Below are 43,992 nucleotides of genomic sequence, written 5' to 3'. Positions count from 1 at the left end.
TTTGCAAAGGCTTTTCGAGGTTACCGACCTGACTGTTTGCGTTGCCGCTTGCCGTGTCGATGGAGGCGCATTATAGGGAGTGAATTCGTTCTGGCAAGCGGGAATTACGCATTTCTTTGAAAAATGCAAACAGATGTTCATATAACAAACAGGAAGAGTGTTTTTTGAACCAAACCACATATCGGTGAGACCTTAACTGGCACATATCCAATCTATTAGCTGATGCATGCGATGTCAGATGGTTGTCGAGCAAGCCAAAGTTCTTCCATTTCCAGCAGGGTTTGATAAATCTTTTCTGCCTGTTCCGGTCGGCTGAAGAGATATCCCTGGCCATAGAGATGGATATCGGTCAGGGAGCGCAAGACATCCAGCTGAGCTTGTGTCTCTATCCCTTCGCACACCAAAATCTTGCCAAGCATGGAACCCATTCGGCAGATGTTGGCAACCAGCTCCGATGCTTCAAGTGAAGTATCTATCCCCTGGATGAAAGAGCGGTCGATCTTCACTTTGCTTACCGGCAACTTCTGCAAATAGCTGAGCGATGAGTAGCCAGTGCCAAAATCATCTAATGCCAGCAGCACTCCCTGCTGATTCAGATCCTGCATCAATTGCAGCGAATTTTTCACCTCCCTCATTGTGGTGTCTTCCGTGACTTCCAGCACCAGGCTTCGTGCAGGCAGATGATGTTCCATCAATGCCTTGGCAACCAGTTTCAACAAATTGCGCTGGTACATCCCTGGAGAAATGTTTACGCACATTTGCAAGTCGACGAGGCCAAGCTGGTGCCACTGATAGAGCTGCTCACAAGCGGTATTCAGCACCCAGCTGCCTACTCGCTCGGCAAGCTGAAACTCTTCAGCCACCATGATGACTTCATTGGGCGGGATGAACCCAAGCTCTGGATGGCGCCAACGCAACAATGCCTCCACCGCTTCACAGCGACCAGTCTCAAGATTGACAATGGGCTGGTAATAAAGCTCTAGCGCGTTGTGCTCCAGCGCCATGACCATGTCGGAAGCAAGATGTTTACGACGAGCAGTCTCATTGAGCAGCGAGTTATCATAGATAACGTAGGGAACATGCGTTTTGCGACTATGGAACAGAGCCTGCTCTACCCGACTCAACAGCTCTTGGGTTTTATCGCTATCAACGGGATAAAACGCTATGCCGATACCGACTTCGAGACGGAAAGGATAATTATCAAACACCATGTCCTGCTTGAGTGAATGCAATAGGCGCGCGACCAGCTCCCTGATTTGCCGCAGATCACTACTACCACGCTGGATAATTGCAAATTGATCCCCACCAAGGCGTCCACAAGACTCGCCTTCTTCACATAAAGCTTTGACTCTCTTTGCCAATTCGTTGAGCAGATAATCCCCTGTGTCATAGCCAAACTTGCTGTTGATATCCCTGAAGTCATTAATATCTACCAGCACCAGACCAAATGGCATCTCTTGTGTCGCATAGGACTCCATCATCTCGAGCAAGGCAACCCGATTTGGCAATCCGGTCAGAGGATCTCGCCGCACAGCTCTGAAATGACGCCGCCCTTCATATATAAGCAGCGCACTGAGCAAGAGTACCGAGATAACCAGACCAGATACCATCATCAGCAGAGCATTACGCAGCTGGGCAAAATGGCGATCGTTCTCTGAATAGATGTTGATGTTTTTCTGCATGACAGATGCAAGAGAATAGGAAAGTGGTTCTTGCAAAGGTGCAAGGCGCATCATGATTTGCTGGTAATCCGGAGATCCCACTTTCAACCTGGTGATATCAGCTTCCATATTGCGGATATTGCTTTCGATCAGCTGCACCAGACGCAGGGTCTTCTGCTTGTCCTCCATGCTCTTGCGCAATTGGCCGCTAAGCAAGATTGGGGTTCGACTCCAGAGAATGTCATAACGCAGCATCAGGGCTTCGTGGTCGATGCCACCGTAGTGGTAAACCTCGACACTATTCAGAAACCGCCCCAACTCTAGCTGCAATTGCATCAATGCCCAGGAGACATCATAGGTGTACTTCTCCATGACTCGGGTCGCATTCTGGATCTGAACCAGAGAATAGAGAGTACTTCCCGTAAACAACAGGATGAAAAAATAAAGAGTGGCGACAAGTGGCCAGGCTTTGGTCTTTTCCTTCACCCCATACTCCTGAGCAATAAACGATTAATGCTGGATATCAACCGAGCTGAGCTGCCAGATCATCATGTCGGTATATTCGGAGCGTTTCAATTCCGGATGTTGATCAAGTGGCAGCATAAACCAGAGCGGCCCCTTGTCGCGCACCTTCATGACTACACCATCGTCCTCCCAGGCAAGGATGGGCTCATAGCGTTTGACCTTGTCCCAGTTGATACGGATCTGGTAGCTATTGAGTGCAGTCAGGGTAATGGAATTGCCATCATCAGCCCCTACAGCCGCCAGTACATCAGCCAGTTTGGGCCCACGATACTTGTGGGGCTTATCGACCCAAGGATTGCCGGTCACGATCTCGTGCTGTGGCAGTGCCTGCAACATGGCAAGGTCAAACTGCGCAACGCCATCAACGGTCTCTGCCGCTTTAACATTGCCTGTCACCTTTAGAATCACGGGCCCTGCAGGCGTCCCCAATGCCAGTACGGAAAAGCTTGCCAAGGAAAAAAGCAAAGAAATCAAACCCAGTTTTTTCATACCCACCTCCAAATAACATCCTTATCAACAACTCTCAGTTTAGCCGGATAAAAAAAAACGGCCCGCCAAAGCGAGCCGTTTCTCAAACAGAGCCGGGATGATGATTACATCATGCCCATGCCGCCCATGCCACCCATATCAGGCATAGCCGGAGCATCTTTCTTCGGCAGCTCGGTGACCATGCACTCGGTGGTGATCATCAGACCGGCGATGGAAGAGGCGAACTGCAGTGCAGAGCGGGTTACCTTGGTCGGATCCAGGATACCCATGGTCAGCATGTCGCCATACTGCTCGGTGTAAGCGTTGTAACCGAAATTGCCTTCGCCGTTCTTCACTGCGTTGGCGATGACGGAAGCTTCTTCACCGGCGTTGATGACGATTTGACGCAGCGGGGCTTCCATGGCGCGCAGGGCAACCTTGATACCGACGTTTTGGTCTTCGTTGTCACCGCGCAGGCCAGCCAGTTTGGCTGCAACGCGAACCAGCGCCACACCACCACCGGCAACCACGCCCTCTTCAACAGCAGCACGGGTAGCATGCAGAGCATCTTCTACGCGAGCTTTCTTCTCTTTCATCTCGACTTCGGTAGCAGCACCGACCTTGATCACGGCAACGCCGCCAGCCAGCTTGGCTACGCGCTCTTGCAGCTTCTCACGGTCGTAGTCGGAGGAAGTCTCTTCGATCTGCTGACGGATCTGGGCAACACGGCCTTCGATCACGCCTGCATCACCCACGCCATCGATGATGGTGGTGTTCTCTTTGGTGATGACGATGCGCTTGGCACGACCCAGATCTTCCAGAGTCGCTTTTTCCAGCTCCATGCCAACTTCTTCGGAGATGACGGTACCGCCAGTCAGTACGGCGATATCCTGCAGCATGGCCTTGCGACGGTCACCGAAGCCCGGCGCCTTGACGGCAGCCACTTTCACGATGCCACGCATGGTGTTGACCACCAGAGTCGCCAGGGCTTCGCCCTCTACGTCTTCGGCAACGATCAGCAGCGGTTTGCCCGCTTTGGCAACACCTTCCAGCACCGGCAGCATTTCGCGGATGTTGGAGACTTTCTTGTCAACCAGCAGGATGAACGGATCGTCCAGCTCGACAGAACCAGTTTCCTGTTTGTTGATGAAGTACGGAGAGAGGTAGCCGCGGTCGAACTGCATACCTTCAACAACAGCCAGCTCATCTTCCAGACCCTGACCATCTTCAACGGTGATGACGCCATCGCGACCCACTTTATCCATGGCTTCGGCAATCAGCTTGCCCACTTTCTCGTCGGAGTTGGCGGAGATGGTGCCCACCTGAGCGATGGCATTGCTGTCGGCACACGGCTGGGATAGTGCCTGCAGCTCGGCAACGGCAGCCACAACTGCCTTGTCGATACCGCGCTTCAGATCCATCGGGTTCATACCGGCGGCAACGGCTTTCAGACCTTCGTTGACGATAGCCTGAGCCAGAACGGTTGCAGTGGTAGTACCGTCACCCGCAGCGTCGTTCGCTTTGGAAGCCACTTCCTTGACCATCTGGGCGCCCATGTTCTGGAATTTGTCTTCCAGCTCGATCTCGCGCGCAACGGACACACCATCTTTGGTGATAGTCGGGGCACCGAAGGACTTGTCCAGTACCACGTTGCGGCCTTTCGGGCCCAGAGTAACCTTGACGGCATCAGCCAGGATGTTCACACCTTCCAGCATCTTGATGCGGGCTTCGTTACCAAACTTAACGTCTTTAGCAGCCATTTTTGTTCAATCCTTTCAATCAATTCGGAGAAAAGTGGGGATGGATTACTCTTCGACAATCGCCAGAATATCGGTCTCGGACAGGATCAGCACATCCTGACCATCCAGCTTCTCAGTTTTCACGCCGTAGCCTTCGTTGAAGATAACCTTGTCGCCAACCTTGACGGCCAGCGCTTTGACATCACCATTATCCAGGATTCGACCAGTCCCCACGGCAAGCACTTCACCACGGGTGGACTTTTGAGCCGCAGTACCAGTCAGTACGATACCACCAGCGGATTTGGCTTCAGCTTCGATGCGCTTGATGATGACGCGGTCGTGCAGTGGACGAATTTTCATCGATAACTCTCCCAAAATGAGTCTCATTGTTGCTTTGAGGAATGGCCGTTCCAGGCCAAATCGGATATGTCCCTGATGTGGGGTGAGGTTGCTAACCCTTCAAGGGCAAATACAAAAAAAATTTTTTCACGTACTATAAACACCTTCGATTGTTCGCCCCTGTTCTCTTCGCGAACTTCGCTGGCAGCGCCAGCCCAGTTATCAGCCCAGCTCTTCGAGCAAGATGTAGAGACGATCCCTTGACCCGCATCAATCCCATGCTGACAGCACCTATCCCTGTCGTACTGCGTCAGATGACGGGCCCCATGATCCTCGGCATCGTCGCCATTCTGGCCTTCAATCTGGTCGATACCTTTTTTATCGGCATGCTGGGCACTGAAGCGCTGGCGGCCATCAGCTTTACCTTTCCGGTCACCTTCGTGGTCACCTCGCTCGCCATGGGGTTGGGAGCCGGCCTCTCGGCGGTGATCGGTCATGCATTGGGACAGGGCAAGCATGAAGAGGCGGCCCACCTCGCCACCGATAGCCTGTTTCTGGCGGTGATTCTGGTCACCCTGCTCTCGGCAGGGGGCGCCCTCACCATCAAACCGCTCTTTACCCTGCTGGGTGCCAGTGCCGAACTTATCTCCCTTATCCACGACTACATGCTGATCTGGTATCTCACCGTACCCATGCTGGTGCTGCCCATGGTGGGCAACTCCGCCATCCGCGCCACCGGCGATACCAAGACGCCCAGCCTCGTCATGACAGTTGCCGGTCTGGTCAACGGCATGCTGGATCCGCTGCTTATCTTCGGCATCGGCCCCTTCCCCGAGTGGGGGATCCGGGGTGCCGCCATCGCCACCTCCATCTCATGGCTGATGGCCATGCTGGTGAGCCTCTACATCCTGCGTCATCGGGAAGGGTTGCTGCTGTGGCGCCTCTCGCCGCGCGTCCGGCTGCTCTACCACTGGCGGGCACTGCTTCATGTCGCCATCCCCGCCTCTTTTACCAACATGCTCAATCCGTTGGCCAATGCGGTATTGATGACGATTTTTGCCGGTCTGGGAACAGAAGTGGTGGCGGCTTACGGCGCCGCATCGCGGGTCGAGGCTCTGCTGCTGATCGTGATGATGGCGCTCGCCTCCGTGCTGGCCCCTTTTATCTCGCAAAACTGTGGCGCCGGCAATCCGGCCCGGGCCAAGGCCGCGCTTCAGAGCAGCATGCGCTTTGCCCTGCTGTTCCAGCTGGCCATCTATGGCCTCACCTGGCTGCTGGCACCACTCATCGCCAACCTGTTCAGCGACCATCCACAGGTGATCCGCCTCATCATCCTCTATCTGCATCTGGTACCGATCGGATATGGCTTTCAGGGGATGGTGATGCTGCTGGCCTCAGCGCTCAATGGCGTGCGGGCATCGAGCATCTCGTTCTTGTTCAACGGCTTGCGGCTGTTTGGCTTTTTACTGCCAGGAGCCTGGCTAGGCGCCAGGTGGGGGGGAGAACAGGGGATATATCTGGGGATCTTGCTAGCCAATCTGGCGGCGGGCACCCTCGCATGGTGGTATGCCCGACACCGCTTCGAGGCGTTGTGCCATCAGGGCAAACCCTGATTCAGTCACTCGCCTCGGGTTTTCGTCTCGTCGATTACTCTTTGCGCTCAAACTCGCCTTCGATGGTGGTGCCCCCCTGCTTCGGATGATCGTCGAGGGATTGCTCAAACGGCGATTGAGTACGCTGGAACCCCCCCATCTGCATCCGGAACTGGTTGCTGCCGATCAGCTTGTCGGCCAGCTTGTTACGCAGCCAGGGCTGCAGCAGCAGGATCCCGAAAAAGTCAGTGACAAAACCCGGGATGATCAGCAGCAGACCGGCCAGCGCCAGCATCATGCCACCCATCACCTCGCGGCCCGGCATCTCGCCCTGCTGCATCTTCTGCTGGGCACTGAACAGGGTCTTGAGCCCTTCACTGCGCACCAGAGAAGAGCCCAGAATGGCGGTCAGGATGAGCAAGCCGACGGTCGGCAGCGCTCCAATCACAGAACCGACCTCGATCATCACGGTGAGCTCCAGTACCACCAGACCCACCAACAGCAGAAACAGCTTGCCCATATAAGCTCCACAACCAGTCAAATGTGAGAAAAAGTGGTCCCGCGAACCGGGAGCTGCACACGATGTTCAGACGCGCGAGTCACCACTTCCTACCCCCAATAAATGGGGGCCAACCCGCCCATTTCAAGCCACCCAAATGACCCCCTCATCAACCAGACGCTAAAAAATCAGCAAAAAATTACAAATTTTTATAAAAATCATGGTGATAAATCATGTACAACATATGTGTACATTCATCAAAGGAATTTGAAGATGTCACCAGATTAGTGATCCAGCTCTAATAACCGATACCTCAATTGGAGTAGTATGTTGATTAGTTATTAGGGAGGTCACACTCCCAATCGCCCCACTCGGTGTGTGGTGCTTCAGGATGAGCTGTGCGCAAGGAACTCGCGACCACTCGGTGAGGATTTTTCCATTTATCTGATTTCTGAGGCATTACAATGAGCGACATCAAGAACGTCCGCATTGAAGAAGACTTGCTGGGCACTAAAGAAGTTTCCAATGATCTCTACTACGGTGTGCACACCCTGCGCGCTGTCGAGAACTTCAAGATCAGCTCTCAGAAGATTTCTGACGTTCCGGAATTCGTACGTGGCATGGTGCTGACCAAGAAGGCCGCTGCGCTGGCCAACGGCGAGCTCGGTACCATCCGTCCTGAAATTGCAGACAAGATCGTGGAAGCCTGCGACCTGATGCTGAACACCGGCAAGTGCTTCGACCAGTTCCCGGTCGACGTTTACCAGGGCGGTGCCGGTACCTCCGTCAACATGAACACCAACGAAGTGCTGGCCAACATCGCACTGGAGATCATGGGTCTGGAGAAAGGTCGTTACGACGTCATCAACCCGAACGATCACGTCAACAAGTGCCAGTCCACCAACGATGCCTACCCCACCGGTTTCCGCGTTGCTGTTGTAAACAGCACCGACGTGACCCTGCATGCCCTGGAAGCGCTGATCGCCGCTTTCGACGTCAAGGCTAACGAGTTCAAGAAGATCCTGAAGATGGGCCGTACCCAGCTGCAGGACGCCGTGCCGATGACCCTGGGTCAGGAGTTCCACGCATTCGCCGTGACCCTGCGCGAAGAGATCAAATCCATCAAGCGTTGCCAGGAGCTGCTGCTGGAAGTGAACCTGGGCGCTACCGCCATCGGTACCGGCCTGAACACTCCGCCCGAGTACTCTGCACTGGCCATCAAGCGTCTGGCCGAGATCACCGGCCGTGCCTATGTACCGGCTGAAGACCTGATCGAAGCGACCTCCGACTGCGGCGCCTACGTCATGCTGCACGGCGCCATCAAGCGTCTGGCCATGAAGCTCTCCAAGATCTGTAACGACCTGCGTCTGCTCTCCTCCGGCCCGCGCACTGCCCTGAAAGAGATCAACCTGCCGGAAATGCAGGCTGGTTCCTCCATCATGCCGGCCAAGGTCAACCCGGTTATCCCGGAAGTGGTCAACCAGTCCTGCTTCAAGGTATTCGGTAACGACATCACCATCACCTTCGCCGCCGAAGCCGGTCAGCTGCAGCTGAACGTCATGGAGCCGGTGATTGGTCAGGCAATGTTCGAATCCCTGAGCCTGATGGAAAAAGCCTGTATCTCCCTGCGCGAGAAGTGCGTGGAAGGTATCACCGCCAACCCGGAAATCTGCATGAACCACGTGCTGAACTCCATCGGTATCGTGACCTACCTGAACCCCTTCATCGGTCACCACGAAGGGGACATCGTTGGCAAGATCTGCGCCCAGACCGGCAAGAACGTACGTGAAGTCGTACTGGAGCGCGGCCTGCTGAGCGCCGAGCAGCTGGACGAGATCCTCTCCATCGAGAACCTGATGAACCCGCAATACAAGGCCAAGCGTTTCACTCGCGAAACCACTGTATAAGCGACGCATGGGCCGGGATCTTCCCGGCCCATTTAAAGTCAGTTCCCGATTGGTCTTTATCCCCAGCCCGATCGGGAATTGGCTTTTTGCCAAATAAAAACCAAAAAACTAAAAAATGGAGTTATCGCTATGATTGGAATCGAGTTACTTGTCGTGCTCGCCGCTATCTATCTGGGCGCCCGGATAGGCAGCATCGGCATCGGCTTTGCCGGTGGTCTGGGGGTTCTGGTCCTGACCTGGGGCCTCGGGGTGCAGATCCCGAGCGACCAGCTGGTCACCTACATCCCCTGGGATGTGATCATGATCATTGCGTCCGTCATTTGCGCCATCGCCTGTATGCAACTGGCTGGCGGGATGGACTATCTGGTCTCCCTGGCTGAAAAAGCGCTGCGCAAGAACCCCAAATACATCACCTTCGCCGCCCCGGTCGTCACCTATCTGATGACCATGCTGGCCGGTACCGGTCACACCGCCTTCTCCACCCTGCCGGTTATCGCAGAAGTGGCCAAAGAGCAGGGGATCCGCCCGTCCCGTCCGCTCTCCATCGCGGTGGTAGCCTCCCAGATCGCCATCACAGCCTCCCCGATCTCTGCCGCTGTGGTTGCCTTCTCCGGCATGCTCGAGCCGTTCGGTGTTGACTACCTGACCCTGCTGGCCATCTGCATCCCCTCCACCTTCCTGGCCTGTATCCTGGGTGCCTTCATCGCCAACATGATGGGCAAGCCGCTGGAACAGGACGAAGTCTATCTGGAGCGTAAAGCCAAGGGCCAGATCAAGCTGCGCGGCACCAGCCAGCTGGAAATCAAACCCTACGCCAAGCTGTCCGTCTGGATCTTCATCGCCGCCATCGTGGCCGTGATGGCCTATGCCACCGCGATCTCCGGTAAAGTTGGCCTGATCACCAACCCGCCGATCCCCCGCGATGGCGCCATCATGGGCATCATGCTGGCCGCTGCCACCATCATGACTCTGGTGTGCAAACTGGACGCCACTCAAGTGACCAACATGCCGACCTTCAAGTCCGGTATGTCCGCCTGTATCTGCGTACTGGGTGTGGCCTGGCTGGGTAACGTCTTCGTGAAAGGCAACATGGACACCATCCAGCTGATCGCTGGCGACCTGCTGAACCAGTACTCCTGGCTGCTGGCCGTGGTGCTGTTCTTCGCCGCCATGCTGCTCTACTCACAGGGTGCAACCACCAAGGCCCTGATGCCTGCCGCTCTGGCACTGGGTGTCAGCCCGCTGACCGCCATCGCCTCTTTCGCGGCCGTGAGCGCCCTGTTCGTACTGCCGACCTACCCGACCCTGCTGGCCGCGGTAGAGATGGACGACACCGGCTCAACCCGCATCGGCAAAGCCGTGTTCAACCACCCCTTCTTTATCCCCGGCACCGCCACCATCGCGATTGCCGTGGCGCTGGGCTTCTTCTTCGGCGGCATCATGCTGTAATCGCATCGCCTGTCGATCGCCAATCAAAAATCCCCGCCAGCTGGCGGGGATTTTTTTGCGCCTCTCTCAGACACTGGCTGCTGATAGCGGAACCGTCGTGCCAGATTCCGTATCAACCGCAGTCAAACGCATCAGATACCCGTGCATGGCGTCACACCGCGCCGTCACCTCCCTCTCTTCACCTCTTTATCATCAGGCGCGTTCTGGCGGCACTCTGTGGGCGCAGGCATCTATCAGGATCGGGCGATGGCGAGCTGACGGTAATAAAGGACGAAAACAGAGCCGCAGGCAGGAGCTGGCAAAGGCATAAGGAAAAATGAGGTCATTTAGCCAAAATACATAAATTTAATTTATAGCGCGGCATGGATGCCAACAGTGGGCTTGAGGGGGTGACCGCAGACGCAGCGGAGGGATCTTCCGATCCACAAGGAGTAATCAGGCAGGCCGTGGCGCAGCAATAAAAATGCCCCGGACAGGCTCCCGTCTTCGCAGAGAGCATGCCCGGGGCATCTCACATCACTGGCCCGCTAAGGGCAGGATCCTCAGGATCAGACCGGATCCAGGGTATCCAATGGCCAGCGCGGCACGGCCTTGACCGCCAGCGGCTCGAACACGCCCGCCTTCAGACGCTGCATGCCGGCATAGGCGATCATGGCGCCGTTATCAGTGCAATATTCGGTGCGCGGATAGAACACCTCGCCCTTGAGGCTCTCCATCAGCTCGGCCAGCTGGGCGCGCAGGTGACGGTTGGCACTGACACCACCGGCCACCACCAGACGCTTGAGGCCGGTCTCTTTCAAGGCTCGACGGCACTTGATGGCCAGGGTATCGACCACCGCATCTTCAAACGCACGGGCGATATCGGCGCGGGTTTGCTCATCATCACCGTTGGCAGCGATGGTGTTGGCGGCAAAGGTCTTGAGGCCGGAGAAGCTCATGTCGAGCCCGGGGCGATCAGTCATGGGACGGGGGAAGTGGAAGCGTCCGGTGGTGCCCTTCTCGGCCAGACGGGAGAGGAGAGGGCCGCCCGGATAGTCCAGCCCCATCAGCTTGGCGGTCTTGTCGAACGCCTCGCCGGCGGCATCATCGATGGATTCGCCCAGCAGCTGGTAGCTGCCGATGCCATCGACCCGCACCAGCATGGAGTGGCCACCGGAGACCAGCAGCGCCACGAAGGGGAACTCGGGGGCCTTCTCTTCCAGCATGGGCGCCAGCAGGTGACCTTCCATATGGTGGACGGCGATAGCCGGCTTGTTCCACGCCATCGCCAGTGAACGGCCGATGGTGGCCCCCACCAGAATGGCGCCAACCAGACCCGGCCCCGCGGTATAGGCGATGCCATCGATGTCATCCTTGCCCAGCCCCGCCTCCCGCAATGCGGCCTGGATCAACGGGATCGTCTTGCGAACATGATCCCGACTGGCGAGCTCGGGGACAACGCCACCGTAGTCCGCATGCAGCCTGACCTGGCTATATAACTGGTGGGAAAGGATCCCTTTTTGATCGTCGAAGATCGCGATCCCGGTTTCGTCACAGGATGTCTCTATGCCCAATACACGCATTGCTAAAAATTTTCACTGCTAAAATGAGACGGCTATGGTAACCTTCGCGGGTTTTTTAAACCAGAGCGATCTCTGCGGGTTTACTTTCATTCCCTGTCCAGAGTATAATTTCGCACCATTTTAAGTCATGCTGATCGATTGAAGGTCAGCTAACAATTTTATCACTGAGGTGAAAGGCACATGCCAGTAATCAAAGTCCGTGAAAATGAGCCGTTTGACGTTGCTCTGCGTCGCTTCAAGCGTTCTTGCGAAAAAGCCGGTATCCTGTCCGAAGTTCGTAGCCGTGAGTTCTACGAGAAGCCGACTACCATTCGTAAGCGCGCCAAAGCGTCTGCCGTTAAGCGTCACGCCAAGAAGCTGTCTCGCGAAAACGCACGTCGTATCCGCCTGTACTAATCAAGGGATCATGCCGTGTCTCTGAAGGATCAACTCAAGGATCAGCAAAAGCTCGCCATGCTTGCCAAAGACAAGCCGCGGTTGGGCGCTATCCGGTTGTTGATGGCAGAAATCAAGCAGCGTGAAGTCGATACCCGTGTCGAGCTCAATGATGAGGATATCCTCGCTGTCGTGACCAAGATGGTCAAACAGCGCCGCGATTCCATCAGCCAATTTGAAGCTGCCGGTCGCCAGGATCTCGCCGACAAAGAGTCCGCCGAGATCGTTGTGCTGCAGGAGTTCCTGCCTCAACAACTGACCGCAGACGAAATTGCCGCCCTGATCGAGCAAGCCATCGCCGAGAGCGGTGCTGCCGTCATGGCTGACATGGGTAAAGTCATGGCTGTCTTGAAGCCAAAAATTCAGGGTCGTGCCGATGTCGGCGCCGTCAGTGCTCAGGTGAAAACCCGCTTGGCGTAACAGGCAAACTCTTGTTTGGTCGAAGAAGCCGTGCTTCCTTGTGAATGCGCGGCTTTTTTATTTTCTATCGCAGTGAAACAGGACGGTTATGGCAGGCAGGATCCCCCAATCCTTTATCGACGATCTGCTCGCACGCACAGACATAGTCGAGCTGATCGACTCGCGAGTGCGGCTGAAAAAAGCCGGTAAGAACTACCAGGCTTGCTGCCCTTTTCATAACGAAAAAAGCCCCTCTTTTACCGTCAGCCAGGAGAAGCAGTTCTATCACTGTTTCGGCTGTGGCGCCCACGGCAACGCCATCGGCTTTGTCATGGAGTATGACGGCCTCGAATTCCCCGACGCCATCGAAGAGCTCGCCAGCCAGCAGGGCATGCAGGTGCCCCGCGAGCAGAGCAGCGGCGGATCTGGCCATAGCCAGCCAGCCGTCAGCAAGGATCTGTTCGAGCTGATGAACCAGATCGCCCGCTTCTACGAGAGCAATCTCAAGAGTGCTCCCCATGCGGTGGAGTACCTCAAGGGACGCGGACTAACCGGTGAAGTGGTCAAACGCTTCAACATCGGTTATGCCCCAAGCGATTGGGATCAGGTGCGTCGCCGCTTTGGTGCCAGCCGGGATCACGAACAGCTGCTTATCTCGGGTGGCATGCTGATCACTCGTGAGAGTGGCGGTGGCAGCTACGATCGTTTCCGCGATCGCATCATGTTCCCGATCCGTGACAAGCGCGGCCGGGTCATCGGCTTCGGTGGCCGGGTGCTGGGTGACGGCACCCCCAAATACCTCAACTCGCCGGAAACCCCGATTTTCCATAAAGGGCGGGAGCTGTTCGGCCTCTATGAGGTCAAGCAGGCACACAAGGATCCACGCCGGATCCTGGTGGTTGAGGGCTACATGGACGTGGTGGCGCTCGGACAGTACGACATCGACTATGCGGTGGCGGCACTGGGTACCGCGACCACCAGTGATCACATCCATACCCTGTTTCGTACCACCGCCGAGGTGGTCTGCTGCTACGACGGCGACAACGCCGGTCGTGAAGCCGCGTGGCGGGCGCTGGATAACGCCCTCCCCCATCTGCAGGATGGCCGCGAACTCAAATTCGTGTTCCTGCCCGATGGAGAGGATCCCGACTCGCTGGTACGCCAGATCGGCAAGGAGGGCTTTGAAGCCCTGCTCGATGAAGCCCAGCCGTTCGCCGACTTCATGTTCGAGCGTCTCGGTCGCGACGCGGCGCTCTCCGGTGAAGCGGGCAAGTTTGAAGTGGCCAACAAGGCCGCAGAACTTATCCGCCGCGTGCCGGAAGGGTTCACCCGTGAGGGGCTGATCACCCGCCTCTCCAGCATGATGCGCTGGGGTGAGAACAAGCAGCGAATTGCCGAGCTCTTTGCCCGCAACAGCCAACCCAAGGCCGAGGTCAACAAGCCCAAGGCAGCCAAACTTACCCCGCTGCGCCGGGCACTGGCCCTGATGGTTCAATACCCGGCCGTGACGGCAGAGCTACCGGCAATGCCGGAGCTGGCGGGTTTGCGCTTGCAAGGGATTACCTTCCTGCTGCAGCTGCATCAGCAGATCCTGGCACAGCCCGGTATCACTACCGGCATCCTGCTGGAGCACTGGCGCGGCACCAAAGAGGGGGAAATCCTCGCCCAGCTGGCAATGCACGACCTGTTCGAGGAGATCAAACTCGATCAGGAGCCGGATATTCTGGGAGAGTTGCAGGATACCTTCGTCGGTTTCATCAACCTGTTTCTGAAACAACGGATCGAAGAATTGCAGGCCAAAGTGGCTCAGGAAGGACTAAGCTCCGAAGAAACCCAAGAGTTGATGATGCTGATCAGAGAGGTGCAAATTGAGAAAAGAAATGAGAGTGGGGCTTGATATTTGAGTGATTAGTCCCAATATGGATAGCGTTGCCCGAATCGACGGGATGAAAAGCAAAAATTTTATAACCGCCTGGCCCCGACAATACTGCGGGCAGGGGTTTCTCATGACCGACGCCGCAACCAGACATAGCATGTCTGGCGGTTTTCTATTAGAATTGGCTATTTGCGCAGCAGCGCACTGTACGCGCAACCTAGCAGCACCAACCGGATGAGTTCTATGGAGCAAACCCCGCAGTCTCAGCTTAAACTCCTCGTTGCCAAAGGTAAAGAACAGGGCTACCTGACCTATGCCGAGGTGAACGATCACCTCCCGCAAGATATTGTCGATTCAGACCAGATCGAAGACATCATTCAGATGATCAACGATATGGGCATTCAAGTGGTTGAAAACGCTCCGGATGCCGATGACTTGATCATGGCTGAAGGGGGTACCGCCGATGAGGACGCTGCCGAAGCAGCGGCCCAGGCTCTGGCATCTGTTGAATCCGAGATTGGTCGCACGACCGATCCCGTCCGCATGTACATGCGGGAAATGGGTACTGTCGAACTGCTGACCCGCGAAGGCGAAATCGACATCGCCAAGCGTATCGAAGACGGTATCAACCAGGTACAAAGCTCCGTAGCGGAGTACCCGGAAGCCATCACTTACCTGCTCGAACAGTACGACAAGTACGAAGCCGAGCAGCTGCGTCTCTCCGACATCATCTCCGGTTTTATCGATCCGAACGATACCGAAGATATGGCGCCGACCGCCACTCACATCGGTTCCGAACTCAGCGAGGATGACCTGGCTGACGAAGACGAAGATGAAGACGAAGATGAAGACGAAGACGGTGACAACTCTGACGATGACGGTGACGGTGGTCCGGATCCGGAAGTCGCTCGCGAGAAGTTCGCCGAACTGCGCGCCCAGTATGAAGTGACCCGCCTCTCCATTCAGAAGAATGGTCGCGCGCACGATGATACCCAGGCCGCCATCGCCCAGCTGGCCGATGTGTTCCGTCAATTCCGCCTGATGCCCAAGCAGTTCGATCGCCTGGTCAACAACATGCGCGAAATGATGGAGCGGGTTCGCGTGCAGGAACGCATTATCATGAAACTCTGCGTTGAGCAGGCCAAGATGCCGAAGAAAACCTTCGTCGCGGCCTTCACCAACAACGAGTGCGAAACAGCCTGGTTTGAATACCAGAAGCAGGCTGGTAAAGCCTGGTCTCCCCGTCTGATGGAGATGGATGAAGAGGTGCAGCGCGCCATCGGCAAACTGCAGCAGATCGAAGAAGAGACCGGTCTGTCGATTGCCCAGATCAAGGATATCAACCGTCGCATGAGCATCGGTGAGGCCAAGGCCCGCCGTGCGAAGAAAGAGATGGTTGAGGCCAACTTGCGTCTGGTTATCTCCATCGCCAAGAAGTACACCAACCGCGGTCTGCAGTTCCTCGATCTGATCCAGGAAGGCAACATCGGTCTGATGAAGGCGGTAGACAAGTTTGAATACCGTCGTGGCTACAAGTTCTCGACCTATGCAACCTGGTGGATTCGTCAGGCCATTACCCGCTCCATCGCGGATCAGGCCCGTACCATCCGTATCCCGGTACACATGATCGAGACCATCAACAAGCTCAACCGTATCTCCCGTCAAATGCTGCAGGAGATGGGTCGTGAACCGAACCCGGAAGAGCTGGCCATGCGCATGGGCATGCCGGAAGACAAGATCCGCAAGGTACTGAAAATCGCCAAAGAGCCTATCTCCATGGAGACGCCTATCGGTGATGATGAAGATTCCCACTTGGGCGACTTCATCGAAGATACCACTCTGGCTCTGCCGGCCGATGCAGCCACCAGCGAAAGCCTGCGCAACGCTACCCGCGAAGTGCTGGCCGGTCTGACTGCTCGCGAAGCCAAGGTGCTGCGGATGCGTTTCGGTATCGACATGAACACCGACCACACCCTCGAGGAAGTGGGCAAGCAGTTCGACGTTACCCGTGAGCGTATTCGTCAGATTGAAGCCAAGGCACTGCGCAAACTGCGCCACCCGAGCCGCTCGGAAGTGCTACGCAGCTTCCTGGACGAATAGTCCTGACCCTGTGCCAACCAGCTTGCCAAAGCCCCGCTATGCGGGGCTTTGTTTTGTCTGGCATTTACCCTTGCGACCCGCTTTGCCCCCTCTATCAAGCTGGACAATTAGTCGCCAAGTGGTTGATATGCCTATAGACTGCCCTTTCCTCTTCCCCTATAATCCACGCCGCTAAACGCACAATTTGGCCCCTTAGCTCAGTTGGTCAGAGCAGTCGACTCATAATCGATTGGTCGTGGGTTCAAGTCCCCCAGGGGCCACCAAATTGAAAAAGGCCGCTCATCATGAGCGGCCTTTTTGCATCTGCGGATCGGGCAGTGTCCAGTGATGAGATCGATGAGGCCATAAGAAAAGACCCGCCATTGGCGGGTCTGGACAGGTTCCGGATCAGGCACCTCAAGCGAGAGCAAGGAGCCTAATGCTGAGCCTCAGGTCTGCTCGTCGCGACACTGGTTCGAGGCATGACGGGGAAGCGAGGGCAGCATCCGGATCACCAGACTGCTGCGCTGACGCCATGAGGTGAACCCAATGGCCAGCAGATGCAGTGCGATCATGCCCTGCAGTGCCCAGGTGCACCAGACGTGCCAGTCATCAGCCCCCAGATCAAACCCCATCTCGGTATTCTGGAACCAGCCGGTACCGGCAGTTGCCAGCACCAGCAGCCAGAGCGCCCATACCGCCAACTTGCCGCTGCCGTGATGGCCCGGAGCCGGCGGCAACCGTTCACGCATCTCGTGGATCTGCTGGCGAAAATCCTCACCTTTGGGGATAAGGGCGCCCAGGCGGGCGTAGCCACGGGCAAAGGTGAGCCCCCAGAGCAAACGCACGGAGACCAGCGCGATAGCCGTATAACCGAGCCACTCGTGCCAATCCTCTCCCGCCTCATTGAGCCAGAGATTGCCGATACAGATGGCCGCCACACCCCAATGGGTCAGGCGAACCACTGCATCCCAGCGAAAGGGATCACCCTTTTTGCTTGGCATACTTGTGATACTCCTTCTTCAGGTCGTTGACCTTGGCCAGGTGCTCGCGCGCCTTGGCTTCGTCACCGGCCTTGAGTGCAGCCAGGCTGGCATCCAGCTCGGTCTGTACCTCATTCATGCCCTCGAGGAACTTCTCCTTCTTGGCGGCAGGCATGTTCTTCTGCTTGGCGATGTCGAGCTGAGCCTTCATCTCGTTGATGTGCTTCTCCATGGTAGCCGCATCATCAGCCTTGACCGCCTGCTTGTAGTTGAAGCCAATCTTCTTCATCGGCTGTTCCAGATCGCCAGCCATGGCAGGTAACGCGATCAGACCGAACATCAGGGGCAGCAGCAGGGGGCGAACAGTTTTCAACATGGGATTTCCTTATATAACAACATGCTCAAATTATTAGGGTCACCTATGAATCCAAACAGGAATTCATCACCAGCATAATGCCATGACTCATGGTGAAGCGTTTGTGAAAAATGATGTTTTTTGTGGCAAATAGTGACAAGAGTGCCTCGCTTGTTAACCACGGCAACATGAATGCATCGACAATAAGGCACTTTCCGGCATAAAAAACCCCGCCATTGGCGGGGCTTGTTACTGCGGGTATCGGCCATCAGCCAGCCTGCTGTTCACGTTCGATGGCGCGCCAGCCGATGTCATTGCGATAGAAGACACCGTCCCACTGGATCCGGGCAGCCAGCTGATAGGCACGCTGCTGCGCTTCGGCCACTGTGTGGCCCAGCGCGGTGGCGCACAGCACCCGGCCACCGGCGGTCACTACGGTATCGCCATCAAGGCGGGTTCCCGCGTGGAATACCTTCTCGCCGCTCGCCTCTTCCACCGGCAGGCCGCTGATGGCCTTGCCATGCTGGTAGTCGCCGGGATAGCCGCCAGCGGCCAGCACCACACCAATGGCTACGCGGGGGTCATAATTCGCCTCAACCTGATCCAGCTTGCCGGCACAGGCGGCCAGACAGAGTTCCACCAGATCGGAGCGCATCCGCAGCATGATGGGTTGGGTCTCGGGATCACCGAAACGGCAGTTGAATTCGATCACCTTGGGATTGCCCTGACCGTCGATCATCAGGCCAGCGTAGAGGAAACCGGTGTAGACGTTGCCCTCGGCCGCCATGCCGCGCACGGTCGGCATAATCACCTGCTCCATCACCTTGCGGTGTACTTCATCAGTCACCACTGGCGCCGGCGAATAGGCGCCCATACCGCCAGTATTGAGGCCGGTATCGCCATCCCCTACCCGCTTGTGATCCTGACTGGTCGCCATCGGCAGCACATGCTCGCCATCGACCATGACGATGAAGCTCGCCTCCTCCCCTTCCAGGAACTCCTCGATCACCACCCGGGCGCCAGCGTCGCCAAAAGCATTGCCTGAGAGCATGTCGCGCACGGCCTCTTCGGCCTCGGTCAGGGTCATCGCCACGATCACCCCCTTGCCTGCGGCCAGACCATCGGCCTTGATGACGATGGGCGCCCCCTTCTCGCGCAGATAGGCCAGCGCTGGCTCAACCTCGGTGAAGTTCTGGTACTCGGCAGTCGGGATGGCGTGACGGGCCAGAAAATCCTTGGCAAAGGCCTTGGAGCCCTCCAGCTGGGCAGAAGCCGCAGTCGGACCGAAGATAGCCAGCCCCTCGGCACGGAAGGCATCGACCACCCCTTTCACCAGCGGCGCTTCCGGGCCGACGATGGTCAGACCGATGCGCTGCTCCTTGGCAAACGCCAGCAGAGCCGGGATATCGGTAGCAGCGATGGCCACGTTCTCGATGCTCCCTTCGTGAGCGGTGCCAGCATTGCCGGGGGCGACGAAGACCCGGGTCACCAGAGGGGATTGCTTGGCTTTCCAGGCCAGGGCGTGTTCGCGGCCACCATTGCCAATGATCAGTACTTTCATCGTATCGCTCGCTTCTATGTGGGTCACAGGCTTCCGCCAGAGGGAAGCCGGTCGCAATAGTCAGTGGAAAAGAGACAACAAAAGGGCCGCCCGTGGCGGCCCTGATCCATCAGTGACGGAAGTGGCGCATGTTGGTGAATACCATGCACATGCCGTGCTCGTCGGCTGCGTCGATCACCTCCTGATCGCGCATCGAGCCACCCGGCTGGATCACGCAGGAGATACCGGCGGCGGCGGCGGCATCGATGCCGTCGCGGAACGGGAAGAAGGCATCGGAGGCCATGACGGAGCCCGCCACGGTCAGCCCTTCATCTGCCGCCTTGATACCGGCAATCTTGGCCGAATAGACGCGGCTCATCTGGCCGGCGCCAACGCCGATGGTCTGGCCATCTTTGGCGTAGACAATGGCATTGGATTTGACGAACTTGGCCACTTTCCAGCAGAACAGCAGATCTTGTAGCTCGGCCTCGGTCGGCTGACGCTTGCTGACCACGGTCAGGTCACCCAAAGTCACCATGCCGAGATCGCGCTCCTGCACCAGCAGGCCGCCGTTGACGCGCTTGAGTTCAAACCCTTGCGCCGGAGCAGTCCACTGACCGCATTCGAGCAGACGCACGTTCTGCTTGGCAGCGACCGCTTCGCGGGCCTCTTGACTGACAGTCGGGGCAATAATCACCTCGACGAACTGACGCTCGACGATGGCCTTGGCGGTGGCGCCATCCAGTTCGCGGTTGAAGGCGATGATGCCGCCAAAGGCGGAGGTGGGATCGGTCTGGTAGGCGCGATCGTAGGCACTCAGCAGGTCGTTACCGACGGCCACGCCACACGGGTTGGCATGTTTGACGATGACGCAGGCCGGCTCGTCGAACTCCTTCACGCACTCCAGCGCCGCATCGGTGTCGGCGATGTTGTTGTAGGAGAGCGCCTTGCCCTGCAGCTGGATAGCGCTGGAGACAGAACCCAGAGCGGCATGCTCTTCGGCGTAGAAGGCGGCTGCCTGATGGCTGTTTTCGCCGTAACGCATGTCCTGCTTCTTGATGAACTGGCTGTTGAAGGTGCGCGGGAAGCGGGACTTCTCGTCACCCTCCTTGTTGTCACCGTAAGAAGGAACCATTGTGCCAAAGTAGTTGGCGATCATGCCGTCGTAGGCAGCGGTGTGCTCGAAGGCTGCGATGGCCAGATCGAAACGGGTCGCCAGCTTCAGGCTGTTGCCGTTGGCATCCATTTCGCGAATAACCCGATCATAGTCGGCAGCTTTGACGACGATAGCGACATCTTTATGGTTTTTGGCGGCAGAACGCACCATGGTCGGGCCGCCGATGTCGATGTTCTCGACCGCATCGGCCAGGGTGCAGCCCGCTTTGGCCACGGTGGCGGCGAAGGGGTAGAGGTTGACGACAACCATGTCGATGGGGGAGATAGCGTGCTGGGCCATGATGGCGTCATCCTGATCCCGACGGCCGAGGATGCCGCCATGAACCTTGGGATGCAGGGTCTTGACCCGGCCATCCATCATTTCAGGGAAACCCGTGTAGTCGGAGACCTCGGTCACCGGCAGACCCGCCTCGCCAAGCAGCTTGGCGGTACCGCCCGTGGAGAGCAGGGCAACACCACGCTCGTTGAGTGCCTTGGCAAATTCCAGAATGCCAGTTTTGTCAGACACACTCAGCAGTGCACGGCGAATGGGTCGAGCTTGTTCCATCACACTATCGTCCTCAACATAACGGGGACCGTTCCATGGGAGGCGAGGCTCAACACAGAGAGTCCCCAAATAAATGGAAGTGGGGGATTTCGCAAACCACTCTCGCCCCGACATCCGGCAAAAGCGTTTTAGGAAATGCCCGCTTGGTGCGGCACTCTGTTATGGGCGCGTATTCTACACAAAAAATGTGACCTGTGGTGGATTTTTTGAAACAGCAAAGCCTTATTTGGCGCGGCGTTAAACGTTTTCCACCTGATTCTCTCGAAACGTTTGCACTTTCAGTGTTTTATGGAAAAAAGGGTCGCCAGGAGATGTTTATCTGCCCCTTTTATGCCCTTGGCTGGCAATCCATGGGCAAAGGGGTGATAGTGGATTCCGGTTTTTGTGGCGGCATACATTCAAGGGGAGAGAGAGCATGTATCGGATCGGTGAACTGGCCAAGGCGTGCGGGGTCAAGGCAGATACCCTGCGTTTTTACGAGAAGAACGGGCTTATCTCACCGGGGATCCGCAACGAATCCGGCTACCGCCTCTACAGCGAACAGGACAAGCGGCGGCTGGAGTTTATTATCCGCGCCAAGTCGGTCGGATTCTCGCTGGCCGATATCGGCGAGCTGCTCGACCTCGATACCAACAAGGCCAAAGTCACCTGTCAGGAGGTGAAAGCGGTAGCCGACACCAAGCTGGCCCAGGTGGAGCAGAAGATCATCGAACTGACCCGCTTTCGCGACAATCTGCGCGAGCTCTCCAATATCTGCTGCGGCGGCCCCCGCTCGGCGGAGCACTGCGCAATCCTCGAGACGCTGGAATCTGGCGCCCCGGCCCATCACGAGCATCACAGCCACGACCAGCATGACCCGGTTCACGGCTGACATGGTATGCCTGACTGAGCGTGCCTGGCTCAGTGTGACTGACTCGGCGCCGCCGACGCATTGCTCCGGCGGCGATTTGGTGACAAAATCGCCGCATTTTTAACCGGTGCCAGTGCATCCGGTTGCCGGGCGCTCAGCTGAACAGGCGCTCGCAGCGAAAACCACCATCCAGACACAAGAATCAACACACCAAGAGAAAAGAAGAGGAGCCATCATGGCCAAGATCCGGGTCGACCAACCCGCCCTCCCCCGTGAGGAGCATGCGCAAGGGGGCCACTATGCCCACCAGCGCGGCGAGATAAAGGATAACCATCTGCATGCCCTGCTCTCCGATCCCCTGTTTCGCAGCCGGGTCGAGCGCAACAAGAAGGGCAAGGGGAGTTACCAGCGCAAGGCCAAATTCGGCAAGCGGTGGGAGCCCGGCCAACAGCAGATGATCCGCGTCTGCTGCTGAGCGGGTTTCTACCGACCAAAACAATCAGGGCGCCATTGGCGCCCTGATTGTTTTGACAGAAGAAGCGATTTGGCAACGCCAACTCACAGCCTCAACAGGCCGCTCACTCATCCATAAAGAGTTCGAGCAACACGTTGAGATAGCGATGGCCGAGAGAAGTGAGCTGCCAGCTCTCTCCCAAATCCTCGATCAGCTCCTTGCTTTGGGCGATGGCGAGCACCGTCTCCACCCGCTCCAGCGGCAAGCCGGTATAGGCCTCGAACTCCGCCTTGGGGGCCGGTTCAAACAGGCGGAAGCGGTTCATAAAGTATTCGAGCGGCAGATCGTCTGCCGTCACCTGCCACTGCTCGTCCAGATAGGGGCGACTCTTGTCCAGATACCCTTTCGGATGCTTCACCTTGGCGGTGCGCAGGATCTGCTGATCCGCGAGATCAGTCACCTTGCCGTGGGCGCCGCAGCCAATCCCCAGATAGTCACCGAAGCGCCAGTAGTTGAGGTTGTGATGGCACTGGTAGCCCTCTTTGGCATAAGCCGAGATCTCGTACTGGCGATAACCGCTGGCGGTGAGCATGGCGTGGCCCTGCTCGTAGATATCCCACAGGGTGTCATCTTCCGGCAGTTTGGGCGGTTTGGAGGCAAAGGCCGTGTTCGGCTCTATGGTGAGCTGATACCAGGAGAGGTGCGGCGGTGCGCAGTCGATAGCCTGCTGCAGGTCGTAAAGGGCATCATCCAGACTCTGATCCGGCAGACCGTGCATCAGATCCAGATTGAAAGTGGGCAACTTGATGGCGTGGGCCAGTGCCGCCGCCTTGCGCGCCTCTTCCGGGCCGTGAATGCGGCCGAGGCGGCTCAGCTTCTCCTGCTGGAAGCTCTGCACACCGATGGAGATGCGGTTGATGCCGGCGCGCTGGAAACCGGCGAATTTGTCCGCCTCCACCGTACCCGGGTTCGCCTCCATGGTGATCTCGCAATCTGCGGTGAGCGGAATGCGGGCCCGAACCCCGTCCAGCAAGGCTTGCATCGCCTCCACCGTCAGCAGGCTGGGGGTGCCGCCGCCGATAAAGATCGAGGAGAGCGGCCGCCCCTGTGCCCACTTCAGATCCTGATCCAGATCCTCCAGCAGGGCGGCGACATATTCGAGGTGAGGCAACTCCCCCTTCTGGGCATGGGAGTTGAAGTCACAGTAAGGGCACTTCTGGACGCACCAGGGCACATGAATATAGAGAGAGAGCGGCGGCAGTTGCAGCATGGACGTTCCAATAAAACGGGGGCTCAAGGCCCCCATTGTAGATGACAATATGCGATGGGCGGTGGGGGCTTAACTCAGTGAGCCGCCAGCGCCGCTTTCAGTTTGGCCAGCGCCTGGGCACGGTGGCTCAGCTGGTTTTTCAGCTCGGCCGGCATCTGGGCCGCGGTGCAGTCGTGGTCCGGCACGAAGAAGACGGGGTCATAGCCAAAACCATGCTGACCGCGCTGCTCGTCGATGATCATCCCTTCCCAGCTTGCCTGACAGATGATGGGGGTGGGATCGTCGGCGTGGCGCATATAAACCAGCACACACCAGAAGCGGGCGCTCTTGAGATAATCAGGCGCCCCTTTGAGCTCAGCCAGCAACTTCTCGATATTGGCCTTGTCACCGGCACCCTGACCGGCAAAGCGGGCGGAGTAGACCCCGGGACGACCCTGCAGCAGATCCACTTCCAGACCGGAGTCATCGGCAACGGCGGGCAAGCCGGTAATGCGGGCGGCATGGCGCGCCTTGATGATGGCGTTTTCAACGAAGGTGGTGCCGGTCTCATCGGCATCGGAGACAGCAAACTCGCTCTGCGGGATCACCTGGATCTTCATGTCGGCCAGCATGGCGGCCAACTCCTTCACCTTTTTCTGGTTACCTGTTGCCAGGACAAGCTTGTTCATCGAGCACCTCCGCAAAAATAATCAGCGCATTCTATGCGGCGCAAGCGTTTAGTAAAAGCGCCAATTACAGCTGCTGCCATGGCTTGAGCGGGAGTTATCCCCCTTTCAATAGAGCGCTTTTTGATACATGTTTCCGCAGAGGAATAACCGAAGTGATTAAATACCATTTCTATTCATTACTTTGAGCCAGTAGACTCGCGCACCAATTCAATTCCGGCTGATAGAGAGGTGACAGATGCCATTGATTCTTTTACTCGTACTGCTGGTGCTGTTCAGCCCGTTGGCCATCGACATCTACCTGCCCGCCATTCCGCAGATGGCCGAACAGCTCGGGGCGGAAGTGACCCTGATGCAGGGCACCATCACCTGGTTCCTGTTCAGCATGGGGCTGGGACAACTGCTGGTCGGTCCGCTGGCCGACCGCTATGGCCGCAAACCGGTTGCTCTGGGCGGCGTGCTGCTCTACGGTCTGAGCGCGCTGGGGGCCGGTTTCGCCGCCAGCCTCGGCGAATTGATGCTGGCGCGAGTACTGCAGGGCTTTGGCGCCTGCGCCACCTCGGTCGCCGCCTTCTCGGTGGTGCGTGACAGCTATGGCCCGAAAAAGAGCGGCCAGATGATCTCCTATCTCAATGGCGCCATCTGCTTTATCCCGGCCCTGGCCCCCCTGCTCGGTGGCTGGCTCACAGCCAAGGCGGGCTGGTCGGCCAACTTCTGGTTTATGGCCGGTTATGCGCTCATCGTCGGCAGCTGGCTGCTGTGGCGGATGCCGGAGACCCGCCCTGAGGAGACCCGCAGCGAAGGGGCCCTCATCAGCTGGTCGCGCTACAGCCCGGTACTGCGCACCCCCAGCTTCCTGTTCAACGCGGCGCTGTGCATGCTGGCGATGGCGGTTATCCTCGCCTATGTCACCGCTGCGCCGGTACAACTGATGGTGAAGCTGGGACTGGATATGAGCGGCTTTAGCTACTGGTTTACCGCCAACGCCGCGCTCAACATTCTGGCCTGTTTCATGGCCCCGCGCTTTATCGCCAAGGTGGGGCCAAGACGCACCCTGCGTATCGGCCTGCTGGTACTGATGCTCTCGGCCATCGCCCTGACCCTCGCGATGCACATCGAACATCCGCTGGCGATGATGGGGCCGGTATTCCTCTCCAGCATCGGCTTTGCCATGATCCTGGGTTCGGCCGCCGGGATGGCGCTGGCACCGTTCGGCCACTGCGCCGGTACCGCCGCCGCCCTGCTCGGCCTGTTCCAGATGAGCGGCTCCGGTGCTCTGGTTGGCCTGACCGGCGCCCTGATGCACGACCCGCTCAGCCAGCTGGCACTGCATATGTGGCTGCTGCTACCGCCGCTGGTGATGCTGATGACACGCCGCGGACGCCGCTTGTGTTTGCAATAAATCCTGTGCTCTGATGCACACTCCGGGGGCCGTGGGCCCCCTTCTTGTTTGTCACTCGACGTCAGCGGAGAACCCCGATGAGCCACTCTCTCAACGCCGCCCTGGTGGGCTATGGCTTTGCAGGCAAGACCTTCCACGCCCCCTTCCTCTCCACCACGCCCGGTTTATCTCTGAGCTGGGTGGTGAGCCGCGATGCTGCCAAGGTGCAGGCCGATCTGCCCGGCTGCCGGGTTGGTTCACTGGAAGAAGTGCTGAGCGATGAGACCGTCGATCTGGTGGTGATCGCCACCCCCAACGATACCCATGCCCCCCTCGCCCGCCAGGCGCTGCTGGCAGGCAAGCACGTCGTCATCGACAAGCCGTTTGCGCTGGATCTGGCCGAAGCGGCAGAGCTGGTCGAGTTGGCCGAAAAGCAGCAGCGACTGCTCAGCATCTTCCACAACCGCCGTTGGGACGGGGATTTCCTTACCGTGCGCCGTTTGATTGCCGAGGGGACGCTGGGGCAGATCGCCCAGTTCGAATCCCATTTCGATCGCTATCGCCCCGAGGTGCGTCAACGCTGGCGCGAAGCGGGTGGCCCGGGTTCCGGCCTCTGGTTCGATCTCGGCCCCCATGTGCTGGATCAGGCGCTGCAGCTGTTCGGCCAACCGGACTGGCTGCAGGCAGACCTTGCCGGGCAGCGCCCCGGTGCCCTGGCTGATGACTACTTCCATGTGGTGCTGGGCTATGGTGAACGGTCTGGCGCAATGCGAGTGATCCTGCATGGTAGCTGTCTGGTATCGGCCACCATGCCCCGCTTTATCGTTCACGGCAGTCAGGGCTCGTTTGTCAAATTCGGTATGGATGTGCAGGAAGATCAGCTCAAGCTGGGCAAGCGGCCACCGGCAGCGGATTGGGGGTTGGATAGCGAACCCGGTCAGCTCAGTCGCATCGTGGATGGCCAATTGCAGCAACAGAGCCTGACCGGCGCAGCGGGCGATTACGGCGCCTACTACCGTGGCGTCTGTGCCGCCATCAGAGGTGAGGGAGATAACCCGGTACCCGCCACGGAAGCATTGGCGGTGATGGCACTGCTGGATCTGGCCCGCGAGAGCAACCGCTTGGGGCAACGGCTGAGCTGTCAAAAGCTGTCTGACTAACGCGGTACAGGTTGCCGCTCTGACAGATATGAATACCGTTTAAACTGCCAATCAACATCAATAACTTGGTTGTTTATTGTGCACAAACCGCAAATAAGCGGCATCTTGTATTGATATCAGTCGTTGCAGTGGAGCTTTTTATCCACTGCACGAAAAAATGTCATTGTGATATCCGTTTTCATCGGTAACCAATGGGGCTATATTGCGCCCGCCTGCCTGAGTCCCGGCCTCTTGTTTTATTCCGGGTCACGGTGGGCGCAGTGATGGTTGTTTCGACCATCTCTCCATCTTTTTTTGAGGGAATGCACATGAACAAAGTACTGGTAGCCGGTATCCTGGGTCTGATGTTGACTGCTTGCGGTCAGAAAGAAGAAAAAGCTGCCGCGCCTGCTGCTGCTCCGGCCGCCGAAGTTGCTGCAACTGTAGAAAAAGCCGCTAGCGAAGCCACCTCTACTGTAGAGAAAGCCACCTCCGAAGCGACTGCAACCGTTGAAAAAGCTGCTGACGAAGCTGCTACCAAGGTTGAAGCTGCAGTGAGCGATGCCAAGGCCAACTAAGCCTGCACCTCATTGAAAGACGGGCCCCATGGGCCCGTTTTTTTATCTGCCGCTCAAGGCGCTGGATTAATCAGCGAGGTGAGAATGTGATCCTCCCAGCGGCCATTGATCATCAGATACTCCCGCGCATACCCCTCCCGCTCGAATCCGAGTCGCTCCAGCAAGGCGCCGCTACGCAGGTTAGCGGGCATATAGCAGGCCATGATGCGATGCAGTCCCTGCTCGCGAAACAGATAGTCGATGGCAGCAGTCAGGATCTCCTGCATCAGCCCCTGCCCCTCATGCTGCCGGTCAATGGCATAGCCGAGGTGACACGCCTTGAAGATCCCCATCATGATGTTGCTGAAGTTGCAGGTGGCGATCACCCGCTCACCCGCCGGATCGAGCGCCACCAGATTGACACCGGTGCCTTTGAAAAACTGGCTGTAGCTATCCTGCAGCCGGTTATGCCAGTAAGAAAGGGTGTAGAAATGGTCGTCGCGCAGCGGCTCCCACGGGGTAAGGTGGTCGCGATTGCGCCGGTAAAAGTCGAGGATCATCGGGGCCTGATCGGGGGTCAGCAGCGTCAGGTGGACCCGCTTGGTTTTGATATGGGGTAGCGCCATCAGGAGTCTCTCTGCCCAAGCCATTCGTCGCGCAGCAGGCTGTAGTGAACATGATCCACGACCCGGGAACCCAGTCGCTCCGCACGCCGGGTAATCCCCTCCTGCTGCATCCCGAGCCGCTCGCAGACGGCTCTGCTGGGCTCATTGTCGGTCGCGGCAGTGATCTCCACCTTCTCCATCCCCATCTCCTCAAACGCGTGATGGATCAATGCATGACAGGCCCGGGTAATGATGCCGTTGCCCTGCCAGCGCTCTGCCAGCCAGTAGCCGATGACCACCTTGCCAAGATCGTGATCGATGCTGTTGTAGCCAATGACCCCAACCACCTCTCCCTGATACTCGATGGCGGTGGTCAGCCCCTCGCCACGGGCAAACTTCTCGATGGCATGACGGATAAAAGTTGCGCTGTCGGCTGGACGCAAAATGAAAGGGGGCCAGGGCAGCCATTGGGAGAGGTACTCCCGGTTGTCATTGCAGAGGGCAAACAGCTCGCTCGCCATGTCTGGCTGCAAGAAGAGCAGCGCCAGCTCGTCATCCAACTGCCATGAAAACATGGGATTCTCCTTTTAAATCAGTCGCCAAAACATGGGGCTGCCCCAATGTAGCCAATCGCAACTTGGCACGCCAGCCACTTTTGTCACCCCCTCATTACCTCTCTTGGCAGGAAGAGGCGACAGCCCCGCACTATTTATCTCCCTCCAAAGAGGAGGGTGGCTCTCTGAAACCGGATAACTCTCTTCGAAAGGCTCCTTTTGATGCCCTAAATGGGCCATTCAGCAGATCCTGCTACCCCTCTGTGCTGCGCTGTCACATCTGACAGGAGGCACTTTTTTACCCCCGAACTAGCTTGAAAACGCCCGACCTGGGGTCGGTTCAACAACATCATCGATTTAAGGAAAGAAGAGATGAATAAAGTATTTCTGGCCGTGGCACTGGCCTGTTGGGGAGGTGCCGCCATGGCGGCACAAGAAGTCGAGATCAACGTTAACGCAAGCAGCGCCAGAGCAATGTCTGGCCTTAATGCCGGCTCCGGCACACTGCAGCTGGAAGATGGCGAGTTTCGTCAGGTGCGGGTAGTCAAACTGCCCAACGGACAACAGCGGATCCGCTACGAGCAGACCTGGAACGGCATTCCGGTAATGGGCCAGGTCGTGGTGGCCGACAAGAGCCTGAGCGGCCAGCTACAGCAGGCCAGCGGGCGCATGCTGCGCCAGATTGATCAGGATGTGGCGAGCCCGGTCGCAACCCTCTCGCCACAGGATGCCGCCAGCAAGGCCAAGGCGGGCAGCAAGGGGAGCAACGAGCAGATCAAGCTTTACGTGATGCAGGACGAGAACGGTCTGGCCCGACTGGTCTATCAGGTCTCCTTCGTTGTGGAAGGTGACAAACCGAGCCGCCCCTTTGTCATCCTCGATGCCCAGAGCGGCGAGGAGCTCAAACGCTGGGAGGGGATCAACCACAAGGACGCCACCGGCCCCGGGGGCAACATCAAGACCGGCAAATACTTCTATGGCACCGACTTTGGCCCGCTCATCGTCGATGACAACTGCCGGATGACCAGCCCCAACGTCGATACCATCAACCTCAACCACGCCACCTCTGGCGGCACCATACACCAGTTCACCTGCCCGGAGAACCGGGTCAAGGAGATCAACGGCGCCTACTCGCCGCTCAACGACGCTCACTACTTCGGCAACGTGGTATTCGACATGTACCGCAACTGGTACAACACAGCACCATTGACCTTCAAGCTGAAGATGCGGGTTCACTACAGCAAGAATTACGAGAACGCCTTCTGGGATGGCAGCCAGATGACCTTCGGGGATGGGGCCACCACCTTCTACCCGCTGGTAAGCCTCGACGTGGCAGCCCACGAGGTGAGCCACGGCTTTACCGAACAGAACTCGGGGCTGGTCTACTCGGGGCAATCCGGGGGAATCAACGAGGCCTTCTCCGACATGGCGGGGGAAGCGGCCGAGTTCTACATGAAGGGGAGCAACGACTGGCTGGTCGGGGCGCAGATCTTCAAGGGCAACGGCTCCCTGCGCTACTTCGAGGATCCGACCCGTGATGGCAAATCCATCGGCCATGCCAGCGACTACTACGACGGCATCGACGTGCACCACAGCTCTGGGGTCTATAACCGCGCCTTCTACCTGCTGGCCAACAGCAACGGCTGGAACACCCGCAAAGCGTTCGAGGTGTTCGTGCTGGCCAACCGCCTCTACTGGGGCGCCAACACCGACTACCAGCAAGGGGCTTGCGGCGTCAGCCGGGCCACTGCCGATCTGGGCTACAACCAGGCCGATGTGGCGCGGGCCTTCCAGACCGTCGGGGTCAATGCCAGTTGCGGTACGACGCCACCAAGCGACAACGAGCTGAAAAACGGCGTGCCGCTGAACAATCTCTCCGCCAGCAAGGGGGGCAAGCTCAACTACACCCTGACCGTACCGGCGGGCACCAAGTCACTGCAGATCAACAGCAGCGGCGGCACCGGTGATGCCGACCTCTACGTCCGCTTTGGCTCTGCCCCCACCAGCAGCAGCTACGACTGCCGTCCCTACAAGGGCGGTAACAACGAAAGCTGCTCCTTCACCAATCCCAAGGCAGGTACCTGGTACGTCCAACTCTCCGGCTTTGCTGCATTCAGTGGCGTGACCCTCAAGGCCAGCTACTGATCCTCTGGCGCGGGGGCAACCCCGCGCCCTTTACTCCTTGCGCCACCGTTTGGCCAGTGATCGGGCCATGGCCAGTACCGTCTCTCTGGCGGGATTGGGCCGCTTGCCACCGCGCCAGGCCATCATGACGTCCCAGTGATCCTGCGGCAAATTGACCACATCGAGTCTGATCAGTCGCCCCATCTCCAGATCCCGCGCAATCGCCAGCTCCGGCATCAAAGTGATAAAGCCGTGCTCCAGCGCCAGTTCCCGCGCCGCACTGGCCGGTTGTATGCCGTGAATGGGGCTGGCAACACGGCGGATCCGCCGCAGTTGCTGAATGAAGGCATCACACCCCGGCCCCCACACCTGGGGGGCCAACCGCTGATCGGCGATATCCTCCAGCGTGAGGCCGTGGCAGCCTGCCAGGGGATGGAGCGGTGAGGCGATGGCGATGATGGGAGAGCAGCAGAGCAGCTCCATCTGCAGGCCGGAGACCGGTGGGCGCTTGAGCACAAAGCCGATATCCGCCTCCCCGGTCAGCAGCGCCTGCATGATGTCGCCCGAGTGATCCGTGGTGCAGCGGATCTCGAACGGCTCGTCCACCAGCTCCATCAACAGCGAGCCAAACACCACCGAGGTGAGCGAAGGAAGGCTGGAGAGACGGATACAGGGCAGTGCCGGTGCCCCCTGCAGTGCCAACCGTCCTTCACTCAGGGTGGCCAGCGCAGAGCGGGCGGCAGGGAGAAACTCCTCGCAGGCACGGGTTGGGGTCACACCGCGCCGATGGCGCTGAAACAGCGGGGCACCGAGGCTCACCTCCAGCTGGGCAATCCGCTGACTCACCAGTGGTTGTGACCAGCCGCGGATGGCAGCGGCCTGACTAAAACTGCCCAGCTCGGCCACATCCAGCAGCAGTTGCAGATCGTCCAGATCCATAGACATAAATAATCCTGATATGAAATATAGGTAGTTGTCGTCTACCACTATATCTAAACCCTCTCCAGAATGAAGTTATCTGTAAATGAGAGGGCGTTATGGTCGATAGGGCGAGGTTTTGGGGACGCTGGTTTCTGGCGCTGGATACCACACTGGTGATCCTGGGTTTCTTTGTGGTGATGCCGATGATCAGCCTGCGCTTCGTCGACCAGCTCGGCTGGGCTGCCGGGCTGGTGGGTCTGGCTCTCGGGCTGCGCCAGCTGACCCAGCAGGGGCTGGGGATTTTCGGCGGTTCGCTGGCCGACCGTTTCGGTGCCCGCCCGCTCATCGTCACCGGCATGCTGCTGCGGGCCATCGGCTTCGCTACGCTGGCCTGGGCCGACAGCGGCGCCATGCTGATCTTCTCCTGCTTCCTCTCCGGACTGGGCGGCTGCCTGTTTGACCCGCCCCGGGCTGCGCTGGTGATCAAATTCACCCGTCCCCATGAACGGGGCCGTTTTATCTCCCTGCTGATGATGCTGGAGAGCGCGGGGGCCGTCACCGGCGCCCTGCTCGGCAGCTGGCTGCTGCGCTTTGACTTCACCTACGTCTGTCTGCTCGGGGCCGGGCTCTTCACCCTGGCGGCGCTCTGCAACTGGACGCTGTTGCCCGCCTATCGCCTATCGATCAAGCCGACGCCGATGCGTCAGGGATTGGGCAAGGTGCTGGCGGATCGCGCCTTCTGCCGGCTGGTGCTGATCTTAAGCGGCTACTACATGCTCTGGGTGCAGGTAATGCTGATCTTTCCCATTCTGGTCAAACAGCTATCCGGCAGCACCACCGCCGTGGGCTGGATGTACAGCCTGGAAACGGCGCTGTCACTGGCGCTGCTCTACCCCATCGCCCGCTTCAGCGAACGTCGCTATCGCCTCGAGAATCGCCTGCTGGCAGGCATCCTGATGATGACGGTGGGGATCGGTCTGGTCGCTTTCGTCAGCACCCTCTCCGGCCTCTTCGTGCTGCTGGCCTGCTTCTATCTCGGGATCATCATCTGCGAACCGGCCCGGGAGACCCTGATGACACGGCTGGCCAATCCGGCAGCCCGGGGCAGCTACATGGGTTTTAGCCGGCTCGGCCTCGCCGTCGGCGGCATGACCGGTTACGTGGGGGGCGGCTCGCTCTACGATTACGCCATGCAGCAGGGCCAACCCGCCCTCCCCTGGCTGGTGCTGGGTACGGTGGGCGTGGCCACCATGCTGCTGCTTGCCCACTGCTTCTCCCGCCGTCCGGAACTGGCCGCCAGAGCCGCAGCCTGACGATCGCTACCCTGCGGCAGCCCGGGGGCTGCCACTATTGCTAGTCCGCCGGGACGATAAAAAAGTTGCGCATTACAACTTTTTGACTATTTTAGTTGTCAGACACAACTAAACAGGAAATCCCGACATGGATCCCCGTCCCCTGCGCGCCCTGTCGCGCGATCTGGTTCGTGAACTGGGTATGCTCTCCCAGCACTGTGGCCAGCTGGCTCTCACTCCCATCGAAGCACACCTGCTGATCGAGCTGGAGAGCGCACCGGCCACCAACCAGCAACTGGCCGAGAAACTGCGCATCGACAAATCCAATGCCAGCCGCCCGCTGGCCCGCCTGGCCGAGCGCGACCTTATCAGCTGGCATCCCCACCCCTCCGATGGCCGCAGCAAGGAGGCCCGCCTCACAGCCGAAGGTCAGGCAATGCTGCTGACGCTGCATCGGGAGATGGATCACGCCATGGAGGAGATGCTGGCGCAGCTGAGCCAATCCGAGCGCGAACAGCTGTGGAGCGGCATGCTGCTCTACCGCAGCGCCCTCTCCCGTGCTCGTCGCCAGCAGGGCTACCATATTCGCCCTATCACAGAAGCAGACAATCCCCACATCGCGACCGTTATCCGCACCGTCTCGGCGGAGTACGGGCTCACCGCCGACAAGGGATATGGCGTCTCGGATCCCAATCTGGACAGGCTCTATCAAACCTATCAGGAAGAGGCGAGCCGCTACTGGGTCATCGAAGGGCCGGACGGTTCCATCCTCGGTGGCGGTGGCATAGCGCCGCTGGCTGGAGAAGAGGGAGTATGCGAATTGCAGAAGATGTACTTCCTGCCCGCCCTGCGTGGTCTGGGTCTGGGCAAGCGGCTGGTGTTGCAGGCGCTGGACGAGGCTGGCGCCCTTGGCTATCGGCGCTGCTATCTGGAGACCACCGAAGTACTGCGCGAGGCCACCAGCCTGTACGAATCCCTCGGGTTTGAGCATCTGCCCGGCCCCCTTGGCTGCACCGGCCACGGGGATTGCGAAATCTGCATGCTGCTCGATCTGGAACAGAGAGCCTCATCATGAATGAGCCGACACGACACACCGTTGGCATTCGCGATGTCTGCTTCGGCGAGCGGGTGAAACTGGTTGAGCCCGTCAATCTCTACGGCTGTACTCTGGCGGACGATGTCTTTATCGGCCCCTTCGTGGAAGTGCAGGCCAACGTCATCATTGGCCGCGCAACCAGAGTCCAGTCGCACACCTTTATCTGCGAGCACGTCACCATAGGTGAAGGGTGCTTTATCGGTCACGGGGTGATGTTTGCCAACGATCTCTTCAAACAGGGATCTCCCGATCCGTACTCGGCCCACTGGGGCCGAACCGTCATTGAGGATGAAGTCTGCATCGGTTCGAATGCCACCATTTTACCGGTCCGCATCTGCCGGGGCGCCGTCATCGGTGCCGGAGCCGTCGTCACCCGGGATATAGAGATCCCCGGCACCTATGCCGGCAATCCGGCCCGTTTGCTGCGCACCTTTTGAGAGCCCACGCCAGACGATACCTTGGTACACCAATAAAAAGACCCCGCCGAAGCGGGGTCTTTTTTTATCGTGTCTGCCGGTCGGGCAAGCGCTTATCAGTGCTCGCGAGTCTGACGGAACTCCACGTCCGGGTGGCGCTCCTGGGCCAGGCGCAGGTTGACCATGGTCGGCGCGATATAGGTGAGGTTGTCACCGCCATCGAGGGCCAGGTTGACCTCGTTCTTGCGCTTGAACTCTTCGAACTTCTTGACGTCAGTCCCTTCCACCCAGCGGGCGGTGGAGACGTTGACCGCCTCGTAGATGGCCTCGACGTTGTACTCGCTCTTCAGACGAGAAACCACCACATCAAACTGCAGCACACCGACCGCACCGACGATGAGATCGTTGCTGATCAGCGGACGGAACACCTGCACCGCGCCCTCTTCGGAGAGCTGCACCAGCCCCTTGAGCAGCTGCTTCTGCTTGAGCGGGTCGCGCAGGCGAATGCGGCGGAACAGTTCCGGTGCAAAGTTCGGGATGCCGGTGAACTTGAGATCTTCACCCTGGGTGAAGGTGTCGCCGATCTGGATAGTGCCGTGGTTGTGCAGACCGATGATGTCGCCGGCGAAGGCGTCTTCCGCCTGCTCCCGGTCACCGGCCATGAAGGTAACGGCGTCGGAGATGTTCACATCCTTGCCGATACGCACGTGGCGCATCTTCATGCCCTTGCTGTAGGTGCCTGATACGATACGCATAAAGGCGATGCGGTCGCGGTGTTTCGGATCCATGTTTGCCTGGATCTTGAACACGAAGCCGGAGAACTTCTCCTCGGTCGCCACCACTTCGCGGCTCTCGGCCTTGCGGGGCATGGGAGACGGCGCCCAGTCGGTCAGGCCATCCAGCATGTGGTCAACACCGAAGTTACCCAGTGCGGTACCGAAGAAGACCGGGGTCATCTCGCCAGCGATAAAGGCATCGTGATCGAACTCGGGAGAGGCGCCCTGCACCAGTTCCAGCTCGTCACGCAGCTGCTGAGCCAGATCTTCGCCGACGGCGGCATCCAGATCCGGGTTGTTCAGTCCCTTGACCACCCGCTTCTCCTGGATGGTGTGGCCCTGACCGCTCTGATAGAGATAGGTCTCATCCTTGTAGAGGTGATAGACACCCTTGAAGGATTTGCCGCAGCCGATAGGCCAGGTGATCGGGGCGCACATGATCTTCAGCTCGCGCTCTACTTCATCCATCACTTCCATCGGATCGCGCACTTCGCGGTCCAGCTTGTTCATGAAGGTGAGGATGGGGGTATCACGCAGACGGGTGACTTCCATCAGCTTGCGGGTCCGGTCTTCAACACCCTTGGCGGCATCGATGACCATCAGGCAGCAGTCGACCGCGGTCAGGGTACGGTAGGTATCTTCGGAGAAGTCCTCGTGACCCGGGGTGTCAAGCAGGTTGACCAGACAATCGGCATAGGGGAACTGCATCACCGAGGTGGTGATGGAGATACCACGCTGCTTCTCCATCTCCATCCAGTCGGATTTGGCGTGCTGGCCCGAGCCACGGCCCTTGACGGTACCGGCGCGCTGAATGGCCTGTCCGAACAGCAGGACTTTCTCGGTGATGGTGGTTTTACCCGCATCCGGGTGCGAAATGATCGCAAAAGTGCGTCTCTTGGAGACTTCACTCAGAAATTCAGCTGACATAATTCAACGTTCTTCTATTGGGCGGCGGCCTTGGCCACCGTGGGAGTAATTCCGGGATGCCGCATTGACTCACGGTCCGGCATGGATACGCAACGGGCCACTCGGGCAGACATCTGGTCTGTCGGTGGTGAGAGGAAGAGGGTTGCGTTACATGGGTCTTCTCGCCTGAGTCAAAGCAAAATTGCGCGACATTATACCCGCACGGGTGAAAAATACCCAGTCCGGCTTGGGGAATTCAGCAGCCGGATGATCCGCTCAGAGGATGGATGAGAATGCGGGCTAACTACTCTGCCCGCATCACCAGATTGCGTCCTGCCTGCTTGGCCCGATACATGGCGCCATCAGCACGCTTGATCAGGTCGCTCAATGTCTCGTCGAGAGAGCTCAACTCGGCACAACCGATACTGACATGGATGGCATGCCCTTCCGGTACGCCATCAACCTTCAGCAAAGAGATGTGATAACGGATCCGCTCCGCCACCTCGACAGCCTCATCAAGACCCGTGTCAGGCAGCAGCACCAGAAACTCCTCGCCACCGTTGCGTCCTATCCGATCGAGCGAGCGCAGCTGCCCTTCGGCGCTGCTGGCGACCGCCACCAGCACGCTGTCGCCAACATGATGGCCCAGCTGGTCATTGACCTGTTTGAAGTGATCGATATCGAGCAGCAGCACGCTAAATGGCTTGCCACTGCTTCGCGACTGCTGAAAGGACTCCTCCCCCAGCTTCTGGATCTGGCGGCGGTTATGGATGCCGGTCAGTTCGTCGGTCATCGCCAGATGGTGCATCTTGCGGGAGCGGCGATACTGATAGAAGACAGCGATCCCCATCAGCACCAGCAGCAGCGAGACCACCAGATACTGCCAGTAGCGACGCTCGCGCAGTTGCTGGAGTTCAGCCTCCTGCAACAGCTGTCTGGTCTTGAGGGTCTGGTGGGCCAGCTCCTTGCGTGCCATGTCGAACTCGAAGCGCATCTGCAGAGTCCGCTGTTCCATCAGCACCTTCTCGACCGCCGTGCGAGTTTTGACATAGAGCTTCAGATTGGCCAGCGCCTCTTTAATCTGCCCCTTCGACTCGAAGATCCGCGAACGCACCTCGTAGAGCCGGGTCAAAAAGCGCTGATTGTTCTCTTTGACGAAGATGGGCTCGGCTCTGGCAAGGCTGGCAAGCGCCTCGGATAGCTTGCCCTGCGTCTCCAGCACCATCCCCATCACCAGTTGCCAGTGCCCCTGGGTGACGCTGTCTATATCGCTACTACGGAGCAGAATCGCCTCGGCCTGCTGCAGCTTGGCCATGGCCTGATCGCCCTTGCCCTGATAGTGGAGGATGGTGGCCAGCTCAATCTGGCTCCAGGCCAGAAAGCCATCCTGCTGCTGTTTCCGGTAGAACTGCTCCGCCTGTTCCAGCAGCGGACGCGCCCTTGCATACTCCCCCATCTCGCTGTAGAGCACCCCCTGCTGGGAGATGATACTAATCTGGCGCTCCTCCTCCCCCTCTTTTTCGTACTCCTTCTCCAGCTCCTTGAAGTAGCCCTCGGCCCGCTCATAGAGCCCCATCCTGCGATAGGCATTGGCAATGTGACCCAACGTCTCCCGCGCCTTGCCATCCAGTCCCAGAGCTTCATAACCGCGGTGAGCCTCCATCAGCTCTTGCAGCCCTTCCGCCAGCTTGCCCTGATAGGCATACATGTCGCCGCGCTGACTGAGGATGTCCGCCTCCTGCAGCCTGTCACCCAGATTGCGCGCCAGTTGCAGCGCCTGTTCGTAATCGGCCTTGGCCTGTTTCATGTTGCCCAGCAGCTGCTGATGAAAGCCGCGACAGGTGAGCAGGCCCGCCTCGGTGAGGCCATCCTTGCGCTCACGGGCCCGCTGCAGTGCCTTGTCGGCAAACTCCACCACCCGGCGATATTCGCCATCCCGCTCGGCTGGCATGGCCCAGCACTGCAGGCGCACGATGCGCCCCTGCACATCCGGTGGATAGGCATCATAGTTTGCTGCAAGCACGGCAACACGCAGTCGAAAAACACGCTCGCTGTGACTCCCCTCCTCCAGCTGTTGCAGCTCTCGGGAGAGTTTTGGCTCGGCAAGCGGCTCTCTGGCAGCCCATACGGAGCTACTGCAAAGCGCGGTCAGCAAGAGCAGGGCGAGGAAACGTATCATGCGGGGTCACTTCTCCAGTCAGAGAACACAGCCATTGTGCAGCACATCATAACTGCTCATCCCACAACGTACAGCAACCACTGACAGGAACCAAACAACGCGCCATATCAATCAGCTAAAGGCAGCCTCAAGTGGATTATGACTTGGCAAGACGTCGGCTCAGTGCTGTTGCCAGCGTCGCAACAAGCGGCCGCGCAGGCCGCAATCGAGCAACCAGCTGTTGTCGAACACCCGCAGCAGCGCCTGCTTGGCGTGACGGGACATGGCCACCGCATGAAAACGGGTCTGGCGCTGACGATAGCGGTTCATCTGATCGAGCAGGGCGTGGGGCAGGCTCTGGGCGATAAAATCGGAGATGACCAGCACGTCCGCCTTGGCAAAGGCGGGATCATCGAGCTTGGCCAGCGCCTTCTCGAGGCAGGGCACCAAATCGGTACCGCCGTGAAAACTCATGGAGAGGAAGCGCTCCGCCTTCTCCAGTCCGGTATCGGCGGTGATCTCGAGGGTCGCCACCTCGGTGGAGAAGAGCATCAGATAGCAACCGCGCTTCTCGTCCATCGCCACCCGCAGCAGGGCCAGAAACAGCGCCTTGGCGCACTCCTCCGGATATCCGCCCATGGAACCGGAGGTATCGACGCAGACGATAAAGGGGCCGCGCTGTTGGAGCTGCTTACCCCCCTGTTCCGGGGTGCGCAGCATGATGCGTTGGCGCGGCAGGGTACCCCGCGACTGATAGCTGAGCAGGCGCCGCTCCAGATAGCGGCGGTAGAACTCCAGCTCCAGTTCGGGCAGCCCCAGCATCACCGCCTCGCTTGGCAGCAGCCGCATCAAATCGCTCGCCTGATGAATGCCCACCAGATCGTCCGGCACATCGTCGCTGGGTGCCGGTTCCAGCTCCAGCACCTCGACCGGCGGCACCGGCTGCTCTTGCGCCCGCCGCTCCCGCTCGCTGCGCCCGAGCAGACCGGCAATCTCCGCCAGCAGCGGCTCGCGCTGCAACATGCGGGCATACTGCTTGACCAGCACCAGACTGCGCTTGTGCCAGCTCCCCTGCGCCAGATCCCACAGACCACCGGCGGAGATCTTGTTGGGGTCGAGGGCATCGGCCAGGGTACGACTCGCCAGCAGCTGATCTTCAATCTCCTGACGCTGTTTCTCCCGCTCCGCCTCGGCGATCTGCTGCTGCAGCTGCAGCAGGCTACCCACCAGACTGGCACGCCACTTGTCGATAAAGAGCTGGCACAACCCCTCGGTGGGGTGAGCCATCAGCTGGCGCACCAAGGATCGCGCCTCACCGGCAAAGGGGCTGTACTGCTCCAGCGACTCCAGCAGGCTTGGCAGACGACCAACCAGCTCGGTCATCGGCAGTTGCCGATGGGCCTGATAGAGCAGGTACTCCTGCTCCAGCGCCACCGGCACCGGTTTGTGGCGGATCTCCTCCCCCAGCTGCTCGCCCCAGCTCTGCAGACGCTTTTTCAGCAGCTTGCCTTGAAGCGGGGAGCGCCTGATGAACTCGGAAATCTTGGGCGAGGCTGCCAGCAGCGCCACCACCTCGCCCGCCAGCTCCCCCTCGCCCATCAGCAGTCCCAGATCCAGCATGCCGATCTCAAGCATGATCTGCCCCTTAGCCGTCCAGTCTCGGCAACCGTTCGCGCCACTGTGCCAATTCGCTGCGCAGCAGCTCGAGATCCCGTCCCAGCACGAAGAAGCTGTCTTCCACCTGTTGCAGCCAGCGCGAGGCGATAAAGAGGTGCTGCTGATGACGCTCGAACAGGCTGCGCTGCTGCTTGAGATCCTGCTGCACCTTGCCAGTCTGGCTCTGCAACTCGTCGAGCGCCTGCAACCAAGGCTCCAGCACCACCTCGGGAATGGCGCTGCGCTCCACCAGCACCAGCGGGACCTGCTGACGCTGGATATCGAGCACCTGCAGCCGCAGTTCGTCGTCGAGCACCAGCTCGTAGTGCCCCTCTTTCGGGTTGCCGAGCGGATGGCCGACCAGCGCCTCACCGGTAGGGCGCCAGTGAGAGAGCAGAGTGCGATCAAACATCAGGGTATCGGTCAGCCGCTCGGGATCGCTGCCATCCAGCGGGGCCGGCGTGAGCAGATGGAAGTGCACCTGCTTGCCAAAGGGTCTGGCATTGGCGAGCGGGATCTCGATCCCCCGGGCGCGGCGGCCAAACCACTGCTTGCGCTGCCGCGCCTTGCAGCAGAGGCGCTGGGCCACGCTCTGTTTGAGCTGCTTGAACTGATCGCGCAGGGCCAGCAGCTGGCGGGTCATCGCCAGCTGCTGATAGCCATAGAGACGGGAGAACTCGGTCATCATCTCCAGCAGGGCAGTGCGGGACTCCTCGTCATGCCAGAGGCAATCCTTGAACAGCAGCAAATCGATAGGGGCCACCTCGTCGCGACCATTGAAGAAGGCGCTCGCCTTGATGAGCCGTACCGCCTTCTTCCAGCGCCGATCCGACACATAGCAGCGGTGCGCCAGCTGGCTGTCGAGCTGTTGGCGCAATTGATAGATAAGCTCGAAGCAGGCATCCGGCAACCGCACCTGTTCAATCTCGCCCTGCCACTGCTCGTACTCGTCCCCGCGGATCTGCAACGAAGCAGGCAGGTTGTGGTGCGAATGACCGTCGCTGGCCAGCATCGCCTGAAAGTTGGACTTCTCCTGCACCCGATCCATCCAGATCCGCACCAGCATCCGGTCATAGAGCGCTTCCAGCCCGCTGTCGGGGGCTGGCAGTTCGTTGGAGGCAGTCACCAGCAGCCGCATCGGAATGGGGTGCTGGCTGTCGCCGTTGCGAAACTGCCGCTCGTTGATGGCGGTGAGCAGGGTGTTGAGGATGGCGGGGCCCGCCTTCCAGATCTCGTCGAGGAATACCACCTCGGCCTCGGGCAGGTAGCCAGCGGTGAGGCGCAGATATTTGCCATCCTCCTTCAGTGCCTGAATGGAGAGGGGGCCGAACACCTCCTCCGGCGTACTGAAGCGGGTCATCAGGTATTCGAAGTGGCGGGCCTCAAAAAACGCCAGCTTGAGGCGGCGGGCAATCAGGCTCTTGGCGATGCCGGGGGGGCCCAGCAGAAACACGCTCTCGCCACTGAGCGCAGCCAGCAAACCGAGACGCAGGGCATCCTGCCGTTCATAGAGCCCCTCCCCCAGAGCGGCCAGCAGGCGGGGCAGGCGCTCCTGAATGGGAATGGCACGCGCAGAGTTCGTGGCTTGAGCTAAAGGCGACATAGAGACAATTCCAGGCTGGGATGATGATAAGCCCAAGGGGTGATGGCCACCTGTTCGTCCTTGGGGTTTCTCTTGTTATGATATTTATCCGGTTCTATTGCGCCAGAATACCCGACTCTGGCAGGAAAAAAACCGGATAACCCCCGCAGAGGGCCGCAAAGGGTGCAGAGCAACCCGTTCGCGTGTACCCTGCCGGCACGATTTTCCCCAATGCAGCCAAGAGAGTGACTCACCCATGATAGACCCCGTACGTCAAAGCATGCTGGCCCGCATGGGCATTCAGAGCTGGCAGCTGCGTCGTCCGGCCATGCTGGGTGTCGCCCCTGCCGAAGAGGCAGAAGTAGCCAGTACGGAATCGCCGCAAGAGGCTATCCCACAGGCTCCTCGCCCTGCCGGCAAGCTCTGGCTGCTGGCTCAGGCGCTGCCCGTTGCGACACTGCTGGAGGATATCTGTCAGCTGCTCGCCATCAGAACCGATGAGGTCACGCTGCTGAGCACGCCCCCAGAGGCGCACTGGCTGCAACAAGAGCCGTCACCGCTGCTCTGGCTGACCGAGGCCGATTCCCGCTGGCCCGATGCCCTCGTCTGCCCGCTCGCCCCCGGCAGTGCCGAAAAGCGGGCACTGTGGCAACAGTTGCAGCCACATCTCGCAGCCCGGACAGCCTGACCCAATCCCATGCCCGTCGCTGCGGGCTTTGACGTTATCCCACGGAGCTACCATGCCTGAGTTTCGCCCCCTGCTCGAAGCCGACTTCGACCTCGTCTATCCCATCGAACAGGCCGCCCACAAGGAGCCCTGGAGTCAGGCCAACCTGCTCTCCTGCTTTGGCCCCCGCTACCTCAACACCCTGATGCTGGTCGATGGCAAGCCCGCGGGCTTCTATATCTCGGATCTGGTGGCGGGCGACAGCTCGCTGATGAACATCTGCGTCCACCCCGCTTTTCAGGGCAAGGGGCTGGGCCGGGCACTGTTGCAGCACTACCTCGCGCACAGCAAGCAGAGCGGGGCGCAGGCCTGGTTCCTCGAGGTGCGCGCCGGTAACCAGACCGCCATCAATCTTTACGAGAGCGCGGGTTTTGCCGAGTATTGCCGCCGCGCCGACTACTATGGTACCGGCCAGGATCGGGAAGACGCCGTGTTGATGTCGCGCCTGTTCGACTTCGGCTGATCCCGGCAATAAAGCCCCACCAACATAGTGACTGAACGAGGAGGGAACCCAGCCCTCCTCTCACCTCCCCCATTTCCCGCTCCCCTTCGCTTGCCCACTCCCCTTGCCTTCCGAGCTTCTGCCTCTAGCGTCGGTTCCGGTCTCAACCAAGCCGCTCGCACTGTGCAGAAGATGGGCTATTTGCCCTCTTTGTGATCCAGAACAAACGGCGAACACTTGTAAGCTGTAATATTGGAGTTTAAACTCTAGCCCGCTTTTTAGTGCCCTCGTGGGCGTACAACTGTAACGAAAGGATGTTTGATTGATGCCGAAGCTTCATCTGGTTCAATTGATGCGCGAGCGTATTGCCCGGCTTGGCAACAAGGCTGCCCTGCGCGTTCAGCAGGATGGTCAATGGCGTGCCATCGGCTGGCGTACTCTGGGCCAGGCCATGGACTACTGCGCACAGGCGTTGATCCGTGCCGGACACCAGCCCACCGAAATGGTCGGCATCTATTCGCGCAACATGCCGGAGTGGACCCAGGCCGATCTCGGCATCCTTGCCGCGCGCGGCGTCAGCGTCCCCATCTACCCCACCAGCACCCTGGATCAGCTGCGCTATATCGTGCGCGATGCCAACATCGGCCTGCTGTTTGTCGGCGAGCAACCCCAGTTCGATCAGGCACTGCAACTGATTGAAAGCGGCGAGATCCGCCAGCTCGTCGCCCTCGACGGCAGCGTCAACCTGCGCGGCTGCCCGCAAGCGAGCCACTTTCAGGAGTTTCTGGTCTCCGGCAACCATCAGCCCAGCGAGCAGGAGCTGCGGGTACGGGAGAGCCAGTACCGGATGGATGATCTGCTGACCCTGATCTACACCTCCGGCACCACCGGCGAGCCCAAAGGGGTGATGCTCGATTTCGCCAACATCGCCGCCTGTTTCGAGATGCACAACAGCCGCCTCGATCTGAACGAGCAGGATGTGTCGCTCTGCATGCTGCCGCTCAGCCACGTGTTCGAGCGCGCCTGGAGCTACTACGTGCTCTATTGCGGTGCCGAGAACGTCTACATCCGCGATCCGCAGAAGGTGATGGATGTGATTGGCGACGTGCAGCCGACCGTGATGTGCGCCGTGCCGCGCCTCTACGAGAAGGCCTACGCCATGATCCAGGCCCGGGTTGCCCAGGCTCCGCGCCTGCGTCAGGCCCTGTTTGGCTGGGCCACCCGGGTCGGCAAGCAGATGGTCGCCACCCGTCAGGCTGGCAAGTCCGCCTCTCCCCTGCTCTACGGCCA

At 59.0% G+C, this 43,992-nt stretch carries 38 protein-coding genes and 1 tRNA gene (1 of these 39 running past the window's edge); 20 read left to right on the top strand and 19 right to left on the bottom strand.

Annotated features, from left to right (window positions below; genetic code table 11):
- Positions 1 to 215 precede the first annotated feature (215 nt).
- From BS300_RS14905 to BS300_RS14890, 4 genes are all read right to left on the bottom strand, one after another.
- Entirely contained in the window at positions 216 to 2,147 is a 1,932-nt protein-coding gene (locus BS300_RS14905; RefSeq protein ID WP_071913661.1) for a bifunctional diguanylate cyclase/phosphodiesterase, read from the bottom strand.
- Between the two features lie 24 nt (positions 2,148 to 2,171).
- Entirely contained in the window at positions 2,172 to 2,675 is a 504-nt protein-coding gene (locus BS300_RS14900) for a molybdopterin-binding oxidoreductase (protein WP_041209177.1), read from the bottom strand.
- A gap of 104 nt (positions 2,676 to 2,779) precedes the next feature.
- On the bottom strand, positions 2,780 to 4,414 hold the full coding sequence (groL, locus tag BS300_RS14895; protein WP_005341224.1) for a chaperonin GroEL: 1,635 nt from the start codon (positions 4,412 to 4,414) through the stop codon (positions 2,780 to 2,782).
- A gap of 45 nt (positions 4,415 to 4,459) precedes the next feature.
- The gene (locus BS300_RS14890; protein ID WP_005309514.1) at positions 4,460 to 4,753 is read right to left on the bottom strand and encodes a co-chaperone GroES; all 294 of its coding nucleotides are present in this window, start codon (positions 4,751 to 4,753) and stop codon (positions 4,460 to 4,462) included.
- Between the two features lie 257 nt (positions 4,754 to 5,010).
- Between BS300_RS14890 and BS300_RS14885 the strand changes: the two genes are divergently transcribed.
- Complete coding sequence (locus BS300_RS14885; RefSeq protein ID WP_239693835.1) at positions 5,011 to 6,345, top strand: MATE family efflux transporter; 1,335 nt, start codon at positions 5,011 to 5,013, stop codon at positions 6,343 to 6,345.
- Between the two features lie 34 nt (positions 6,346 to 6,379).
- On the opposite strand, the gene BS300_RS14880 is transcribed toward BS300_RS14885, so the two are convergent.
- The gene (locus BS300_RS14880) at positions 6,380 to 6,844 is read right to left on the bottom strand and encodes an FxsA family protein (RefSeq protein ID WP_041209158.1); all 465 of its coding nucleotides are present in this window, start codon (positions 6,842 to 6,844) and stop codon (positions 6,380 to 6,382) included.
- Positions 6,845 to 7,287: 443 nt separating this feature from the next.
- Between BS300_RS14880 and aspA the strand changes: the two genes are divergently transcribed.
- Complete coding sequence (aspA, locus tag BS300_RS14875; RefSeq protein WP_033113944.1) at positions 7,288 to 8,730, top strand: aspartate ammonia-lyase; 1,443 nt, start codon at positions 7,288 to 7,290, stop codon at positions 8,728 to 8,730.
- 129 nt (positions 8,731 to 8,859) lie between these two features.
- A complete protein-coding gene (locus BS300_RS14870) occupies positions 8,860 to 10,179 on the top strand; it encodes an anaerobic C4-dicarboxylate transporter (RefSeq protein ID WP_041209157.1) in 1,320 nt (439 codons plus the stop codon).
- Between the two features lie 548 nt (positions 10,180 to 10,727).
- Here BS300_RS14870 and tsaD read toward each other — a convergent pair.
- Positions 10,728 to 11,741, bottom strand: coding sequence for a tRNA (adenosine(37)-N6)-threonylcarbamoyltransferase complex transferase subunit TsaD (tsaD, locus tag BS300_RS14865; RefSeq protein WP_071913657.1), 1,014 nt, complete (start codon positions 11,739 to 11,741; stop codon positions 10,728 to 10,730).
- Between the two features lie 180 nt (positions 11,742 to 11,921).
- On the opposite strand from tsaD, the gene rpsU reads away from it, so the two are divergent.
- The 5 genes from rpsU (at position 11,922) to BS300_RS14840 (ending at position 16,814) form a co-directional block, all read left to right on the top strand.
- Positions 11,922 to 12,137 carry a 30S ribosomal protein S21 gene (gene rpsU / locus BS300_RS14860; RefSeq protein WP_005309452.1) on the top strand — a complete coding sequence of 72 codons (216 nt, stop codon included), beginning with the start codon at positions 11,922 to 11,924 and terminating at the stop codon, positions 12,135 to 12,137.
- A 15-nt stretch (positions 12,138 to 12,152) separates the two neighbouring features.
- The gene (locus tag BS300_RS14855) at positions 12,153 to 12,596 is read left to right on the top strand and encodes a GatB/YqeY domain-containing protein (RefSeq protein WP_005341238.1); all 444 of its coding nucleotides are present in this window, start codon (positions 12,153 to 12,155) and stop codon (positions 12,594 to 12,596) included.
- Positions 12,597 to 12,684: 88 nt separating this feature from the next.
- Positions 12,685 to 14,472 carry a DNA primase gene (dnaG, locus tag BS300_RS14850; RefSeq protein WP_071913655.1) on the top strand — a complete coding sequence of 596 codons (1,788 nt, stop codon included), beginning with the start codon at positions 12,685 to 12,687 and terminating at the stop codon, positions 14,470 to 14,472.
- 183 nt (positions 14,473 to 14,655) lie between these two features.
- The gene (gene rpoD / locus BS300_RS14845) at positions 14,656 to 16,551 is read left to right on the top strand and encodes an RNA polymerase sigma factor RpoD (RefSeq protein ID WP_263975067.1); all 1,896 of its coding nucleotides are present in this window, start codon (positions 14,656 to 14,658) and stop codon (positions 16,549 to 16,551) included.
- A 186-nt stretch (positions 16,552 to 16,737) separates the two neighbouring features.
- Positions 16,738 to 16,814 (top strand) — tRNA-Ile (locus BS300_RS14840).
- Positions 16,815 to 16,979: 165 nt separating this feature from the next.
- On the opposite strand, the gene BS300_RS14835 is transcribed toward BS300_RS14840, so the two are convergent.
- From BS300_RS14835 to purH, 4 genes are all read right to left on the bottom strand, one after another.
- On the bottom strand, positions 16,980 to 17,534 hold the full coding sequence (locus BS300_RS14835) for a cytochrome b/b6 domain-containing protein (RefSeq protein WP_071913651.1): 555 nt from the start codon (positions 17,532 to 17,534) through the stop codon (positions 16,980 to 16,982).
- Complete coding sequence (locus tag BS300_RS14830) at positions 17,515 to 17,889, bottom strand: cytochrome b562 (RefSeq protein ID WP_041209147.1); 375 nt, start codon at positions 17,887 to 17,889, stop codon at positions 17,515 to 17,517. The genes BS300_RS14835 and BS300_RS14830 overlap by 20 nt, the downstream gene beginning before the upstream one ends.
- Positions 17,890 to 18,136: 247 nt before the next feature.
- The gene (gene purD / locus BS300_RS14825) at positions 18,137 to 19,429 is read right to left on the bottom strand and encodes a phosphoribosylamine--glycine ligase (protein ID WP_071913649.1); all 1,293 of its coding nucleotides are present in this window, start codon (positions 19,427 to 19,429) and stop codon (positions 18,137 to 18,139) included.
- Positions 19,430 to 19,538: 109 nt separating this feature from the next.
- The gene (purH, locus tag BS300_RS14820; protein ID WP_071913647.1) at positions 19,539 to 21,131 is read right to left on the bottom strand and encodes a bifunctional phosphoribosylaminoimidazolecarboxamide formyltransferase/IMP cyclohydrolase; all 1,593 of its coding nucleotides are present in this window, start codon (positions 21,129 to 21,131) and stop codon (positions 19,539 to 19,541) included.
- Positions 21,132 to 21,546: 415 nt separating this feature from the next.
- On the opposite strand from purH, the gene zntR reads away from it, so the two are divergent.
- Both zntR and BS300_RS14810 read left to right on the top strand, forming a co-directional pair.
- Entirely contained in the window at positions 21,547 to 22,002 is a 456-nt protein-coding gene (gene zntR / locus BS300_RS14815; RefSeq protein ID WP_005341244.1) for a Zn(2+)-responsive transcriptional regulator, read from the top strand.
- Positions 22,003 to 22,216: 214 nt separating this feature from the next.
- Positions 22,217 to 22,456, top strand: coding sequence for a ribosome alternative rescue factor ArfA (locus BS300_RS14810; RefSeq protein WP_071913645.1), 240 nt, complete (start codon positions 22,217 to 22,219; stop codon positions 22,454 to 22,456).
- Positions 22,457 to 22,559: 103 nt separating this feature from the next.
- Here the strand turns inward: BS300_RS14810 and hemW are convergent, their stop codons facing one another.
- Positions 22,560 to 23,705, bottom strand: a complete 1,146-nt coding sequence (gene hemW, locus BS300_RS14805; protein WP_071913643.1) for a radical SAM family heme chaperone HemW — start codon at positions 23,703 to 23,705, stop codon at positions 22,560 to 22,562.
- A 74-nt stretch (positions 23,706 to 23,779) separates the two neighbouring features.
- Entirely contained in the window at positions 23,780 to 24,373 is a 594-nt protein-coding gene (rdgB, locus tag BS300_RS14800) for an RdgB/HAM1 family non-canonical purine NTP pyrophosphatase (protein WP_033112987.1), read from the bottom strand.
- Positions 24,374 to 24,608: 235 nt separating this feature from the next.
- On the opposite strand from rdgB, the gene BS300_RS14795 reads away from it, so the two are divergent.
- From BS300_RS14795 to BS300_RS14785, 3 genes are all read left to right on the top strand, one after another.
- Positions 24,609 to 25,772, top strand: coding sequence for a multidrug effflux MFS transporter (locus tag BS300_RS14795; RefSeq protein ID WP_071913640.1), 1,164 nt, complete (start codon positions 24,609 to 24,611; stop codon positions 25,770 to 25,772).
- A 77-nt stretch (positions 25,773 to 25,849) separates the two neighbouring features.
- The gene (locus BS300_RS14790; RefSeq protein ID WP_071913638.1) at positions 25,850 to 26,911 is read left to right on the top strand and encodes an oxidoreductase; all 1,062 of its coding nucleotides are present in this window, start codon (positions 25,850 to 25,852) and stop codon (positions 26,909 to 26,911) included.
- A 308-nt stretch (positions 26,912 to 27,219) separates the two neighbouring features.
- The gene (locus BS300_RS14785; RefSeq protein WP_042030661.1) at positions 27,220 to 27,468 is read left to right on the top strand and encodes a hypothetical protein; all 249 of its coding nucleotides are present in this window, start codon (positions 27,220 to 27,222) and stop codon (positions 27,466 to 27,468) included.
- Between the two features lie 53 nt (positions 27,469 to 27,521).
- On the opposite strand, the gene rimJ is transcribed toward BS300_RS14785, so the two are convergent.
- Together rimJ and BS300_RS14775 are read right to left on the bottom strand one after the other, a co-directional pair.
- Entirely contained in the window at positions 27,522 to 28,073 is a 552-nt protein-coding gene (gene rimJ / locus BS300_RS14780) for a ribosomal protein S5-alanine N-acetyltransferase (protein ID WP_071913637.1), read from the bottom strand.
- Positions 28,073 to 28,627 carry a GNAT family protein gene (locus BS300_RS14775; protein ID WP_033112982.1) on the bottom strand — a complete coding sequence of 185 codons (555 nt, stop codon included), beginning with the start codon at positions 28,625 to 28,627 and terminating at the stop codon, positions 28,073 to 28,075. Before BS300_RS14775 ends, rimJ begins: the two co-directional genes overlap by 1 nt.
- 351 nt (positions 28,628 to 28,978) lie before the next feature.
- On the opposite strand from BS300_RS14775, the gene BS300_RS14770 reads away from it, so the two are divergent.
- Positions 28,979 to 30,751: a M4 family metallopeptidase gene (locus tag BS300_RS14770; protein ID WP_071913635.1), complete on the top strand. Its 1,773-nt coding sequence runs from the start codon at positions 28,979 to 28,981 to the stop codon at positions 30,749 to 30,751.
- Positions 30,752 to 30,781: 30 nt separating this feature from the next.
- Here the strand turns inward: BS300_RS14770 and BS300_RS14765 are convergent, their stop codons facing one another.
- Entirely contained in the window at positions 30,782 to 31,675 is an 894-nt protein-coding gene (locus tag BS300_RS14765) for a LysR family transcriptional regulator (RefSeq protein WP_033112980.1), read from the bottom strand.
- Between the two features lie 92 nt (positions 31,676 to 31,767).
- Here BS300_RS14765 and mdtH point away from each other — a divergent pair, with 92 nt between their 5' ends.
- The 3 genes from mdtH (at position 31,768) to BS300_RS14750 (ending at position 34,476) form a co-directional block, all read left to right on the top strand.
- Positions 31,768 to 32,964, top strand: coding sequence for a multidrug efflux MFS transporter MdtH (mdtH, locus tag BS300_RS14760; RefSeq protein ID WP_043851147.1), 1,197 nt, complete (start codon positions 31,768 to 31,770; stop codon positions 32,962 to 32,964).
- A 127-nt stretch (positions 32,965 to 33,091) separates the two neighbouring features.
- Positions 33,092 to 34,018 (top strand): helix-turn-helix domain-containing GNAT family N-acetyltransferase, encoded by a 927-nt coding sequence (locus BS300_RS14755; protein ID WP_071913633.1) that lies wholly within the window; start codon positions 33,092 to 33,094, stop codon positions 34,016 to 34,018.
- On the top strand, positions 34,015 to 34,476 hold the full coding sequence (locus tag BS300_RS14750; protein ID WP_071913631.1) for an acyltransferase: 462 nt from the start codon (positions 34,015 to 34,017) through the stop codon (positions 34,474 to 34,476). Before BS300_RS14755 ends, BS300_RS14750 begins: the two co-directional genes overlap by 4 nt.
- 95 nt (positions 34,477 to 34,571) lie before the next feature.
- On the opposite strand, the gene prfC is transcribed toward BS300_RS14750, so the two are convergent.
- The 4 genes from prfC to BS300_RS14730 form a co-directional block, all read right to left on the bottom strand.
- Complete coding sequence (gene prfC, locus BS300_RS14745) at positions 34,572 to 36,161, bottom strand: peptide chain release factor 3 (RefSeq protein WP_085942998.1); 1,590 nt, start codon at positions 36,159 to 36,161, stop codon at positions 34,572 to 34,574.
- 280 nt (positions 36,162 to 36,441) lie between these two features.
- Positions 36,442 to 38,316 carry a diguanylate cyclase gene (locus BS300_RS14740; protein WP_071913629.1) on the bottom strand — a complete coding sequence of 625 codons (1,875 nt, stop codon included), beginning with the start codon at positions 38,314 to 38,316 and terminating at the stop codon, positions 36,442 to 36,444.
- Positions 38,317 to 38,475: 159 nt separating this feature from the next.
- A complete protein-coding gene (gene viaA, locus BS300_RS14735; RefSeq protein ID WP_071913627.1) occupies positions 38,476 to 39,930 on the bottom strand; it encodes an ATPase RavA stimulator ViaA in 1,455 nt (484 codons plus the stop codon).
- A gap of 10 nt (positions 39,931 to 39,940) precedes the next feature.
- Positions 39,941 to 41,554 (bottom strand): ATPase RavA domain-containing protein, encoded by a 1,614-nt coding sequence (locus tag BS300_RS14730; protein WP_071913626.1) that lies wholly within the window; start codon positions 41,552 to 41,554, stop codon positions 39,941 to 39,943.
- 235 nt (positions 41,555 to 41,789) lie between these two features.
- On the opposite strand from BS300_RS14730, the gene BS300_RS14725 reads away from it, so the two are divergent.
- The 3 genes from BS300_RS14725 to BS300_RS14715 form a co-directional block, all read left to right on the top strand.
- The gene (locus BS300_RS14725; RefSeq protein WP_071913624.1) at positions 41,790 to 42,221 is read left to right on the top strand and encodes a DNA polymerase III subunit psi; all 432 of its coding nucleotides are present in this window, start codon (positions 41,790 to 41,792) and stop codon (positions 42,219 to 42,221) included.
- 52 nt (positions 42,222 to 42,273) lie between these two features.
- The gene (gene rimI, locus BS300_RS14720; protein WP_071913622.1) at positions 42,274 to 42,723 is read left to right on the top strand and encodes a ribosomal protein S18-alanine N-acetyltransferase; all 450 of its coding nucleotides are present in this window, start codon (positions 42,274 to 42,276) and stop codon (positions 42,721 to 42,723) included.
- Positions 42,724 to 43,027: 304 nt separating this feature from the next.
- Positions 43,028 to 43,992: the 5' portion of a long-chain fatty acid--CoA ligase gene (locus BS300_RS14715; protein WP_071913620.1), read on the top strand. It continues 826 nt past the right edge of the window; the window shows 965 of its 1,791 coding nt (coding positions 1–965); it begins with the start codon at positions 43,028 to 43,030; its stop codon lies beyond the right edge, outside the window.

This window comes from Aeromonas sp. SCS5 (assembly GCF_001887375.1).
In the GTDB taxonomy this organism is placed as follows: domain Bacteria; phylum Pseudomonadota; class Gammaproteobacteria; order Enterobacterales; family Aeromonadaceae; genus Aeromonas; species Aeromonas jandaei.
The sequence above is the reverse complement of the archived record's forward strand: the minus strand, read 5'-3'. Positions and strand labels throughout refer to the sequence as shown.

Excerpts from the sequence above, each read along its gene's own strand:
- BS300_RS14900 (WP_041209177.1), bottom strand. The coding sequence starts at position 2,675 with ATGAAAAAACTGGGTTTGATTTCTTTGCTTTTTTCCTTGGCAAGCTTT.
- BS300_RS14740 (WP_071913629.1), bottom strand. The coding sequence starts at position 38,316 with ATGATACGTTTCCTCGCCCTGCTCTTGCTGACCGCGCTTTGCAGTAGC.
- groL (WP_005341224.1), bottom strand. The coding sequence starts at position 4,414 with ATGGCTGCTAAAGACGTTAAGTTTGGTAACGAAGCCCGCATCAAGATG.
- rimI (WP_071913622.1), top strand. The coding sequence starts at position 42,274 with ATGCCTGAGTTTCGCCCCCTGCTCGAAGCCGACTTCGACCTCGTCTAT.
- BS300_RS14725 (WP_071913624.1), top strand. The coding sequence starts at position 41,790 with ATGATAGACCCCGTACGTCAAAGCATGCTGGCCCGCATGGGCATTCAG.
- viaA (WP_071913627.1), bottom strand. The coding sequence starts at position 39,930 with ATGCTTGAGATCGGCATGCTGGATCTGGGACTGCTGATGGGCGAGGGG.
- BS300_RS14755 (WP_071913633.1), top strand. The coding sequence starts at position 33,092 with ATGGATCCCCGTCCCCTGCGCGCCCTGTCGCGCGATCTGGTTCGTGAA.
- BS300_RS14730 (WP_071913626.1), bottom strand. The coding sequence starts at position 41,554 with ATGTCGCCTTTAGCTCAAGCCACGAACTCTGCGCGTGCCATTCCCATT.
- mdtH (WP_043851147.1), top strand. The coding sequence starts at position 31,768 with ATGGTCGATAGGGCGAGGTTTTGGGGACGCTGGTTTCTGGCGCTGGAT.
- purH (WP_071913647.1), bottom strand. The coding sequence starts at position 21,131 with ATGGAACAAGCTCGACCCATTCGCCGTGCACTGCTGAGTGTGTCTGAC.
- BS300_RS14770 (WP_071913635.1), top strand. The coding sequence starts at position 28,979 with ATGAATAAAGTATTTCTGGCCGTGGCACTGGCCTGTTGGGGAGGTGCC.
- rimJ (WP_071913637.1), bottom strand. The coding sequence starts at position 28,073 with ATGGCGCTACCCCATATCAAAACCAAGCGGGTCCACCTGACGCTGCTG.
- purD (WP_071913649.1), bottom strand. The coding sequence starts at position 19,429 with ATGAAAGTACTGATCATTGGCAATGGTGGCCGCGAACACGCCCTGGCC.
- BS300_RS14790 (WP_071913638.1), top strand. The coding sequence starts at position 25,850 with ATGAGCCACTCTCTCAACGCCGCCCTGGTGGGCTATGGCTTTGCAGGC.
- rdgB (WP_033112987.1), bottom strand. The coding sequence starts at position 24,373 with ATGAACAAGCTTGTCCTGGCAACAGGTAACCAGAAAAAGGTGAAGGAG.
- BS300_RS14885 (WP_239693835.1), top strand. The coding sequence starts at position 5,011 with ATGCTGACAGCACCTATCCCTGTCGTACTGCGTCAGATGACGGGCCCC.
- BS300_RS14795 (WP_071913640.1), top strand. The coding sequence starts at position 24,609 with ATGCCATTGATTCTTTTACTCGTACTGCTGGTGCTGTTCAGCCCGTTG.
- tsaD (WP_071913657.1), bottom strand. The coding sequence starts at position 11,741 with ATGCGTGTATTGGGCATAGAGACATCCTGTGACGAAACCGGGATCGCG.
- BS300_RS14890 (WP_005309514.1), bottom strand. The coding sequence starts at position 4,753 with ATGAAAATTCGTCCACTGCACGACCGCGTCATCATCAAGCGCATCGAA.
- BS300_RS14830 (WP_041209147.1), bottom strand. The coding sequence starts at position 17,889 with ATGTTGAAAACTGTTCGCCCCCTGCTGCTGCCCCTGATGTTCGGTCTG.
- aspA (WP_033113944.1), top strand. The coding sequence starts at position 7,288 with ATGAGCGACATCAAGAACGTCCGCATTGAAGAAGACTTGCTGGGCACT.
- BS300_RS14880 (WP_041209158.1), bottom strand. The coding sequence starts at position 6,844 with ATGGGCAAGCTGTTTCTGCTGTTGGTGGGTCTGGTGGTACTGGAGCTC.
- BS300_RS14750 (WP_071913631.1), top strand. The coding sequence starts at position 34,015 with ATGAATGAGCCGACACGACACACCGTTGGCATTCGCGATGTCTGCTTC.
- dnaG (WP_071913655.1), top strand. The coding sequence starts at position 12,685 with ATGGCAGGCAGGATCCCCCAATCCTTTATCGACGATCTGCTCGCACGC.
- rpsU (WP_005309452.1), top strand. The coding sequence starts at position 11,922 with ATGCCAGTAATCAAAGTCCGTGAAAATGAGCCGTTTGACGTTGCTCTG.
- BS300_RS14835 (WP_071913651.1), bottom strand. The coding sequence starts at position 17,534 with ATGCCAAGCAAAAAGGGTGATCCCTTTCGCTGGGATGCAGTGGTTCGC.
- BS300_RS14785 (WP_042030661.1), top strand. The coding sequence starts at position 27,220 with ATGAACAAAGTACTGGTAGCCGGTATCCTGGGTCTGATGTTGACTGCT.
- BS300_RS14810 (WP_071913645.1), top strand. The coding sequence starts at position 22,217 with ATGGCCAAGATCCGGGTCGACCAACCCGCCCTCCCCCGTGAGGAGCAT.
- BS300_RS14870 (WP_041209157.1), top strand. The coding sequence starts at position 8,860 with ATGATTGGAATCGAGTTACTTGTCGTGCTCGCCGCTATCTATCTGGGC.
- BS300_RS14775 (WP_033112982.1), bottom strand. The coding sequence starts at position 28,627 with ATGTTTTCATGGCAGTTGGATGACGAGCTGGCGCTGCTCTTCTTGCAG.
- BS300_RS14765 (WP_033112980.1), bottom strand. The coding sequence starts at position 31,675 with ATGTCTATGGATCTGGACGATCTGCAACTGCTGCTGGATGTGGCCGAG.
- zntR (WP_005341244.1), top strand. The coding sequence starts at position 21,547 with ATGTATCGGATCGGTGAACTGGCCAAGGCGTGCGGGGTCAAGGCAGAT.
- hemW (WP_071913643.1), bottom strand. The coding sequence starts at position 23,705 with ATGCTGCAACTGCCGCCGCTCTCTCTCTATATTCATGTGCCCTGGTGC.